40 protein-coding genes and 1 pseudogene (1 of these 41 cut by a window edge) are annotated in these 45,722 nt (G+C 74.1%); 15 read left to right on the top strand and 26 right to left on the bottom strand.

All coding sequences use genetic code 11. The features are described 5' to 3' along the window. From ACFVFS_RS15195 to ACFVFS_RS15205, 3 genes are all read right to left on the bottom strand, one after another. A protein-coding gene (locus ACFVFS_RS15195; protein WP_380624131.1) for a glutamate-cysteine ligase family protein crosses the window boundary here: on the bottom strand, positions 1-31 show its 5' portion. 1,454 nt of this gene lie to the left of the window's left edge; only the first 31 of its 1,485 coding nucleotides appear in the window; the start codon lies at positions 29-31; the stop codon falls past the left edge of the window. 94 nt (positions 32-125) lie between these two features. Then, a complete protein-coding gene (locus tag ACFVFS_RS15200) occupies positions 126-362 on the bottom strand; it encodes a chaplin (RefSeq protein ID WP_380624133.1) in 237 nt (78 codons plus the stop codon). Positions 363-1,176: 814 nt separating this feature from the next. Then, a complete protein-coding gene (locus tag ACFVFS_RS15205) occupies positions 1,177-3,852 on the bottom strand; it encodes a SpoIIE family protein phosphatase (RefSeq protein WP_380624135.1) in 2,676 nt (891 codons plus the stop codon). A gap of 244 nt (positions 3,853-4,096) precedes the next feature. Here ACFVFS_RS15205 and ACFVFS_RS15210 point away from each other — a divergent pair, with 244 nt between their 5' ends. Together ACFVFS_RS15210 and ACFVFS_RS15215 are read left to right on the top strand one after the other, a co-directional pair. After that, a complete protein-coding gene (locus ACFVFS_RS15210) occupies positions 4,097-5,017 on the top strand; it encodes a diiron oxygenase (RefSeq protein ID WP_380624137.1) in 921 nt (306 codons plus the stop codon). Positions 5,018-5,114: 97 nt separating this feature from the next. Further along, positions 5,115-6,812: a 4Fe-4S binding protein gene (locus ACFVFS_RS15215; RefSeq protein ID WP_380624139.1), complete on the top strand. Its 1,698-nt coding sequence runs from the start codon at positions 5,115-5,117 to the stop codon at positions 6,810-6,812. Between the two features lie 424 nt (positions 6,813-7,236). Here ACFVFS_RS15215 and ACFVFS_RS15220 read toward each other — a convergent pair whose 3' ends face one another. From ACFVFS_RS15220 to ACFVFS_RS15250, 7 genes are all read right to left on the bottom strand, one after another. Beyond that, positions 7,237-7,695, bottom strand: a complete 459-nt coding sequence (locus tag ACFVFS_RS15220) for a hypothetical protein (RefSeq protein ID WP_380624141.1) — start codon at positions 7,693-7,695, stop codon at positions 7,237-7,239. Between the two features lie 197 nt (positions 7,696-7,892). Next, the gene (locus ACFVFS_RS15225; protein WP_380624143.1) at positions 7,893-9,020 is read right to left on the bottom strand and encodes a PucR family transcriptional regulator; all 1,128 of its coding nucleotides are present in this window, start codon (positions 9,018-9,020) and stop codon (positions 7,893-7,895) included. A 194-nt stretch (positions 9,021-9,214) separates the two neighbouring features. Beyond that, complete coding sequence (locus ACFVFS_RS15230) at positions 9,215-10,225, bottom strand: ABC transporter ATP-binding protein (RefSeq protein ID WP_380624145.1); 1,011 nt, start codon at positions 10,223-10,225, stop codon at positions 9,215-9,217. Further along, on the bottom strand, positions 10,222-11,241 hold the full coding sequence (locus tag ACFVFS_RS15235; RefSeq protein WP_380624147.1) for an ABC transporter ATP-binding protein: 1,020 nt from the start codon (positions 11,239-11,241) through the stop codon (positions 10,222-10,224). The genes ACFVFS_RS15230 and ACFVFS_RS15235 overlap by 4 nt, the downstream gene beginning before the upstream one ends. Beyond that, positions 11,238-12,098 (bottom strand): ABC transporter permease, encoded by an 861-nt coding sequence (locus ACFVFS_RS15240; protein ID WP_380624149.1) that lies wholly within the window; start codon positions 12,096-12,098, stop codon positions 11,238-11,240. The genes ACFVFS_RS15235 and ACFVFS_RS15240 overlap by 4 nt, the downstream gene beginning before the upstream one ends. Next, entirely contained in the window at positions 12,085-13,056 is a 972-nt protein-coding gene (locus tag ACFVFS_RS15245) for an ABC transporter permease (protein WP_380624151.1), read from the bottom strand. Before ACFVFS_RS15245 ends, ACFVFS_RS15240 begins: the two co-directional genes overlap by 14 nt. Further along, entirely contained in the window at positions 13,053-14,624 is a 1,572-nt protein-coding gene (locus tag ACFVFS_RS15250) for an ABC transporter substrate-binding protein (RefSeq protein WP_380624153.1), read from the bottom strand. Before ACFVFS_RS15250 ends, ACFVFS_RS15245 begins: the two co-directional genes overlap by 4 nt. 238 nt (positions 14,625-14,862) lie before the next feature. Between ACFVFS_RS15250 and ACFVFS_RS15255 the strand changes: the two genes are divergently transcribed. After that, the gene (locus ACFVFS_RS15255; protein ID WP_380624155.1) at positions 14,863-15,534 is read left to right on the top strand and encodes a TetR family transcriptional regulator; all 672 of its coding nucleotides are present in this window, start codon (positions 14,863-14,865) and stop codon (positions 15,532-15,534) included. A 4-nt stretch (positions 15,535-15,538) separates the two neighbouring features. Here the strand turns inward: ACFVFS_RS15255 and ACFVFS_RS15260 are convergent, their stop codons facing one another. Further along, a complete protein-coding gene (locus ACFVFS_RS15260; RefSeq protein WP_380624157.1) occupies positions 15,539-16,336 on the bottom strand; it encodes a GntR family transcriptional regulator in 798 nt (265 codons plus the stop codon). Between the two features lie 170 nt (positions 16,337-16,506). On the opposite strand from ACFVFS_RS15260, the gene ACFVFS_RS15265 reads away from it, so the two are divergent. From ACFVFS_RS15265 to ACFVFS_RS15275, 3 genes are read left to right on the top strand one after another with little or no spacing between them, the layout of a single operon-like run. Next, the gene (locus tag ACFVFS_RS15265) at positions 16,507-17,259 is read left to right on the top strand and encodes a tyrosine-protein phosphatase (RefSeq protein ID WP_380624159.1); all 753 of its coding nucleotides are present in this window, start codon (positions 16,507-16,509) and stop codon (positions 17,257-17,259) included. Beyond that, entirely contained in the window at positions 17,256-19,040 is a 1,785-nt protein-coding gene (locus ACFVFS_RS15270) for a glycoside hydrolase family 3 protein (protein ID WP_380624161.1), read from the top strand. The genes ACFVFS_RS15265 and ACFVFS_RS15270 overlap by 4 nt, the downstream gene beginning before the upstream one ends. Beyond that, on the top strand, positions 19,037-20,230 hold the full coding sequence (locus ACFVFS_RS15275) for a glycoside hydrolase family 1 protein (protein WP_380624163.1): 1,194 nt from the start codon (positions 19,037-19,039) through the stop codon (positions 20,228-20,230). The genes ACFVFS_RS15270 and ACFVFS_RS15275 overlap by 4 nt, the downstream gene beginning before the upstream one ends. Positions 20,231-20,297: 67 nt before the next feature. On the opposite strand, the gene ACFVFS_RS15280 is transcribed toward ACFVFS_RS15275, so the two are convergent. From ACFVFS_RS15280 to ACFVFS_RS15290, 3 genes are read right to left on the bottom strand one after another with little or no spacing between them, the layout of a single operon-like run. Next, positions 20,298-21,206: a transporter substrate-binding domain-containing protein gene (locus tag ACFVFS_RS15280; protein WP_380624165.1), complete on the bottom strand. Its 909-nt coding sequence runs from the start codon at positions 21,204-21,206 to the stop codon at positions 20,298-20,300. A gap of 23 nt (positions 21,207-21,229) precedes the next feature. Next, positions 21,230-21,970: a hypothetical protein gene (locus ACFVFS_RS15285; RefSeq protein WP_380624167.1), complete on the bottom strand. Its 741-nt coding sequence runs from the start codon at positions 21,968-21,970 to the stop codon at positions 21,230-21,232. Between the two features lie 2 nt (positions 21,971-21,972). Then, entirely contained in the window at positions 21,973-22,392 is a 420-nt protein-coding gene (locus ACFVFS_RS15290; protein WP_380624169.1) for a hypothetical protein, read from the bottom strand. Between the two features lie 211 nt (positions 22,393-22,603). Here ACFVFS_RS15290 and ACFVFS_RS15295 point away from each other — a divergent pair, with 211 nt between their 5' ends. Continuing rightward, positions 22,604-23,170 (top strand): DUF4291 domain-containing protein, encoded by a 567-nt coding sequence (locus ACFVFS_RS15295; protein WP_380624171.1) that lies wholly within the window; start codon positions 22,604-22,606, stop codon positions 23,168-23,170. An 85-nt stretch (positions 23,171-23,255) separates the two neighbouring features. Then, positions 23,256-23,675 carry a RidA family protein gene (locus ACFVFS_RS15300; RefSeq protein WP_380624173.1) on the top strand — a complete coding sequence of 140 codons (420 nt, stop codon included), beginning with the start codon at positions 23,256-23,258 and terminating at the stop codon, positions 23,673-23,675. Between the two features lie 91 nt (positions 23,676-23,766). On the opposite strand, the gene ACFVFS_RS15305 is transcribed toward ACFVFS_RS15300, so the two are convergent. The 10 genes from ACFVFS_RS15305 to ACFVFS_RS15350 form a co-directional block, all read right to left on the bottom strand. Beyond that, a complete protein-coding gene (locus ACFVFS_RS15305) occupies positions 23,767-24,201 on the bottom strand; it encodes an SgcJ/EcaC family oxidoreductase (RefSeq protein WP_380624175.1) in 435 nt (144 codons plus the stop codon). A gap of 131 nt (positions 24,202-24,332) precedes the next feature. Next, the gene (locus ACFVFS_RS15310; protein WP_380624177.1) at positions 24,333-24,920 is read right to left on the bottom strand and encodes a hypothetical protein; all 588 of its coding nucleotides are present in this window, start codon (positions 24,918-24,920) and stop codon (positions 24,333-24,335) included. 146 nt (positions 24,921-25,066) lie between these two features. Beyond that, positions 25,067-26,086 carry an N-acetylglucosamine kinase gene (locus ACFVFS_RS15315; RefSeq protein ID WP_380624179.1) on the bottom strand — a complete coding sequence of 340 codons (1,020 nt, stop codon included), beginning with the start codon at positions 26,084-26,086 and terminating at the stop codon, positions 25,067-25,069. Positions 26,087-26,286: 200 nt separating this feature from the next. After that, positions 26,287-27,576 carry a 6-phospho-beta-glucosidase gene (locus ACFVFS_RS15320; RefSeq protein ID WP_380624181.1) on the bottom strand — a complete coding sequence of 430 codons (1,290 nt, stop codon included), beginning with the start codon at positions 27,574-27,576 and terminating at the stop codon, positions 26,287-26,289. Continuing rightward, entirely contained in the window at positions 27,576-28,487 is a 912-nt protein-coding gene (locus ACFVFS_RS15325; protein ID WP_380624183.1) for a carbohydrate ABC transporter permease, read from the bottom strand. The genes ACFVFS_RS15320 and ACFVFS_RS15325 overlap by 1 nt, the downstream gene beginning before the upstream one ends. A gap of 21 nt (positions 28,488-28,508) precedes the next feature. After that, positions 28,509-29,507: a carbohydrate ABC transporter permease gene (locus ACFVFS_RS15330; RefSeq protein WP_380624185.1), complete on the bottom strand. Its 999-nt coding sequence runs from the start codon at positions 29,505-29,507 to the stop codon at positions 28,509-28,511. 40 nt (positions 29,508-29,547) lie between these two features. After that, a complete protein-coding gene (locus ACFVFS_RS15335) occupies positions 29,548-30,909 on the bottom strand; it encodes an ABC transporter substrate-binding protein (protein WP_380624187.1) in 1,362 nt (453 codons plus the stop codon). Between the two features lie 138 nt (positions 30,910-31,047). Further along, positions 31,048-32,238 (bottom strand): ROK family protein, encoded by a 1,191-nt coding sequence (locus ACFVFS_RS15340; RefSeq protein WP_380624189.1) that lies wholly within the window; start codon positions 32,236-32,238, stop codon positions 31,048-31,050. A gap of 348 nt (positions 32,239-32,586) precedes the next feature. After that, on the bottom strand, positions 32,587-32,823 hold the full coding sequence (locus ACFVFS_RS15345; protein ID WP_380624191.1) for a DUF397 domain-containing protein: 237 nt from the start codon (positions 32,821-32,823) through the stop codon (positions 32,587-32,589). After that, complete coding sequence (locus ACFVFS_RS15350; protein WP_380624193.1) at positions 32,820-32,966, bottom strand: hypothetical protein; 147 nt, start codon at positions 32,964-32,966, stop codon at positions 32,820-32,822. The genes ACFVFS_RS15345 and ACFVFS_RS15350 overlap by 4 nt, the downstream gene beginning before the upstream one ends. A gap of 216 nt (positions 32,967-33,182) precedes the next feature. Between ACFVFS_RS15350 and ACFVFS_RS15355 the strand changes: the two genes are divergently transcribed. The 4 genes from ACFVFS_RS15355 to ACFVFS_RS15370 all read left to right on the top strand — a co-directional run bounded on the left by ACFVFS_RS15355 (position 33,183) and on the right by ACFVFS_RS15370 (position 36,256). Continuing rightward, a complete protein-coding gene (locus tag ACFVFS_RS15355) occupies positions 33,183-33,410 on the top strand; it encodes a hypothetical protein (protein ID WP_380624195.1) in 228 nt (75 codons plus the stop codon). Further along, positions 33,388-33,906 carry a DUF6879 family protein gene (locus ACFVFS_RS15360; protein ID WP_380624197.1) on the top strand — a complete coding sequence of 173 codons (519 nt, stop codon included), beginning with the start codon at positions 33,388-33,390 and terminating at the stop codon, positions 33,904-33,906. The genes ACFVFS_RS15355 and ACFVFS_RS15360 overlap by 23 nt, the downstream gene beginning before the upstream one ends. Further along, on the top strand, positions 33,903-34,754 hold the full coding sequence (locus ACFVFS_RS15365) for a helix-turn-helix domain-containing protein (protein WP_380624207.1): 852 nt from the start codon (positions 33,903-33,905) through the stop codon (positions 34,752-34,754). Before ACFVFS_RS15360 ends, ACFVFS_RS15365 begins: the two co-directional genes overlap by 4 nt. Before the next feature lie 275 nt (positions 34,755-35,029). Beyond that, positions 35,030-36,256 (top strand): tetratricopeptide repeat protein, encoded by a 1,227-nt coding sequence (locus tag ACFVFS_RS15370; RefSeq protein WP_380624199.1) that lies wholly within the window; start codon positions 35,030-35,032, stop codon positions 36,254-36,256. 123 nt (positions 36,257-36,379) lie between these two features. On the opposite strand, the gene ACFVFS_RS15375 is transcribed toward ACFVFS_RS15370, so the two are convergent. Next, a complete protein-coding gene (locus ACFVFS_RS15375; protein WP_380624201.1) occupies positions 36,380-37,495 on the bottom strand; it encodes a mechanosensitive ion channel family protein in 1,116 nt (371 codons plus the stop codon). A gap of 520 nt (positions 37,496-38,015) precedes the next feature. Between ACFVFS_RS15375 and ACFVFS_RS15380 the strand changes: the two are divergent. Beyond that, a pseudogene (locus ACFVFS_RS15380) lies at positions 38,016-38,519 on the top strand (HNH endonuclease); the annotation flags it as partial. Between the two features lie 253 nt (positions 38,520-38,772). On the opposite strand, the gene ACFVFS_RS15385 reads toward ACFVFS_RS15380, so the two are convergent. After that, a complete protein-coding gene (locus tag ACFVFS_RS15385; RefSeq protein ID WP_380624203.1) occupies positions 38,773-42,849 on the bottom strand; it encodes a beta-N-acetylglucosaminidase domain-containing protein in 4,077 nt (1,358 codons plus the stop codon). 318 nt (positions 42,850-43,167) lie between these two features. On the opposite strand from ACFVFS_RS15385, the gene malQ reads away from it, so the two are divergent. Both malQ and ACFVFS_RS15395 read left to right on the top strand, forming a co-directional pair. Further along, on the top strand, positions 43,168-45,309 hold the full coding sequence (malQ, locus tag ACFVFS_RS15390; protein WP_380624209.1) for a 4-alpha-glucanotransferase: 2,142 nt from the start codon (positions 43,168-43,170) through the stop codon (positions 45,307-45,309). Positions 45,310-45,383: 74 nt separating this feature from the next. Next, positions 45,384-45,566, top strand: coding sequence for a hypothetical protein (locus ACFVFS_RS15395; protein ID WP_380624205.1), 183 nt, complete (start codon positions 45,384-45,386; stop codon positions 45,564-45,566). Positions 45,567-45,722 lie beyond the last annotated feature (156 nt).

The following is a 45,722-nucleotide window of genomic DNA, read 5'->3' on the forward strand; positions in this document are numbered from 1 at the left end:
AGCATGCGCAGGTGCGCCGGGCGCGAGCCATCGGGGCGCGGCCATCCGGAGACGGCGAGACGCGGACGCGGTGACGCACGGACGCGGGCCCGCCCGGTTGGACGGACCCGCGTCGGTGTGGCGGCTTACTTGTTGATGCAGGTGTTGCCGAAGGCCGGGTTGAGCAGCCCGATGATGTTGATCGAGTTGCCGCAGACGTTGATCGGGATGTGGACCGGGATCTGGATCTGGTTGCCCGACAGGACACCGGGGGAGTTGGCGGCCACCCCGGTGGCGGTGGAGTCGGCGACGGCGGTGCCGCCACCGGCCAGCAGGGCGGCACCGGCGAGAACACCGGCAGCGAGCGCGGTACGAGTACGCATGTCTCTCCTCAAGGGGTGAGTTTGCAGATCAGAGCACCAATCACACCGGTGAAAAGCGCCGATTCCGCCGGATTGGTCGAATAGAGGGCGTGTCCGAGGACCGGCTGGCTGGATATGTAGACCGGTCTGCATATTTCTCCCGTGGCGTCGGGGAGCGCGTGGAGTGGAAAGTCGGACGGGCCGACTTTCCACTCCACGCGTGCCGTTCGGGTTAGATCCCCCCGGCCGGCCGCGTGGTGCTGTCGGCGGACCCGCAACGCGACTGGCCGGGAGCCCCGCTGCGTGGCGGGGCGAGGGCGGTAGTCGGGAGGGCGGAGTGAAAAGTCGGGCAGGCCGACTTTCCGCTCCAGGTGCGCGCGGCAGTATGTAGACCGGTCTGCATATTCGCAGGTGTGTGGTGGCCGGGGTGTGGCGCAGGAAGTCGGGTGGGTCGACTTCCTGCGCTGGCGGTGCGTCCTGTTTGGCGGCGTGGGCCGGTGGTCCTGGCCTGTTCATGTGCGGGGGTGGCTGGCGTGCGGAGTGGGAAGTCGGGGCAGGCCGACTTTGCACTCCAGATGCGCGCGGCGATATGTAGACCGGCCTGCATATTTGTGGGCGAAGGGCCGCAGGGTGCGGCGCAGGAAGTCGGGTGGGTCGACTTCCTGCGCCAGCGGTGTGCTCTGTTTGGCGGTGGGCGGGTTGGCCCGGTCTGTTCATGTGTGGGGGTGGTCGGCGCGTGGAGTGGAAAGTCGGGTGGGCCGACTTCCTGCTCCAGGGGCCTCTGCCTCGCCGGCCGGATATGTAGACCGGTCGGCATATTCCGTGCTGGGGTGGGTCAGGGGGTGGGTGGGAGGTCCTGTTCGGCCCAGATGGTTTTGCCGTGGCGGGTGTAGCGGCTGCCCCAGCGGGTGGTGAGTTGGGCGACCAGGTAGAGGCCGCGGCCGCCCTCGTCGGTGAGGCGGGCGCGGCGCATGCGGGGCTGGGTGGCGCTGGGGTCGGAGACCTCGCAGGTGAGGCGTTCGGCGCGGATGAGGCGGACGCCGACCGGGCCGCCCGCGTAGCGGATCGCGTTGGTGACCAGCTCGCTGAGCACCAGTTCGGTGGTGAACGCCAGCTCCTCCAGCCCCCAGGCCAGCAGCTGCTCGGTGGCCGCCTCCCGGACCTGTGCGACCGCCGCCGGGTCCGCGTCCAGCGTCCAGCCCGCGGTGGCCTCGGGCGGCACTTCCCGGGTGCGGGCCAGCAGCAGGGTGACGTCGTCGGTGAGCCGGTGGGCCGGGAGGTCGGCGACGAGGTCCCGGCCGAGTTCCCGCAGCACCGGGCCGGCCGGCGGGACGGCGCCCTCCGGCGGGGCGGCCGCGGCGGAGAGCCGGTGGGACAGCTCGTCCATGCCCTCCTCCAGGTCGTCCGCGTAGCCGAGGAGCAGCCCGTCGGTGTACAGCGCGAGCAGGCTGCCGGGTTCGAGCTCGACCTCGGTCACCTCGAACGGCAGCCCGCTCACGCCGAGCGGCGGCCCCGGGCGCAGGGGCACGAACGTCACCCGGCCGTCCGGCGCCGCGACGGCGGGCGGCGGGTGGCCGGCCGAGGCCATCGCGCAGCGCCGCGACACCGGGTCGTACACCGCGTACACGCAGGTGGCGCCGAAGGGCACGGTCTGCTGGTCGTCCGGGGCGTCGTGTCCGCCGTCGGTCCACACACCGTGGCTCACCGGAGGCCGGGTGGCCGCGGCCCCCGCGTCGAGGCCGTGACCGCCGCGACCGCCGTGTCCGCCGCCGCCGTCGCCGCCGTCCTCGTCCTCCTCGTCCGGCCGCTCGGCCTCCACCATCAGCTGGGCGACCAGGTCGTCGAGGTGGACCAGCAGTTCGTCCGGCTCCAGGTCGAGGTCGGCGAGCGTCCGGACGGCCGTCCGCAGCCGCCCCATGGTCGCGCTCGCGGCGAGCCCGTGTCCGACCACGTCCCCCGCGACCAGCGCGACCCGGGCGGAGGACAGCGGGATCACGTCGAACCAGTCGCCGCCGATCCCGCTCGCCGTGTCGGTGGGCAGGTAGACGCTCGCGGTGGAGACCGCGGTGGTCTCGGCCTGCGAGGGCGGCAGCAGGCTGCGCTGGAGCCCGACGGCGGCGCGGTGCTCGCGCGCGTAGCGGCGGGCGTTGTCCAGCGCGAGGGCCGCGCGGTCGGCGATCTCGCGCAGCAGCTCCAGGTCGGCGGGCAGGTAGGGCGGCCGGTGCGGGGCGCGGTGGACGGTCACCCGGCCGAGCAGGCCGCCCCCGGCCCGCAGCGGGACGGTCATCGACGGGGGGAAGTCGGTGTGCGCGGTCTGCTCGCCGGGGTCGGCGTGCACGGCCACGCCGGTGGGCGGGGGCTCCGGCACCCCCGGTCCGCCGGCCGCGCCCGCAGAACCGTCCGCGGAGCCACTGGCAGAACCACTCGCAGAACCGGCTGCCACCGCGACGGCGGTGCGGCGCAGCAGCACCCGGCCGTCCCGCCCCGGGGACGGCTCCGCGCCGGTGAACACGGCCTCCGCGACGTCGATCACCGCCAGATCGGCGAGCCCCGGCACCGACCCGCCGTTCGCCGCACCGTCCACCCCGGCCGCCGCCCCGCCCACCGGGGACGGCGGGGCGAGGACGGCGGCCAGCTCCTCCGCCGTCCCGGTGACCGACAGCGAGCCGCCGACGGCCGCCGTGGCCCGGTGCAGCAGGGCGAGCCGTTCGCCGGACCGGTGCAGCTCGGTGACGTCGGTGAACAGCGCGGTCACCCCGATGACCTGCCCGTCCGGCGACTGCAGCCGGAACGCCGAGATCGCCATCACCGCACCGCCGGCCGGGTCCTCGATGGTGCGGACGATCTCCTCCGCGCCGATCAGCGGCCGACCGGTGCGCAGCACGTCGCGCAGCCCGCGTTCGACGGCGGCGGCGTCCCGCGCCTGCAGGAAGTCGCCGAGCCGCCGCCCGCGCAGGTCCGGCGGCAGTCCGCTGTAGGGGAGCAGATGGGTGTTGGTGCGGACGAGGCGCAGCCGCTCGTCGAAGACGGCCAGGCCGACCCGGTCCTGCAGGAACAGCTCACGGGTGAAGGCCTGGTCCTGGCGCGAGCGGGCGATCAGCGGGCTGGGGGCGGCGAGCACGAAGTACCGGGGCGTGCCGGCGGGTTCCGACGGCACGGAGTCGGAGGCGTCGCCTGCGGCGGAGGCGCCGTCGGCCTCCACGGGCGCGTTCAGCGGCAGCACCTGGTAGGACAGCGCGAGCCGCTCGCCGCGCCCCGAGCGCAGCACCGCCTCCCCGGACCAGCCCTCGGCCCGCTGCTCCGCGCTGAGCTCGGACATCGCCGGCCACCCGGCGGGGTCGGCGAGCAGCTCGTGCACGGGCCGGCCGCGGACCTGCGCGGCGCCGAGGGCGAGCAGCCGTTCCGCCTCCGGGGTCCAGCGGACGATGCGGCCGTCCGCGTCGAGCAGGGCGCCCATGGCGTCGACGACGAAGGGGGATCGGCCGCGGTACAGGGCGTCCGCCGTTTCCATCCGGTCCGCTCCTCTCCGTCGGCGGTTCGCTGCCGCGACCCCTCCATCATCCTCCGGCCCGGCGAGCCCGCCAGTTCCGCGCCGCCGCACCGGGTACCGCACACGTCACCGCACCAAACGCCGCACGATGCGCCGCAGCAGGCGCCGCACGGGGGGTTCTCGGCCGCCCGCTCCTATTGTAATCTCCGTCAATAAGCGGGGCGTGCGGGTTCCCGCGCAGGCCACGCACCTGACGGAGGCAGCCATGGCCCACTCGACGGAACGCAGCACCCCCACCCGGACCCACACCGCGGCCGACGACGACGTCTCCAAGCGGCTCCTCGACTCGGCCGCGACCCTCTCCTACGACCCGGCCGTCGAGATCGACTGGGACGCCCCGCTCCCGCCCGGGCAGTACGGGCTCAACCCGGAGTGGAGCACCCTCTACGGCACCGCGCTCTGGGCGGAGATGACCGAGGAGCAGCGGGTCGTCCTCACCCGCCACGAGGTCGGCTCGATCATGACCACCGGCATCTGGTTCGAGATGATCCTGCAGCAGATGGTGCTGCGCGACCAGTACCTCAACGACCCGGCCAGCGCCGAGTTCCGCTTCGCGCTCACCGAGATCGCCGACGAGTGCCGCCACTCGATCATGTTCGCCCGCGCCTGCGAGAAGATGGGTGTCCCCCAGTACCGGCCCAACCAGGTCGTCGCCCAGGCCGGACGCGCCTACAAGGCCCTCGCCCGCGGCGAACTCGCCTACGGCGGCATCCTGGTGGCCGAGGAGGTGCTGGACGTCATGCAGCGCGACTGGATGCGCGGCGAGAACGTCCTCGACATCGTCCGCGGGACGTCCCGGATCCACGTGGTCGAGGAGTCCCGGCACATGAAGTTCGCCCGCCAGGAGATCCGCGAGCGGCTGCGCGGGGCCGGCACCCTGCGCCGCCGCAACGCCGCCTTCGGCATCGCGGCCGGCGCCTACGTCATCGTCACCAGCATGGTTCACCCGTCCGTGTACAAGGCCGCCGGGCTGGACGTCGGACGGGCGCTCGCCGAGGTCCGGGCCAGCGAGCACCGCCGGGCCATGATGCGCACCAGCAGCCGCCACCTGATGGCGTTCCTCGCCGAGAACGGCCTGCTCACCGGCGCGGCGGCCAGGCTCTACCGGCGCCTCCACATGCTCTGAACCGGCGCATGCACCTGCTCCGAACCGCCGTCGCGCGCCGAACCGCCGCCCGCCCCGGTCCCCCCGGACCCCACGCAGCGAGGACCCCACCCCCGCCATGGCCTACGCGATCACCCGCACCTGCTGCAACGACGCCTCGTGCGTGTCCGTCTGCCCCGTCAACTGCATCCACCCCACCCCGGACGAGCCGGACTTCGGCCGCACCGACATGCTCTACATCGACCCGGCCGCCTGCATCGACTGCGGCGCCTGCGCGGACGCCTGCCCGGTCGACGCCGTCTTCCCGGTCGACCGGCTGACGGGGCCCGACGCGGTCTACGGCGAGCTCAACCGCGACTGGTTCCGCGACCACCCCGCCGACCACGCCTGGGGCGCGCCCGTCTTCCCCCGCAGCCTGCCCGCCGGCCTCGACCTCGGACCCGGCCCGCTGCGGGTCGCCGTCGTCGGCACCGGGCCGTCGGCGAGCTACACCGCGCAGGCGCTGCTGCGCTCCACCGGCGCCGAGGTCACCATGATCGACCGGCTGCCGATGGCGGGCGGGCTGCTGCGGCACGGGGTCGCCCCGGACCACCAGTCGACCAAGCGGATCGCCGAGAGCTTCGCCTCCGTCTTCCGCGACCCGCGGCTGCGGCTCCACCTCAACGTCGAGGTCGGCACCGACCTCGGCCACGCCGAACTCGCCGCCCACCACCACGCGGTGGTGTACGCGGTCGGGGCCGCCGCCGACCGCCGGCTCGGCGTGCCCGGCGAGGACCTGCCCGGCAGCCTGCCCGCCACCACCTTCGTCCGCTGGTACAACGCCGAACCGACGGTGCCGGCCGACGCGGTCGCCCTGGACGCCGGGACGGGCCCGGGCGCCGGGCGGGCCGTGGTGATCGGCAACGGCAACGTCGCGGTCGACGTCGCGCGGATCCTGCTCACCGACCCCGACCGGCTCGCCGCCACCGACATCGCCGACCACGCGCTCGCCGCGCTGCGCCGCAGCCCGGTGCGGGAGGTCGTCCTGGTCGCCCGTCGCGGGCCCGGGCACGCGGCCTGGACCGTGCCCGAGTTCCTCGCCCTCACCCGGCTCCCGGGCGTCGACGTCGTGGTGGACGACCACCCGGAGGTCCGCGACGCCCTGGCGGCGGCCCCCGCGGGGTCGACCGCGGCACTGCTCGCCGGCCTGCCGCTGGAGCGCCTGGACGGCACCGCCCCGCCCGGGCCCGGTCGGCGGATCGTGCTGCGCTTCCACGCCGCGCCCGCCGAACTCCTCGGCGACGGCCGGGTGGAGGCGATCCGCCTGGTCGGCACGGGCGACCTCGCCGACACCTGCGACCTCGCCGACCCGGGCGACCGCCCCGGCTCCGGCGAACTGCTGCGCACCGCCCTGGTCGTCCGCTCCATCGGCCACTGCGGCGTCCCCGTCCCGGGGCTGCCCTTCGACGACACCGCCGGGGCCGTCCCGCACACCGGTGGCCGCGTCCTCGACCCGGCCACCGGCCGGCCGTTGCCCGGCACCTACCTGGTCGGCTGGGCCAAGCGCGGCCCCTCCGGCGGCATCGGCGCCAACCGCGCCTGTGCCGAGGAGACCGTCCACGCCCTCCTGGACGACGCCGTCGCGGGCGCCCTGCCCGTCCCGTCCGGCGACCGCAGGTCCTTCGACCGCCTGGTCCGCACCCGCCGCCCGGACGCCCTCGGCCTGCGCCAGCTGCGCGCCATCGACCGCGCCGAACGCGCCCGCGGCGAGGCCACCGGCCGCCCGCGCGTCAAACTCCCCACCGTCCCCGCCCTCCTCGCCGCCGCCCGCCGCTGAGGCCGCGGCTGCGCGGCGGCGCGGAGCCGCTCAGGGCCCGACGAGCAGCAGGACGATCCGGACCCCGGCGCCGTCCCCGGATGTGCGGGCCGGACCGGGCTCCGGGTCGCATCGGATGCCGCGGAGGGCCGGATGGCGCCGTCAAGGAAGCCGGGGGAGACCGGCGGGAAGTCGGGCCCCGATGTCGTCCCGCTCCGGGAGGACATCGCCGACCGGCGTGCCCGGCCGGTCGAAGGCGGTCCGCAGCGCGTGCTCGATCTCGGGGGCGGTGCGCAGGTGCAGCAGCTGTCGCCAGGACGGTCTCCCGGACCCACCGCCGCGCCGGTGCCGGACCGGCGTGATCCGGATACGTCCGATGGTCCGTTTGTCGGCCGAACGATCCTCAGCCAACGACCCCCAGCCAACGACCCCCAGCCAACGACCCTCAGCTGAAGAGGGTGCCGAAGTCGAGGGGGGTGATGAGGAAGGTGTCGGTGGCCGGGTCGTGGGCGTGGAGGAGGGCGGTGAGGCCGGCCGGGACGGCGGGGTCGCCGGGCGGGGTGCGGACGGCGAGGAGGGCGGGAGAGCCGTCGTCGGTGGTGGTCTCGGCCCAGCCGGAGACGGTGGTGGCGCCGCCCGGGAGGACGGTGCAGACCCGGCCGACCAGGGGGAAGGGTTCGGAAGCGAGCAGGTCCCCGGGCAGGTCGTCGGGCAGTTCCCCGGAGGCGGCGTCGACGTGGGGATCGGCGCCGCACCCCCCGCTCCGGGTGGCGCCGGTGCGGCCGGCGCCGCGCCCCCCGGGCGCGACGTCGGCTCCGAGCCCGCTGAGCAGGGCCAGCAGCCAGTACTCGGCGGTCACCACCAGGGTCGGAAAGCCCGGTGCGGCCTTGAACTCCCCCCGCATCCGACCGCGCCCCCTGACTTTCCGTCCGGCGCCGGACCCCCCGGGCGCCGTGGTGATCCTGTCAGGAGGAAAGCGTCCGCACACTGCCAGGATCCGGCAATCTTGACGGTGTTTTGACACCTGAAAATATCCGGAAACCGCAAGCAACGCCCGGCCCGCTGAAACGTTCAATATGGCACGGTCGCGCTATGAAACCGTCAGGACGGGAGCGGCTGCTCCGGCCAGTCGAGCAGCCGCGCGCCCATCACGGCGGTCTCCAGGGTGTAGCGGTGCAGCGCGTCCGCCGGGTCGTACCCGGTCAGGTTGCGGATGCGCTCCAGCCGGTAGCCGAGCGCGCGCACGCTCAGGCCGAGCCGCCGGGCGGTCTCGGCGTTCACGTACCCGGCCTCCGCCTGGACGGTGATGGTCTCCAGCAGCGGGCGGGCGCCGCCGCGCGCCGCGGTGAGCGGGCCGAGCACGGTGCGCACCAGGTCGGCCATCGCGGCCCGGTCCCGCATCAGCACCGGGAAGACCAGCAGCTCCTCGGCACGCAGCCGCCGCGCGGGCAGTTCCAGCCGCTGGGCGTACTCCAGCGTGCCGAGCGCCTCCTCGTAGCTGCGGACGATGCCGCCGGTGCCGGCGTGCCGGCGGCCGGTCGCCACCCGCTGCGCGGGCAGGTACCCGGCGCCGGGCCGCAGGGCCAGCTCGGTGAAGGCGGTGAGGACGGCCTGCTCGCCGTCGGAGGCGATGCAGACCAGCCGCCCGTCGCGGACGGCCAGCAGCAGGGTGCGGTCGTCGTAGCGGCCGGTCAGCTCGCGCAGCACCCGGTGCGCGGCGGGCGCGCCCTCCAGGTAGGGCTCGGCGGCGATGGCGACCGCGACGGTGTACCCGGCGGCCAGCCGCAGGCCGAACCGCTCGGCGCGCTCGGCGAGCCGGCCGAAGTCGGAGCGGCCGTGCAGCAGGTCGTTGACCAGCTCGCGCCGGTTGGCCTCCTCCTGGCGCACGGCCATCCGCTGGGCGCGCTCGTGGCCCTCGCCGAGGGCGCCGAGGGCGGCCTGGATGGCGGCGAGCAGGGCGTCGCCGGTGCGCCGCAGCTCGGCGGCGGTGGCGGAGCCGAGGCCGGGGAGGTGCTGCCAGGTGGCGCGGGTGGCGCCGAGGCAGGAGCCGACGAGTTCGCGCAGGCCGTGGCCGGCCTCGGCGCCGCGCTCGCCCAGCTCGCGCAGCCGCTCCAGTTCGGCGCGGCGCAGCAGGCGGCCGGTTCGGGAGACGTCGGTGAGCAGGTCCAGGCAGTGGTGGGCGAGCTCACCGGGGATGTCGGGTGCGCCGCTTCCGTTGGCCACCGTCATGTCGTCGTGTCCCGCCCCGGTCCGTCGGTGTGGTCCGGCCGGCCGGCGTGCCCGCCGGTCGGCCGATCGGCTGTCCTCGCTGGTCAGCCGAGGTGCTCCCGGCGGCGCGCTCCGGCGTCGGCCGGGCTGTCGGCTGCTCAGGCCGCGCATGCTACCCGGTCGGTGGACCCACCGTCCCGCCGCGTCGGCGCCGCCTACGAGGTCAGCGGCCGGTGGCAGGCGACGGTCCGCCCGGGCGTCACCTCGCGCAGCGCGGGCACCTCGTCGGCGCACTGCTCGTCGGCGAACGGGCAGCGGGTGCGGAACCGGCAGCCGGACGGCGGGTCGAGCGGGGACGGCGGGTCGGCGGGGAGCAGGCCGCTGTCGCCGAGCGGGCGGCCGGGCTCGGGGACGGCGGCGAGCAGGGCGGCGGTGTAGGGGTGGGCGGGTGCGGCGAGCACCTCCTCGGTGGGGCCCTGCTCGCAGAGCCGGCCGAGGTGGAGCACCGCGACGTCGTCGCTGACGGCGCGGACCACGCCGAGGTCGTGCGAGATGAACAGGCTCGCCAGGCCGCGTTCCTCGGTGAGCCGGCGCAGCAGGTTGAGCACGGTGGCCTGGGCGGAGACGTCGAGGGCCGAGACGGCCTCGTCGGCGATCAGCACCCGCGGTTCGGCGGCCAGCGCACGGGCGATGGCGACCCGCTGGGCCTGGCCGCCGGAGAGCTGGGCGGGGCGGCGGTCGCCGAACAGCGCGACCGGCAGGCCGACGGCCTCCAGCTGCTGCTCGACCACCGCCGCGCGGTCGACCGACGGGTCCGGGTGGGCGTCCAGCGGCTCGGCGACGAGGTCGCGCACGGCGCGGCGCGGGTTGAGCGAGGAGACCGGGTCCTGGAAGACCATCTGCATCCGGGGGCGCAGCGCCCGCAGCGCGCGCGGGCTGAGCCCGGCGAGGTCGGTGCCGTCCAGGGTGACGGTGCCGGTGGTGGGCGGAGGCAGTCGCAGCAGGGCCTTGGCGATGCTGCTCTTGCCGGAGCCGGACTCGCCGACCAGGGCGAGGGTGCGGCGCTCGCGCAGCTCCACGTCGACACCGCTGACGGCGTGCAGCGGGCCGGAGCGGGTGCGGTGGACCACGGACAGCCCGGTGGCCCGCAGCACGACAGGGGCGTTCTCCTCGGAGGGAACGGGAGCAGGACCGGGAACGGGAGCAGGAGCAGGAGCGGGGGTCATGCGAGGGTCTCCTCGGCCTTCGCCGGCAGCGCGGCCGACGGCGTGAGCGGGAAGTGGCAGGCGGCCGTGTGCCCGGGCCCGGCCCGGTGGAGCGGCGGGGCGTCCGTCGAGCAGATCGCCTCGGCGCGCTCGCAGCGCGGTGCGAACGGGCAGCCGGGCTGCGGCCGGGAGAGGTCCGGCGGCGAGCCGGCCACGGCGGGCAGGGTGCGGCGCAGCGGTCCGGTGACCCGCGGCACCGAGCGCAGCAGCGCGGCGGTGTACGGGTGGGCGGGGGTCCCGGTGACGGCCTCGGTGGGGCCGGTCTCGACGATCCGTCCGCCGTACATGACGGCGATCCGCCGGGCGCGGCCGTAGAGCAGGCCGATGTCGTGGGTGATCAGCAGGGTGGCCAGGCCCCGGGTCTCGCGGTGCCGGTCGAGCAGGTCCAGCACGGTGCGCTGGACGGTGACGTCCAGCGCGGTGGTGGGCTCGTCGGCGAGCAGCAGGGCGGGGGAGCCGGCCAGCGCGGCGGCGATGCCGACGCGCTGGCGCAGGCCGCCGGACAGCTCGTGGGGGTAGGCACGGGCGCGCCGGGCCGGGTCGGGGACGTCGACGGCGGCGAGCAGTTCGGCGGCGGTGCGCAGCCGCTCGCGGCGGGGGATCCGGCGCCGGTTGGTGAGCGCCTCGGTGACCTGGTCGGCGATCCGGACGACCGGGTTGAGCGAGGTCATCGGGTCCTGGTGGACCATCGAGACGCCGGTGCCGAGCAGCTCGGCGCGTCGGGCGGGGGCGGCGGTGAGCAGGTCCTCGCCGTTCAGCAGCACCTCGCCGGTGGCGGTGGCCCGGGTGGTGCGCGGGTGGACGCCGAGCACGGTGCGGGCCAGCACCGACTTGCCGGAGCCGGACTCGCCGACGACGCCGAGGCACTCGCCCGCGCCGATGGCGAGGTCGATGCCGTGCAGCACGTGCAGCGCCCGGCCGTCGGGGGTGTGCAGGGTGGTGTCGAGCGAGCGGACTTCGAGAACCGGGGTGGTCATCCTCGCCCTCCCTTCGAACGGAGCTTGTCGCCCAGGTAGTTGAGGGCGAGGACGGTCAGGCAGAGCACCGCCGCCGGGGCGAGCGAGATCCACGGGGCGCTGCCGAGCGTGGTCCGGCCCTCGGCGATGATGCCGCCCCAGGACGGCTCCGGCGGGCGGAGCCCGAAGCCGAGGAAGCTGAGCGAGCCCTCGGCGACGATGGACACGGTGGTGGCGGTGAACGCGAAGGTGAGCGCGATCGGCGCGACGTGCGGGACCACCTCGCGGAGCAGGATGCGCAGCGGCGCGGTGCCGATCATCCGGGCGGCCTGGACGAAGCCGCGCTCGCTGAGCGACAGCACGACGGCGCGCACCACCCGGGTGAAGTGCGGCACGGTGAACAGGCCGATCAGCGTGCCGATCAGGGTCAGACTCGGGCCGCGCAGCGAAACCGCGATCATCACCAGGATCAGGGTGGGCACGGACATCAGCAGGTCGGCGGCGAAGCCGATCACCTTGTCCACCGGCCCGCGGAACCAGCCGGCCGCCACGCCGAGCGCCCCGCCGCCGAGCAGGCCGACGGCGATGGTCAGCCCGGCGACGGTGAAGGAGGCGCGGGCGCCGGCCACGGTCCGCTGCAGGACGTCGCGTCCGGCGGCGTCGGTGCCCAGCCAGTGGCCGGGGCCGGGGGCGGCGGCGGGGTGGGCGAAGTCGCCGTGCAGCGGGTCGAAGCCGGGCAGCAGCGGGAGCAGCAGGGCGGCGAGCGCGACGACGGCCAGCCAGGCGCCGGCGGCCAGCATCCCGACGGACGGGCGGCGGCGCGCCGCCGGCTTGCGCGGGGCGGCGGTGGCGGCGGGGACGGTCTCAGCGGCGCTCATCGGCGATCCTCGGGTCGATCGTGCGGTACAGCAGGTCCACGGCGAAGGTGGCCGCCACCACGGCGACGGCGCTGACCACCACCACCCCCTGCACCACCGGGAAGTCGCGGCCGTTGATCGCCCCGGAGACCAGGGTGCCGACGCCGGGCACCGCGAACAGCGACTCGACCAGCACCGAGCCGCCGAGCGAGGTGCCGATGCCGATGCCGACCAGGGTGACCAGCGGCAGCGAGGAGGGCCGCAGCGTCCGGCGCAGCAGCAGCCGCGCGGTGCCCATGCCGCGGCTGCGGGCGGCGGCGATGTAGGTCTGGTCGAGGGTGTCGATCAGCTGGCCGCGCAGGGTGCGGGTGAAGACGGCGGCCTCGGTGAGGCCGAGGGTGAGTGCGGGCAGCACCAGGTGGCGCAGGTTCTCCAGCGGGTCCTCGGTGAACGGGGTCCAGCCGGTGGCCGGCAGGATCCGCAGTTGGACGGCGGTGATCCAGATCAGCAGCAGGCCGAGGACGAAGCCGGGCACGGCGAGCCAGACGAACGCGCCGGCGGTGGCGATCCGGTCGACGGCGCCGTCCGGCCGCCAGGCCGACCAGAGGGCGATCGGCAGGGCCAGGCCGAGGGCCACCACCTGGGCGGCGACGAAGAGTTCGAGGGTGACCGGGATCCGGTCGGCGAGCTCGGTGGTGATCGGGACGCCGGTGGAGAGCGAGTGGCCGAGGTCGCCGTGCAGGGCGTCGCCGAGCCAGCGCCAGGTGGCGGCGAGCACGTTCTCGTCCAGGCCGAGCTTGGCCTCGTAGGCGGCGACCTGCTCCGGCGTGGCGGTGGGGCCGAGCGCGGCGAGCGCGGGGGAGCCGGGCATCAGGTGCGGCAGGGAGAGCGCCGCGACGGTGACCAGCAGGAGCACCGCGGCGGCCCGTCCGAGCCGTCCGGCGGCGCGTCCTGCGGTGCGCAGGGCGGTGGGCGTCACTTCTTCACCCACAGCGCGGCGGGGGAGACGTTGACGACGGTCCGCCGGGAGACGTCCGGCAGGCCGCCGGTCTTGGCGGAGGCCAGGAATCCGACCTGGTTCTCGGTCAGGAAGATCATCGGGGCGTCGTCCACGACCTCCTGCGCGGCCTCCTGGTAGGAGCGGGCGCGCTGGGCCGGGTCGACGGTGCCGCGCCCGGCGGCGATCGCCTGGCCGGCCTTCGGGCTGTTCCAGCCGGTGAAGTTGTAGGGGGCGTCGGGTGCGTAGAGGCTGGCCAGGGCGGTGTCGGTGTCGCCGAACATGCTGGTGACGAAGTCCATCACCTGGAACTTGCGCTGGAACATCGCGGTGCCCAGGCCCGCCGGGTCCAGCGGCTTGATGGTCATCTTCACGCCGGCCTCGGCGAACATCTGCTGGAGCACGGTGGCCCGCTGCTGGCCCTCGGGGCGGCTGTCGACGAGGTACTCGAAGGAGAGGTCGGGGTGGCCCGCCTCGGCGAGCAGGGCGCGCGCCTTGGCCGGGTCGTGCGCGGGGTAGGAGGCGTCACCGGCGGCGCGGTAGGGGGAGGTGGAGGCGATCGGGCCGTCCGAGACCTTGCCCTGGTCGAGGTAGACGACCTTCTCGACGGCCGAGCGGTCCACCGCGTACTGCAGCGCCTTGCGCACCCGCGGGTCGTCGAAGGGCGCGGCCTTGGTGTTGAACAGCACGGTCGAGGTGGAGCCGGGGCCGGTGGCCACCCGCAGGCCGTCGCCGGCGGCCTGCTTGAGCTGGGCGGGGGTCTCGGTCCAGACGAGGTCGGCGTCGCCGGAGCGCAGCGACTGGTAGCGGCTGTCGGTGTCCGGCAGCACCTTGTAGACGAGCTTGTCGGCGTGGCCCTTGGCGCCCCAGTAGGAGGGGTTGCGCACGAGGGTGGCGGAGACGCCCGGCTGCACGCTCTCCAGCGTGTAGGGGCCGGAGCCGACGGCGGGGGCGTCGGCGGCGGCCGGGGCCTCGGAGACGTAGCCGAGGGAGCGGGTGAACAGGCCGGGGAAGGCGGCGTTCGGGGACTTCAGGGTGAAGCCGACGGAGGTCGGGGAGTTGACCGCCATCGCGCCGATGGTGGCGGCGTCGGCGGCGCAGCCGCACTTGGCCTCGGGCTTGGCGAGCCGGGTGACGTGGTCGACCACGGCCTGCGCGTCGAGCGGCTTGCCGTCGCTGAAGGTGACGCCCTCGCGCAGCTCCAGCGTCCAGGCGGTGGCGTCGGCGTTCGGGGTGAAGGCCTTGGCCAGGTAGGGCTGCACGGCGCCGTTGTCGCCGTTGACCATCAGCGGGTCGTAGAGCGCGTTGGCCAGGATCATCAGCGGCATCGAGGTGAGGCTGGTCTCGGCCGGGTCGAGCTTGGCGAAGGGGCGGTCCAGGCCGATTCTCAGGGTGCCGCCGTCGACGGCGGGGCCGTCGTCCTTCGGCGCGGAGCCCGCGGCGGTCGAGCCGCCGGAGACCGTGTCGTCGGACGCGGAGCAGGCGGAGGCGGTGAGGGCGAGGGCCGCCGTGCAGACCGTGGACGCCAGGACGAGCGTGTGCCGCTTCATGATTCCTCGGAGGGTTCGGGGGGCTTCGGGGGAGGGGGGAAGACCGGCGGGCGCAGCCTGACCGGTGGCCGCCGGTCCACAGCCTTTGGAAGTGGCACAACTGCCAATTGGCACTTGTGCAAACTTTGCATGACGAACTGACGACGACTTGGCGCGCGGCTTGAGCGGGCCGCGCCAGGCGTGATTCGGTACGACTACGGCCGCGCGCGGCACAGCAGTTGACGAGGGGCGAGCAGGTATGCAGGGGCAGGGGACGGACACCGTGGCGGAGCCCGGGCTGCGCGACCGCAAGCGGGCGCGCACCAGGCAGGCCATCCGTACGGCGGGGCTCGACCTCTTCGAGGAACAGGGCTTCGAGGGCACCACGGTGGACCAGATCTGCCGCCGGGCCGACGTCGCCCACCGCACCTTCTTCCGCTACTACGACTGCAAGGAGGCGCTGCTCTTCGGCATGGACTTCGGCACCGCCTTCCTGGACGCCTTCGCCGCCGCACCCGCCGAGCTGGAGCTCTGGGCCGCGTTCCGGCACGCCGGCGGCTCCGTCGACGGGCTGCTGGAGGAGCCGGCCGAGCACACCGTGCGGCGCCGGGCGCTGCGGCGCGGGTTCATCGAGATCCGCAGCGTGCGCGACTTCGCGCTGGTCCTGACCGACACCCTGTCGCAGCGGATGGCGGCGATCGCGGCCGAGCGGCTGGGGGTCGACCCCTTGGTCGACCTGCGGCCGCAGGCGTTCGCGGCGCTGATGGCGGGCATGACCCGGCGGCAGGTCGTCGACGGCAACGAGATGCGCTCGCTGGAGGAGTGGGTGGAGGCGTTCCGGGCGCTGCTCGCGGCGTTCGACCCCGCCCCGTCGGGCGCCGCGAAGCCCGGCGCCGCGGCCCCGGCGGAGCCCGCGGGAGCCGCCCGGTGAGCGCCTACCGGGCCGGGCCCGACCCGCCGCCCGGCTCGCGGTAGTGCAGCACGAACCGCGCGCTGCTGCCGTCGATCCGCCGCCGCAGGTACAGCGCGGGCGCGCCGTCCGGCGTGCAGCTGACGCCCTCGCGGACCAGCAGGGCGGTGCCCGGCGGCACCCCGAGCAGCTCCGCGTCGGCGAGGTCCGCACCGATCGCGCCGAACGCCCGCCAGTCGTACTCCAGCTCCACCCCGGCCGCCCGGGCCAGGTCGAGCACCATGTTGCCTGGGCGTCCCGGCCGCAGCAGCTCGGCCGGCAGCGGCCCGGACGGCACCCAGTAGCTGCTCACCACCCGGGGGCGGCCGCCCAGCCGGATCACCGTGTCCACCCGGGAGAGCTCCTCGGGGGCGCGTCCCAGCTGGCGGGCCGCCTCGTGGTCCTCGGCCGAGCCGGTCACCGGTGGCGCGGCCACCACGAACTCGCCGTCCCGCGCGGCCTCGGGCGCGTCCGCGTCGAGCGGCAGCCCGGTGTGCACGCTGCCGAGGTCGAACCGCTGGCTGCGCGGGTCGACCGCGATCGACACCCGCACCGCCGGCGGGCGGACGAAGGTCCCCACGCCCCGGCGGATCTCCAGCACCGCGGCCCGCTCAAGCTCGGCCACCGCCTGCCGGACGGTCAGCCGGTTGACGCCGAACTCGGCGCTCAGCTCCGGCTCGCTGGGCAGCCGGGCGCCCGCCGGGTACGTCCCGGCGTCGATGCGCTCCTGGAGCTGCCGGGCCAGCCGGCGGTACAGCGGGGTGTCGGTTCGGTGCGTTGCCACGCGCCGGATCCTACGGGGCCGGGTGGCGCCTTCCGTCCCCGGTTGTCCTGAAGTTCATCCCCTCGTCGCTTGCCTGGCGCCCCACTCGCCAGGTAGACATCTAGACGTCTAGACCTCCTGATTCCAGCCTCACCCCCGCCACCGTTCTCCCGCACCGAAAGGCCCCCGCCGTGACCCTGGTCAACTTCCGCGACCCCGCCGCCCTCACCGACCCCGAGGGCCGCTGGATCCGCCCCGGCGTGCTGCACCGCTCCGCCCAGCCGTACCCGGCCGACGACGCCTCGATCGTCGAGCAGCTGAACGCCGCCGGCGTCCGCACGATCATCGACCTGCGCGGCGACGTCGAGGCCGAGGACACCGACTGGGCGCAGTCCCGGGCCGCCGGCATCGAGGTGGTCGCCGCCCGCGTCCAGCCCACCGACCCGCGACTGGAGGCGGCCATGAAGGAGATGGCCACCGACGCCGACCTCGGCGCCTTCTACCTGCTGATGGCGGAGTCCGCCCCGGAGGCGGTCAAGCTCGCCGTCGAGGCCGCCACCCGCCCCGGCGGCGTGCTGGTGCACTGCGCCGCCGGCAAGGACCGCACCGGCTGGCTGACCGCCCTGCTGCTCGACCTGCTCGGCGTCCCCGCCGAGGAGATCGTCGCCGACTACCACCGCACCACGGAGGCGCTGCCGCAGATCTGGGCGAACCTGGCCGAGCGCAACCGCGCCGCCCTCAACGACTACGCGGCGGGCACCTTCACCGTCCCCCAGCCGCTGCTGGAGGCGCCGGCCGACGCGATGGCCGCCTTCCTGGAGCTGGTCGACGCCCGCTACGGCGGCACCGAGGGCCTGCTCGCCCACTGCGGCGTGGACGCCGCGACCGTCGAGGCCTTCCGCGCCAAGGCCGCCGCCACGTCCGCCGCCGGGGTGACGGCATGACGGCCCTGCTCCACCACACCGACGGCACGCCGTTCCGCGACCTCAACCACAACGGCACCATGGAGCCCTACGAGGACCCGCGGCTGCCCGTCGAGGAGCGCGTCGAGGACCTCCTCTCCCGGATGACCCTGGAGGAGAAGGCCGCGCAGATGTTCGTCGGCCGGATGATCGCCGGAAGCACGGGCCCCTTCCCGTCCGGCGACCACCTGATCACCGAGCGCGGCCTCACCTCCTTCGGCATGACGATGGTCCCCGACGCCCGCGCGATGGCCGAGTGGAACAACCACGTCCAGGACCTCGCCGCCGCGGGCCGCCTCGGGATCCCGGTCACCCTCGCCTCCGACCCCCGGCACGGCTTCACCACCAACCCCGCCACCGCCTTCGCCGGCGGCGGCTTCTCGGTCGGCCCCGAGCCGATCGGCCTCGGCGCCACCGACGACCCGGAGCTGGTCGAGGAGTACACCGCACTGATCGGCCGCGAGCTGCGCGCCGTCGGCATCCGGGTGGCCATCCACCCGATGGCCGACCTCGCCACCGAGCCGCGCTGGGCCCGGATCAGCGGCACCTTCGGCGAGGACCCCGAGCGGGTCTCCCGGATCATCGCCGCCTACATCCGCGGCCTCCAGGGCGAGCGGATCGGGCCGGACAGCGTCGCCTGCATGACCAAGCACTTCCCCGGCGGCGGCCCGCAGCACAAGGGCGAGGACTCGCACTTCGCGGCCGGCCGGAGCCTGGCCTACCCGGGCGGCGCCCTCGCACAGCACCTGCGCCCCTTCGAGGCCGCCTTCGAGGCCGGCACCGCGCAGATCATGCCCGCCTACGCGATCCCGGCCGGCTCCGGACTCGGCGAGGTCGGCGCCAACTTCAACCATGACGTCATCACCGGCCTGCTGCGCGGCAGGTACGGCTTCGACGGCGTGGTGTGCACCGACTTCAACGCCATCACCGGCATGGAGATCCCCGGCGTCGTCAGCCTGCCGCCGCGGCACTGGGGCGTCGAGGAGCTGTCGGTGCCCGAGCAGGTCGCGATGACCCTGCACGCGGGCGCCGACCAGCTCGGCGGCGAGACCGACCCCGAGCTGATCCTCGGCGTGGTCCGCTCCGGCGCCGTCACCGAGGCCCGCCTCGACGAGTCCGTCCGCCGCATCCTGCGCGACAAGTTCCGGCTCGGCCTGTTCGACGACCCGTACGTGGACGTCGAGGCCGCCGCCGCGCTGGTCGGCGCCCCGGCCGGCCGCGCGCTCGGCCGCAGGGTCCAGGCCGCCTCGCTGGTCCGCCTCGCCGGCGAGCCGCTGACCGGCGGGCGGATCTACGTCGAGGGCGTGGACGCCGAGGTGGCGGCCCGCTACGGGACGGTCGTCGAGCGCCCCGAGGACGCCGATGTCGCGGTCGTCCGCCTCGCCACGCCGTACGAGCGGCGCGAGGGGCTGCTGGAGCAGCACTTCCACACCGGCACCCTGGAGTTCGAGCCGGAGGAGGCCGCCCGGATCGCCGCGCTGGCCGACACCGTGCCCACCGCCGTCGTCGCGCTGCTCGAACGCCCCGCCGTGCTGACCCCGCTGGCGCCCCGTGCGGCCCTGCTGGTCGGCGAGTTCGGCGCCGCCGACGAGGTCGTGCTGGACGCGGTGTTCGGTCGCGCCCCGATGACCGGCACGCTGCCGTTCGACCTGCCGCGCTCGGACGCCGCCGTCGAGGCCTCCCGCGAGGACGTGCCCTTCGACACGGAGGACCCGCTCTTCCGGGCCGGCCACCCGACCGCCCCGCGCGAGGTGACGGCATGACCGGCGGGGACGCGCTGCCGGAGGGCTTCCTGTTCGGCGCCTCCACCGCCGCCCACCAGATCGAGGGCAACAACACCACCAGCGACTGGTGGGCCCTCGAACACCGCCCCGGCGGCTTCCTGCCCGAGCCCAGCGGCGACGCCTGCGACAGCTTCCACCGCTGGCCCGAGGACATGGACCTGCTCGCCGCACTGGGCTTCAACGCCTACCGGTTCAGCATCGAGTGGGCCCGGATCGAGCCGGTGCGCGGCCGCTACTCGCGGGCCGCGCTGGCCCACTACCGGGCGATGGTGGAGGGCGCGCTGGCCCGCGGCCTCACCCCGGTGGTGACGCTCCACCACTTCACCGTGCCGCAGTGGTTCGCCGAGGCGGGCGGCTGGCTCGCCCCGGACGCCGCCGAGCTGTTCGCGCAGTACGCCGCCACCGCCGCCGAGGTGCTCGACGGCGTCCGGTACGTGGCGACCGTCAACGAGCCGAACGTCCTCGCCCGGATGCACACCCTCATGGGGCTGCTCGCCGACGGCCCGGCCGGCGTGGACCCCGACCGGGTCGACCCCGCCGAGGAGATCACCGAGGCGCTGGTGCGGGCCCACCGCGCCGCGGGCGCGGCGCTGCGCGGGGCCGACCCCCGGCTGCTGGTCGGCTGGACGGTCGCCGCCCTCGGCCTCCACCCGGTGGAGCCCGGTGCCGAGGCCGTCGCCGCGGCCGTGGCCCGGCGGCGCGAGGACGTCTTCGTCGAGGCCGCCCGCGGCGACGACTGGATCGGCGTGCAGGCCTACACCCGCACCCCGGTCGGCGTCGACGGCCCGGTCCCGGTCGCCGAGGGCGTCCGCACCACGATCAAGGGCTGGGAGTACTACCCGCGGGCGCTCGGGGACGCGGTCCGCCGGACGGCCGCGCTGGTCGGCCCGGACGTGCCGCTGCTGGTCACCGAGAACGGCATCGCCACCGCCGACGACACCGAGCGGATCGCCTACACCGCGGAGGCGCTGGACGGCCTCGCCGGGGCCCTGCGCGACGGCGTCGACGTGCGCGGCTACCTGCACTGGAGCCTGCTCGACAACTACGAGTGGGGCTCCTACCGGCCGACCTTCGGCCTGGTCGCGGTCGACCCGCGGACCTTCGCGCGCACGCCGAAGCCCTCCGCCCACTGGCTTGGCGCCCTCGCCCGGGAGGGCCGCCTGGGCTGACCCCCGCCACCCGGGCGGGAGCGGGAGGCCGGCCGGTCCGGCGCCCCGCTCCCGCCCGGTCGGCCCGTCACTTCACGGCCGCGTTGGCCGGGTGGTCGCGGCAGGACGCGTCGTCGATCTCGATCTCGGTGGGCCGGGCCTCGTTGCGCCGCTCCAGGGGCAGTTGCGGCAGGTTGTTCTGGACGTCGCGGTCCCACTCGTTGCTCACCACGTACTTCTTCAGCGCCTCCCGCAGCAGCTCGCAGTCCTTGCGGTGGCCCTTCGCGAGGGCGACGCCGTAGTCGTTGGTCGCCCCGAAGGCGATCCCCGGCACGACCGCCAGCGTCCGTTCGGCCTCCATGAAGCCGTAGAGGATCAGCTGGTCGGTGGAGACGGCGTCGACCTCCCCGGCCTTGAGCGCGTTGACGCAGTAGCCCGCGTCCTCCTCCTCCCGCAGCCGGATCGCCGCGTAGGAGGGCTTGCGCAGCTCGGCGGCCGAGGTGGTGCCCTTCCAGACGCACACCAGCCGGCCGTTGAGGTCGTCCAGGGTGCGGTAGTGCTCCAGGTCGGCGGCCCGTACCAGCATGCCCTGCTGGGTGGACGCGTAGGGGCCGACGAAGTCGAGCCCGTCCCCGCCCTCCTTGACCGGGAGCATCCGCTGGGCGGTGATCGAGAAGGTCGCCACCACGAGGTCGACGTCCCCGTCCCGCAGGGCGGGGGCGCGGTTCTTGGAGATGATGCCGTTGAAGATCGGGGGTTCCGCCCCGACCCGGTCCAGCAGCTCCCGGGCCACCGCGATGTCCAGTCCGTCGAAGTCGCCGGCGTGCCGCTCGCGGCTGGTGCCGGGCTGGTCGCTCTTCGCCCCGATCCGGACCTTCCTCTTGTCGGCGAAGATCGACGGCTCCGGATCGCTCCCGCACCCCCCGGCGGCGAGGGCGAGGAGAACCGCCGTGGTGGCGGCTCTGAGCGCCGGTGTCCGTCGTCGCGCGTCCGTCATGTGCGTCCCCCCATGGATCCTGATCAGTCGTTGAAGAGCGTCCCGTCGGCCTTCGCCACCCGCAGCACGCAGTTCTGCCGGGTCTGCACCGAGAGCTCGACCAGCACCTCGCCGCGCTGTCCGCCGAGGTCGAACTCCACCACGGACTGCGCGGGCACCCGCTGGACGCCCGGGGCGACCCCCGGCGTGAGCGCGGTGAGCGTCGCGGTCGTCTTGTGGACGCAGGTGGGTGACGCCGGGTCGTCGTCCGCGAGGGTCAGCGCGAGCCGGAGCCGGTCACGGGCCTTCCCGGGGCCCGGTGCGGGCATCACGAGGGTCTGCTTCCCGGAGCCGGTGAGCGGCCCGGCGCCCCGGACGGAGATCTCCACCGTGATCTCGCCGTTGCGCCGGACGTTCTCCAGGCCGGCCAGGCCGAGCAGGGAGGAGCCCAGCGAGACCGCCAGGAGCAGCAGACCCGCCTTCGACCAGGTGCGCGAGGCCCCCGTCGATCCGGCCGCGGCGCACCGGACCGACACCAGGAAGCCGGCCGCGAGGGCGGCGTAGAACAGCGGGTACTGGTTCTGCGGGCCCCCGGGCCAGGACAGGGCGGCGTACCCGGCGATGCCGAGGGCCACCAGCAGCGGCAGCAGTGCCACGAGCGAGCGCGGGTCGACGTTCCTGAGGAAGGTGAAGGTGGAGCGGTCGATGCGGGCGGCGTTGAACGCCTGCCCGCCGGACGAGTTGATGTGGGCGGGCCGATCCGGACCCGGGTGCTCGGGGCCCATCGCTAGTTCCCGAAGTTGAACGTGGAGTTCTCGATGTGGCCGGCGTTGAACGCCCGCTCGCCGGACGAGTTGATGACGACCTGCTTCCGGACCGTCTCCACCAGCCGCTCCGCACGGAGCCCGTCCGCCGCCGGCCCGCGCAGCCAGGCCAGCAGCGCGGCGGCCAGCCGGGCGCGGTCCTCCTCGCCGAGGCCGGCCAACAGGCCGTCCACCCGCTCCTCGGGCAGGTCGTGACGGTCCAGCACCTCGGCCACCTCGCCGGAGCGCCGGCCGAAGAGGCGGCGGAAGAAGCCCTCGCCCGCGTCCGCCGTCCCGGTGGCGACGCGCTGTGCGGCCTCCTCCGCCAGCTGGGTTCCGAAGGCGGTCGCGGCGACCGTGAAGTACGGGGCGATCGCGGTGATGTCGGTGAGCAGCTCGGACATGGGCCCCCCAGAATGTCCAGGCCACCCGCTGACAGGCGGCCGCGGCGAGAGCGATGGTAGCGACCGGGGGGCAGCCGCGCACCGGTCCGCACCGAACCGGTGCCGGGGCCGCTCGGCCCGGGGCCGGGTGGGGCGGAGAACCGCAGGTGGGCCGGGGCGCACGGGAAAACCGTTCGCCCGGGGCGGCGGCGCGCTGGCAGAGTCCGGTGCCATGCAGCAGCTGTACGGGATCCGGGCCGACTTCGACGCCGACACCGTCGTCGTCTACCAGGCGTACGCCCCCGCCGTGGCCGAGGCGGCCCTCGCCGCCGGGCGGTTCGTGCCGCCGTTCTCCTTCGGGCGGATGACGTGGATCAAGCCCTCGTTCCGCTGGCTGATGCACCGCAGCAACTGGGCCCGCAAGCCCGGCCAGGAGCGCGTCCTCGCCGTCCGGATCACCCGGGCGGGCTGGGAGGAGGCGCTGGGGCGGGCCGTCCTGACCACCGCCGACCCCGCCGCGCTCGCCCGCGCCGAGGTGCACGTCCAGTGGGACCCGGAGCGCTCGCCGCGCGGTGCCGCGCTCAACCACTACAGCATCCAGGTCGGGGTGGGCCGCACCCTGATCAGGACCTTCGCCGAGGAGTGGATCACCGGGATCACCGACCTCACCCCGCAGGTGCGGCGGATCTCCGATCTGCTCCAGGGGGGCCGTGCCGCCCAGGCGCAGCGGCTGCTGCCCCCGGAGCGCCCGTACCCGCTGCCGCCCGCGCTCGCCGCCCGCCTGGGTGCCAATGGGTGACATTCCGTCATGGAGCGGACGATCGCGGCCCGTCGGGCGTTGTCCCGGCCGGACAGCGGACACCGCACCGGAAGGGAACCACCCCGTGACCGACAACCGCACCATCACCAACCCGCCCGACCTGCACGACCCCACGCCGTTCGGCTACAGCCACGCCGTCACCGCCCCCGGTCAGACGGTCTACCTCGCCGGGCAGTACGCCTCCGACGCGACCGGCCAGGTCGCGGTGGAGGACTTCGCCGCCCAGGTCGAGCTCTCCCTCGCCAACCTCCGCCGGGCGCTGGCCGGCGTCGGCCTCGGCTTCGAGAACGTCGTCCGGCTCGGCTCGTTCGTCAAGGACCACGACCCGGCGAAGCTGGAGATCCTCAACGGCGCCGTGCGCGCCGCCTTCGGCGACCGGCTGCCGACCCAGACGCTCAGCGGGGTGGCCACGCTGGCGCTGCCGGGGATGCTCGTCGAGATCGACGCGATCGCCGTCCGCCCCGCCCGGGACGACGCCTCCTGACGGCGCCTCCCCGACGACGGAAGAAGGGGGCCGCCTCCCCGGCACGATCACGGGATCAGGAGGCGGCCCCCGGTCTGGGACCGGTCAGGACCTACGCTGCGGACTGGGCATCGACCGCGTTGTTCTGACCGGCCACGATCCTCCACCCGTCCGCCTGCCGGGCGACCACGTAGAGCGCCCGGCCGTGCGGGCCCTCCACCGGTCGGCCCTCGGCGTCGGTGGGCGTCTGGGCCACGTTGACCGCGACCACGCCGTCCGTGATCGCCAGCAGCTTCACCACCTCGTAGCGGGCGTACGCGTCCTTGAGGAACTCCCGCATCGCCGGCCCGCTGAACGCGGTGATCGCCGCCCGTCCGTCCAGCCGGGTGCCGGCCGCGTTGGTCCACGACGCCCGCTCGCCGAACTGCGCGCCGAGCGCCTCCGCGTCCTTGCGGTTGAAGGCGTCCTCCAGCGCCGCGACCACCCCGGCCACCGCCTCCCGCACCTCCACCGGCACGTCCCCCGCCACCAGCAGCCCGTCCGCCATGACCAGCACCTCTCCCCGTCGGCATTCCTCGGCGGTGATCACCGCCGGACCCCATCCGACAACCTCAACCGCGGTTGAGGTCAAGTCCGCCGGGTCGGGAGCCCCCCGCCGCCCCCCGCCGGGCGGGGCGGTCACGGCTGCTGCAGCTCCCGGATGCGGGTGATCCGGCCGCGGGCGTCCAGGACGACGTCGTAGGCGTTGCCGTAGCAGGCGTACGGGGGCTCGGGCTCGCCGGCGGCCAGGCAGGTGTCCAGGTGGTCCAGGAGGACGGGGAGTTGGACCTCCTTGGCGGGCTCGTCGTGCGGGAGGTCGACGAGGGTGGCGGTGGCGTGGGCGGCCAGCGCGTGGGTGGCGGGGTCGGCGTCGGGGGAGCAGGCGGGGCGGAGGGTCAGGCGGCCGTCGGTGACGTCGAGGACCCGGACCACCCGGCGGCCGGCCGGGGTGGCGCAAGGGGCGGGGGAGAAGAGGTCGGGGGCGGCCCGGAGGAGTCCGTCGTCCGTGAACTCCGCGGGGTCCGACGGGTCGGCGGGGTCCGAGGGATCGGCGGGGTCGGCGAAGTCCGGGGGGTCCTCGGCGTCACCGGGATCCTCGGCGTCCCCGATGTCCTCCGCGGCCATCGCCGGCGTCGGGTCCTCGTCGATCGGGGTGCAGGCGGCGAGACCGGTGGTGGCGGCGCAACAGAGCAGCACGGCGAGGAGGAGGCGGCGGGGCGCGGTCATGGGGCGAGTCTCCCAGGAACAGGGCCGGACGAGACATCCACCTGGACGCGGAATCCGCGGAACCGGTTCCGGAATTCGCGGACCCGGTTCCGGGCGACCGCCCCCGCCGGGTGTGCGGACCGGGCGGGGGCGGGGACGGGGAGGCGCTACGCGGCGACCGGGTGCGCCGGGTCGTAGGCCTTGCGGACCCGCTCCTGGGCCTCCGGCCCGGCCTGGAGCCGGTCCAGTCCGAGCAGCGCCGCGCCGAGGACCGGCGGGGCGACCACGATCCGCGGCTCGGCGAGCGGGGCCTCGGCGGCCAGCCGGGCCGTCAGGTTGTCGAGCAGCAGCGGCTGCCGGGAGGCGAGCACCCCGCCGCCGAGCACCAGCGGGGTGGGCGTGTCCAGCAGCTCCAGGCGCCGCAGGGCGACGACGGCGAGCCGGGTGATCTCGTCGGCCTGCCGGTCGATCAGCGACCGGGCGGTGGCGTCCCCGGCCTCGGCGACGGCGAAGAGCACCCGGACGATCTCGTGCAGCCGGACGGACGGCAGGTGCCCGAGGTGGACGGCCTCGGCGACGGCGATGGTGGTGGGAAGGCCGAAGTGCTCGGCGATGGCGGCGGCCAGGCCGGTCGACCCGCCGCGCCCGTCCTCCGCCCGGACGGCGTGCCACATGCTGTTGACGGCCAGGCCCCAGCCGCCGCCCCAGTCGCCGGTGAGCTCGCCGAGGGCGGGGAAGCGGGCGGTGCGGCCGTCGGGCAGCAGGCCGACGCAGTTGATGCCGGCGCCGCAGACCACGGCGACGCCGCACGGACCGTCGGTGCCGGCCCGCAGCAGGCCGAAGGTGTCGTTGACGACGGTGTTGCCGGCGCCCCACGGGTGGGACTCCAGGGCGACGCGCAGCGCCTCCTCCTCGACCGGCAGGTCGGCGTTGGCGAGGCAGGCGCTGACGTGGGCGGTCAGCGGGCCGGTCCAGCCGGCGGCCCCGGCCGCCGCCGCGGCCTCCTCGACCAGCGGGGCGAGCTCGGCGACGGCGGCCGCGGCACCGGTCTTCGCCGGGTGGAAGCCGCCGCCCCGGGCGGAGCCGAGGACGGAGCCGTCGGTGCCGATCAGGGCGACATCGGTCTTGGAGTTGCCGGCGTCGATGGCGAGGACGCCGGGCAGGTGCGGTTCGGGGTGGTGGGTCATTGGGATTCCCGCGGCTCGTCGTACGTGGCCCGGCCGGGGGTCTTTCCCGACCGGGGGTGGCGTGTCTCCGCCCGGTGCCCGCACCCGGGGGTGCGCGGTCCGCCCGCGACCCGGCCCGCACTCCCCCACGGAGTGCGGGCCGGGGACCGGGGGCCGGGCGCTGCCCGGGCGGGGACGGGACGGGGCGGAGGCCGGGCGGGTCAGGCCCAGGCGAGGTGCTCGCGGTTGTGGGCGAGCAGCCGGTCCGTCAGCTGGTCGGCGAGTTCGATCTGACCGACCAGCGGGTGGGCGAGCAGGGCGTCGAAGACCCGGTCGCGGCCGCCGCGCAGGGCGGCGTCCAGGGCGAGGTGCTCGTACGCGGTGACGGCGGCGACGAGGCCGGCGTACAGCGGTTCCAGCGGGCGCTGCGGCAGCGGGCGCACGCCCGCCGCGTCGACCTCGGCCGGCACCTCGATCACGGCGTCGTCCGGCAGGAACGGCAGCACGCCGTCGTTGCGGGTGTTGACCACCTGCACCGAAGTGCCGCCGCCGGTGCCGAGCAGCGCCGCGATGAGCTGCACCGCGGCCTCGGAGTAGAACGCGCCGCCGCGCTTGGCGAGCAGCTCCGGCTTGGTGTCGAGGGCCGGGTCGGCGTACATCTCCAGCAGCTGCCGCTCGATCTCGGCGACCTCGGCGGCCCGCGAGCCCTTGGACTTCAGCTCCTCCACGACCAGGTCGTGCTGGTAGAAGTACCGCAGGTAGTAGGAGGGCACGACGCCGAGCCGCTCGATCACCCGCTGGGGCAGGTGCAGGTCCTCGGCGATCTCCTTGCCGAAGCCGGAGAGCAGCTCGGGCAGCACCTCGCGGCCGCCGGCCGCGCCGGGGGCGTCGAGCAGGGTGACCCCGCGCTCCCAGGTGAGGTGGTTGAGGCCGACGTGGTCGAGGCGGACCAGCTCCGGGTCGACGCCCAGGTGCTTGGCGAAGCGCCGCTGGAAGCCGATGGCGACGTTGCACAGGCCGACGGCCTTGTGGCCGGCGTTCTGCAGGGCGCGGGTGACGATGCCGACCGGGTTGGTGAAGTCGACGATCCAGGCGTCGGGGTTGGCGCGCCGGACCGTCTCGGCGATGTCGAGCACCACCGGGACGGTGCGCAGCGCCTTGGCGAGGCCGCCGGCGCCGGTGGTCTCCTGCCCGACGCAGCCGCACTCCAGCGGCCAGGTCTCGTCCTGGTTGCGGGCCGCCTGCCCGCCGACCCGCAGCTGCAGCAGCACGGCGTCGGCGTCGGCGACGCCCGCGGCGACGTCGGTGGTCGTGGTGACGACGGCGCCGTGGCCCTGCTTGGCGAAGATCCGCCGGGCCAGCCCGCCGATCAGCTCCAGCCGGTCGGCGGCCGGGTCGACCAGGACGAGTTCGCCGATCGGGAGGGTGTCGCGCAGCCGGGCGAAGCCGTCGATCAGCTCCGGGGTGTACGTCGAACCGCCGCCAACGATGGCCAGCTTGAGTGCGGACATCAGCCCTTGACCCCTGTCAGTGTCACGCCTTCGATGAAGGCCTTCTGTGCGAAGAAGAAGAGGACGATCACCGGGGCCATCACGAGGAGGGTGGCGGCCATGGTGAGGTTCCAGTTGGTGTGGTGGGCGCCCTTGAAGGACTCCAGACCGTAGGAGAGGGTCCAGGCGTCGTGGTTGCTGCTGGCGTAGATCTGCGGGCCGAAGTAGTCGTTCCAGCAGTAGAAGAACTGGAACAGCGCGACGGCGGCGATGGCCGGCTTGGCCATCGGCAGCACCACCCGCAGCAGGGTGCGCAGGTCGCCGCAGCCGTCGATCCGGGCCGCCTCGATGTACTCCTTGGGGATGGTCATCAGGAACTGCCGCAGCAGGAAGATCGAGAAGGCGTCGCCGAAGGCCATCGGGATGATCAGCGGCCAGAGCGAGCCGCCCAGGCCCAGCTGCTTCGCCCAGAACAGGTACATCGGGATGATGGTGACCTGCGGCGGCAGCATCATCATCGCGATGACCGCCATCAGCGCCAGGTTGCGGCCGCGGAAGCGGAACTTGGCGAGCGCGTAGGCGACCGGCAGGCTGGAGACGATGGTCAGCACGGTGCCGAGGCCCGCGTACAGCAGGGTGTTGCGCCACCAGGTGAGGAAGCCGGGGGTGTTCCAGACCTTGCTGTAGTTGCCCCAGTTCCAGGACGTGGGCCAGTAGTCGGTGGTGAGCGCCTGGCTGTCCGACATCACCGAGGTCAGGAAGGCGAAGACGAACGGCAGCAGGAAGAACAGGCCGGCGGCGACGGCCAGCGAGTGGACGGCCACCCAGTTGAGCAGCGCCCGGCGGCGGGCGGTGCGGGCGGCGGCGGTGACGGGTCCGCGGGCGGTGCCCCGGCCGGGGGCCTCGGCGGGGAGGGTCGGGCTGAGAGTCATGATCGTGTCCTCACTGGGCCGCTAGTCGTCGCTGGCCATGAAGCCGGACTTGCGGCGCAGCAGCACCGAGGTGACGGCCATCGAGATGACGAACAGCACCAGGGCGACGACGCACGCCGCACCGTAGTTGAAGCGCTGGAAGCCGAGGTTGTAGACCATCTGCGGCAGGGTCCAGGTGGAGCCGGACGGGTAGCCGGGCTCGAACTGCTGGCCGGAGCCGGCGGCGTTGCCGCTGGCGACCTTCGCGGCGACGATGGCCTGCGTGTAGTACTGCATGGTCTGGATGACCCCGGTGACCACCGCGAACATGATGATCGGCGAGATGTTCGGCAGGGTGACGTACCGGAACCGCTGGAACGGGCCGGCCCCGTCGAGTTCGGCGGCCTCGTACTGCTCCTTCGGGACGTCCAGCAGGGACGCCATGAAGATGACCATCAGGTCGCCGACGCCCCACATGGCGAGCAGGGTGAGCGCGGGCTTGGACCAGTCCGGGTCGGCGAACCAGCCGGGCTGCGGCAGCCCGATCTCGCCGAGGAAGTGGTTGACCGGGCCGGTGCCGGGGTTGAGCAGGAAGGCGAAGGCGACGGTCGCGGCCACCGGCGGGGCGAGGTACGGCAGGTAGAAGGCGGTGCGGAAGAAGCCCACGCCGCTCTTGATCTTGGTGATCAGCATCCCGATGCCGAGGCCGAACGCCACCCGCAGGCTCACCATGATGACGACCAGCCACAAGGTGTTGCGCAGGCCCTGCCAGAACGCCGGGAGGTCGTTGAAGACGTAGTCCCAGTTCTTCAGGCCGCTGAAGACGGGCGAGCCGAAGCCGTTGTACTTGGTGAACGAGAAGTAGATCGTCGAGATCAGCGGGTACAGGAAGAAGACGCTGAAGCCGATCAGCCAGGGGGAGAGGAAGGCCAGGTTGCGGGCCGCCGCCCGGCGGCGCTTCCGGCGCAGCTGCTGCTGCACGGGAGGCGCCGCCGGCGCGGTCGCTCCGGCCCCCTTGCGGGTGGCGGACGCGAGTGACATGGGAGCTCCGTGGACGGGCCGGACGCGCGGGGGCCGGACGCTACTTGGCCTGGGCGATGGCGGCGTCGATCTCCTTGGCGGTGGCGGCGAGGCCGGCCTGGAGATCGGTCTGCTTGCCGGACTCGTAGTCGTAGCCGAGGTTCTGCAGGGAGACGAGGTAGCCGCCGCCGTTGACGACCGCCGGCGTGGTGCCGGAGTTCTTGTGCTTCGCGATGTTCACGAAGGTCTTGAAGTTCTCGTCGGCGACCAGCTTCGGCGACTCCAGCGCGGCGAGGGTGCTCGGCACGTTGTGGATCGCGTTGGCGAAGGAGACGACCGCGTCGGTGTCGGTGGTCAGGAACTTGACGAACTCCCAGGCGGCGGCCTGCTTCTTGCTGGTGCTGGCGATGCCGACGATGGTGCCGGTCTGGTAGCCGCGGCCGTAGGTGTCCTGCTGGTCGTCCGGCACCGGGAACGGCGCGGTGGCCCACTCGAAGTCCGGCTTGTCGGCGGCGAGCGAGGCGGTGCGCCACTCGCCGTCGATGGCCATCGCGACCTGGCCGGTGTGGAAGGGGTTCTTGGCGCTGAACTCCTCGCCGAAGGTGGAGCGGAACTTGTCCAGCTTGTCGTAGCCGCCGAGCTGGTCGACCAGGCCCTTCTGCCAGTTCAGCATCGCGGCGACCTTGGGGTCGGTGGTGATGGTGGACTTGCCGGAGCCGTCGAAGTAGGTCGGGCCGAACTGGCCGAGGTAGTGCTCGGTGGTCGACTCGTAGCCGTGGTAGAGCGGCATGAAGCCGAGCTGCTTGTAGCCGTCGCCCTCGGCGAGGGTGAGCCGCTTGGCGACGTCGGCGAACTCGCTGAAGGTCTTCGGCGGGTTGGTGATGCCGGCGGCGGCGAAGGCCTTCTTGTTGTAGTACAGGCCGAAGGCGTCGCCGAGCAGCGGCAGCGAGCACTGGTTGCCCTGGAACTGCGTGTAGTCGAGCATCGCGGCCGGGAAGGTCTTGGCGGGGTCGATGCCGGACTTGGCGAGCAGCGGCTTGAGGTCGACGAAGGCCTTGGTGGAACAGAACATGCCGACGTTGTTGGTGGTGAAGGAGGAGACCACGTCGGGGGCGTCGTCGCCGCCGGCCCGCAGCGCCTGGTTGACCTTGTCGTCGGCGATGTTGCCGACGGCCTTGACCTTGATGTTGGGGTGGGTCTTCTCGAAGGCGGCGATGTTGTCGTTGATCGCCTTCACCTCGGACTCCTGGCTCCAACCGTGCCAGAAGGTGATGGTGACGTCCTTGCCGCCGGCCGAGTCGTCGCTGCCGGCGCCGTCGCTGCTGCCGGTGCAGGCGGTGGCGAGCAGGGCGAGGACGGCGCTGCCGGCCGCGGCGGCGATGGTCCGGCGGCTTCTGCGCGTGTGGGAGGTGGTGGAGTGCACTTCGAGGTCCTCCTGGGGCTGCGCGGGCAGGCGTCATTGCCTCGGGTCCCGCGTTCGGGGGTAGGGGAGAGGTGGGTGCAGGGCGTGCGGTGGAGCGTCGGGCTGCGGGGGGAGCGCGGTGCGGTGCGATGCGGTGCGTCAGTGTGTGGAGAAGACCGCCTCACGGGCGGCCGCCAGCGCGCGTTGCAGCGCGCCGAGCAGGACGGGGGAGCCGGTCAGCGCGCTGCCGCGCACCTGCGGCCGGGCGGCGGCGATCCGGGCCAGCTCCTCGGCGACCAGGGCCCGCAGCCGTTCGCCGCCCGCGTTCGGCACTCCGCCGGAGACCACCACGAGCCGGGGGTCCACGACGGCGACGATCACGGCCAGGCCGACGGCCAGCCGGGTGGCCAGCTCGGCGAGGAACGCGTCGCCCGCGCCCGGGGTGGCCAGCGCCCTGGCGACCGACTCCTCGGCGGTCGGCGCGCCGAGCCCGTGCTCCTTGGCCAGGGCCCGGACGGCGGGGGCGCCGACCAGCTCCTGGAACCCGCCGGAGTTGCGGCGGCGGACGTCCTTGACCACCGGCGCGCCGGGCACCGGCATGTAGCCGACCTCCCCGGCGCCGCCGGTGAAGCCGCGGTGCAGCCGGCCGGCGATCACGATCGCCGCGCCGATGCCCTCGCCGGCCCAGAGCAGCACGAAGTCCTCGAACCCGCGGGCCGCGCCGGAGGACTGCTCGGCGACGGCGGCGAGGTTCACGTCGTTCTCGATCGTCACCGGCGCGCCGATCGCGGCGGCCAGGCCCTCGGCCAGCCGCGGCGCGTGCCAGCCGGGCAGGTGGGAGGCGTACCGCAGCTTGCCGGTGACCGGGTCCGGCGCGCCGCCGACCCCGATCACCACGGTGTGCAGGCCGCCCTCCGGGAGGCCGGCCGCGCGGACCGCCCCGGCGACCGCTCCGGCGACCCGGGGCACCGTCTCGGCGGCCGCCCAGCCCTTGGTGGGGACGACGTGCTCGGCGAGCGTGGAGCCGGTGATGTCGGCGACCGCGACCCGGACGTGGCTGGTGGTGACGTCCAGTCCGGCGACGTGCCCGGCGGCCGGATTCACCTGGTACAGCTGCGCGTTGGGGCCCGGCCCGCCGGCCGTGGTGCCCACCGGCAGCACCAGCCCGGCCGCCTCCAGCCGCGCCAGCAGCTGGGAGGCGGTGGGCTTGGAGAGTCCGGTCAGGGTGCCGATCTGGGTGCGGGAGAGCGGTCCGTTCTCCAGCAGGAGTTCAAGGGCGGCGCGGTCGTTGATGGCGCGCAGCAGGCTGGGGGTGCCGGCGAGAGGGGCCTTGGCGGTGCTTCTGGTCACGCGAAGATCCTCCTCCTCGGGACGGCCGTCGGCGGCGAACTGTTAGGAAACTTTCCAGTCGCTCGGGACAGGACCGTACGGGCCCCGTCAGCGGAGTGTCAATGGCCCTTCCCCCGGAGGATGCCGACTCGTTACCGGGCGGCGGGCGACCCCGCCCCGGACGACCTTGAAGAGGGGAATCCATGGGATCTGAGAGAAGGCGGATCGCCGGTGCGGGCCCTCGATTCATCGAGGGCCCGCATCACGAACTGGGGAGCGGCGGCTCCTCGGCGGTCCCCATGAGAGAAGCACGAAGCCCCGCCGCCCGAGTTGCTCGGGCGGCGGGGCTCAAGTTCACCCGTGATGGGGTTAGCCGGCCGGGAAGTTCGGGTCACCGTTCTTGATGGACTTCACGAACGAGGCCCACTCGTCCGAACGGAAAGCGAGGTGAGGCCGGTCGAGGTGCTTGTCGTCGCCGAGCCAGACATCGCCGTTGTCGAAGTGGGCCACACGGACGCAGGATCCGCTGTTGTCCCCGGAGTACTGCGAGATCGCCCAATGCGCGGCCTTGGGGTCGTGGTCATACGGGTCGTGCGGAGTGGTCACGAGATCTCTTCCAGCTTCTTCTGCAACGCGGCGATGGTGTCCTGAGGTGAGAGAGCGAGTCGGCAGTTCGCCGCCGCCATCGCGTGGCAGGTCCGGTGACCACACAGGTGCTCGGCCGGGAAGTCCCGGCCGAGCACCTGCACAGGTCTCAGGGCGCCTTGGTGGTGGTATCGGCTGGGCGGGCCGGGGCCGGGATCGGTGTGGCGGCGACGAGGCGGGTCTCCTCCCTTTACAGGAAGGAGAGTTCGAACATCCGGCAGGGCAGTTCAAGCAAGTTCAAGCAAGTTCATGGTGCGAGTGGCGACTTGCACGGCAAGATCGTTCAAAGCGATCGGCTCCGACCTGTTAGGAGGCTCAGCGTGGCACTGCACAAGCTCGGACAAGATCCCGACAGTCCCGAAGGCAAGTCCCCGACGGTCTACTTCGATGACGCGACGGGCAACTACATCCTCCAGGGCTGGAAGGTGCTCGACCTGGAACGTCTGGCGCAGATGGACATTCCTGGGCACGAGACCGTGATCGAATTCCCGAGGCGAATGATGCGGTTCTTCCCGGAGGTGAGCGGTGGTAGCAGTCCCATCGCTTGAGGATCTGCTGCGGACCTGTACCCGTTCAGCTCTCCATTTGGAGACACGCGATGGCTACATGCGGGACGACCCTCTGTTCCTCCGTTGGCTGAGTGGGCAGCGCGACGACCCTTCCGACCGCTCCTCGTGGTGGAGCCCCTGGTTGCAGCTCATCGAGGAGACCACGAGTCGCGGCGTCGAGGTACGGCGCGCGCGGGTCGTCTCGGAACCGGTGAGTGAGTACATCCGGTTCGAGCACGAGATCACGTTCCGGAACGTCGCCTCCGGTGAGCAGGTCAGGTGGCTTCCCCGGCGGCAGGCGACCGGCCTGGCGCTCCCGGGCAACGACTTCTGGCTGATCGACGGCCAGGTTCTCCTGGTCCATCACTTCAGTGGTGACGGCGACTTCGTGGACGACGAGCTCGCCACCGATCACCGGACGGTGAAGCTCTGCGCCACCGCGTTTGAGGCCGTCTGGGAACGGGCGGTCCCGCACGAGGACTTCCGGCTGCGCTGACCGTGTCCGCGTCGTCCAGCGTTCAGCAAGCCAAGCAGTCCTTGGGCCAGCGTCTGCGCGACATCCGGCGCGACTCCGGACTCAGCGCACGGGCGCTGGCCGTAGCTGCTGGGTGGCATGAATCGAAGTGTTCCAAGATCCAGAGCGGCCGGGTAGTGCCCTCGGAGGCGGACCTACGCACCTGGACGGCCATCTGCGGCGTCCCGGATCAGGCGGCAGACCTCATCGCGACGGTCCGGAACATCGAGGGAATGTACGTCGAGTGGCGTCGCTTTGAGCGCGCCGGCCTCAAGCGGGCTCAGGAGTCCGTACGCCCCCTGTTCGAGCGCACGCGGCGATTCCGGATGTACCAGTCGTGGGTCATCCCCGGCCTGCTCCAGACAGCGGCCTACACGCGCGCAGTGCTGAGCACGATCGTTTCGTTGCGCAGCACTCCCGATGATGTTGAGGCTGCGGTCGCCGTGCGGATGGAGCGGCAGAATGTGCTGTACACGGGAGACCATCGGTTCGCCATCCTGATCGAGGAGTGGGTGCTGCGGACTGTCATCGGCACCCCGGACGTCCTGGTCGGTCAGCTCGGCCATCTCATCACCGTCGGTTCCCTCCCGTCGGTGAGCCTTGGGGTGATTCCCCTCGGTGCGGCCAGAGGCGCCGGCTGGCCGGTCGAGTCCTTCACCGTCTATGACGACGCGCAGGTGAACGTCGAGCTTGTCTCCGCCCACCTCACCATCACTCAGCCGGCCGAGATCTCCGAGTACGGCCAGGCATTCTCCGAACTGGCCGGCATCGCTGTCTACGGCTCTGAGGCAAGATCGCTCATCACCGGAGCCATCAACGCACTCGGGTGAATGCGAGCAAGCTCAAGCAAGTTCGTCGACCATGCCCCCCGTCGGTTCCTACCGCTCCATATGACTGAACCGCGACGATCTGACGCCCAACGAGCGTGCGAGCTTCCAGTCCGCCTACGAGGAGGGCCTGCCGGCCGTTCGCTACCTCATGCGTGAACTCGAACTCCTGCGTCAGCACTTCTCCGCCCACGGCGAGGAACTGTTGGCCGACCTGCGCCACCAGACCGACCACCTGTAATGCCACGCTGAGCAGAACCGAATGAGGGAAGGATCAAGTGCTTCAGCACCTCATCACACAGGACGACGGCCTGCGTATGGTCCCCACCGACCGGAACGGTCTGACCACCGCGGTCGGCCGACTTCACGAGGAACTGCGGGGCTTGCCCAAGGGGTCCAACCCCGCTCGCACTCGCGTCCTCACCAGGTGGATCGGCATTGGGCAGATGTGCCTGGGCAACCACGAGGACGCCCGCGCGTTCCTCCGGCAGTCGCTAGACCTCGCCGCAGCGATCGGCAACACCGGAGCGGTCGTCGCCACCGGGCTCAACCTCGGAGACGCGCACCGCTACGCCGGTGACATACAGACCGCAGACGCGCTCTACCGCAGCGCGTTGAAGACCGCGCGAAGCCGGCACCCGGAACTGGTCGACTTCGTGCTCCAGCACACCGGCAAGCACCTGATGGAACGCGGCGACCTCGCGGAGGCCCGGACTCTTCTGCAGGAAGCCCTCAGGCTGCGGACCGCCAAGGGCAGCACCGAGTTGGTCGAGTCCACGCAGGCCGCACTCGATCGGGTCGAACTGCTGCTCGGCGACGCCGCAGCGGCGACACAAAGCCAGTGGAGCCGCGGGTGGACCTCGTGGCTCCAGTCCCACACCACGGCCCGGACGCCGGCGAGGTGGGCGCAGGACCTCCCCATGCTCCGGGACGCTGTGCGAGGTCTCACCACCCACCAGCGCGTGCACCCGCGGCACCTGCCTGCTCAGTTGTTTCCCACCGAGCTGATCGCAGCCATGGGGGCAGAGGCCGTGAAAGCCGTTGCTGCCAGCGGATACCTGCACAACGGCAAGTGGAACGCGCCCGTCGGCGACGCCGCGAACCAGTTCGCCGCACAGGTCGACCTGGCCGCAGTCGTAGCACGGTCCACCGGCCTGGAGGTCGAGCAGCCGCACTCCGGTGTCTACATCGGCTACGAGGAAGGACAGTTCCTCGACTTCCACCTCGACGAGTCCGGCTTCGGTGAGGCCAACCTGATCCTCTGCCTCAAGCACGCTCGCGTCACCGGTGCGCCCACGGTGAGCACCACGGTGTTCATCAACGCCAACGGCTATCTCGAATGCGATCTCGGCGTGGGTGACTGTGTCGTATTCGACGGCGCGCTCACGCCGCACGGCCGGACACCGCTCAGCGCCGGAGAGATCGTCACCCTCATCAGCATGGGTTTCCGCGCGCGTGATCGCGCTCTTCGCACCCTCACGGATCTCCCGCCGATCCCTCGGTAGGTGAGGCGTGTCCAGCTGATCCAGTGCCTCGTCCCGTTCCCTGTTGACCGACTCGCTATCGGACGACGCGAAGGCCCCGTCTCCGAGTGAGTCGGAGACGGGGCCCGGGGTGGTGCGTGGAGGTCAGGGCGCCTTGGTCGTGTCGTCCGCCGGTCGGACCGGGGCCGGTATCGGCGTGGCGGCCTTGTAGCCGGCCGAGGTGGGGTCGGACAGGGCGGACGGCGGGGCCGGGTCGGTGCCCGGGGCCGGGACCGCGGCCGTGGTCAGCACCATCGCGGCGGTGGTCCCGGTGCCGGTGCCCGCGGCGGCGGGGAGCGGCAGCTCCTCCTTGACCTTGATCCCGGCCTCGTCGAGCACCCGCTTGACCCGCTGCCGCAGCGCCCGGGCCACGCTCAGCGACTTGCCGGGGGCGGTGCGCGCCTCGATCCGCAGCACCACCGAGTCCGCCGCCACCGACTCCACGCCGAGGATCTTGAACGGCGCCCAGACCAGCTCGTCGTACGGCGCCTCCTTGGCCATCGCCTCGGCGGTCTCCGCGATCAGCGCCTCGACCCGCTCCAGGTCCTCCTTGTAGCCGACCTGGACGTCCACCGAGGCCGTCGACCAGCCCTGGCTCATGTTGGCGATCCGCTTCACCTCGCCGTTGCGGATGTACCAGATCTCACCGCCCGCGCCGCGCAGCTTGGTCACCCGCAGGCCGACCTCCAGCACCGTGCCGGTGGCCACCCCGGTGTCGATCTCGTCGCCGACGCCGTACTGGTCCTCCATGATCATGAAGACCCCGGAGAGGAAGTCGGTGACCAGGTTGCGGGCGCCGAAACCGATCGCCACACCGGCCACACCGGCGCTCGCCAGCAGCGGCGCCAGGTTCATCCCGAGCGCCGAGAGCACCATCAGCGCCGCCGTGCCGAGGATGGTGAACGACGCGACGCTGCGCAGCACCGAGCCGATCGCCTCCGCGCGCTGCTGGCGCCGCTCGGGGTTGACCACCCCGGTGTTGGCGAGCAGCCCGCCCAGCCGGCTCGGCTCCTCCTCCTCGCCCGGGCGGATCATCCGGGTGATGAGCTGGGTGATCACCTTGCGCACCATCGCCCGCAGCACCAGCGCCAGCACGATGATGAAGACGATCCGTATCCCGCTCGCCAGCCAGTCCTGCCAGTGCGAGTCGAACCAGCCGGCGGCCTGCCGGGTGCTGTCGGAGACCTCCTGCGCGCTCGTCGGGATTCTCAGGTCGGGCAACTCCGGGGCCGTGGGAGTGGGGGAGGGGGCGGGCGTCGAGGCCGGCGTCGCGACGGACGCGTCGGCGAGGAGGCCGGCGGCACCGGACCGGAACACGTGCGGGACCTTCCTGCTGGGGTCGTGGCACGGCCCGCCGGCACCGGGCACACGCCCCTGGCCTGCGGACCGTCCGCACTACCCTAACCGCCGCCCGGCCCGCACCCTGACACGCCGATCGGCCGTCCGGAGGGCGCGCGGATCCGCGCGAACGCCCTGTCCGCACTCCTGAGCGCCGCTGTTCGCACTGCTCCGACCGGCCCAGCGGTACCCCGCCGGGGCACCCGCGTGCAACCCGCGCTTCCCCCGGGCATACCGGGTATGACAGAAGCCACACCCGGAGTTCACGTCAGGTCCGTTACACAGGAGTGGTGGCGCCGTACGAAGGCGTAAGGCGACACTGGGGGAGATCACGCACCCGTTGCGCGATCCAACCGCTCGTCCCGGCGCGAGCCACGCGCCGCAGGCGTCCAAGGAGGCATCCGTGCCGCATGTCCTGGTCCTCAACGCGTCGTACGAGCCACTCGGCGTCGTATCGATGCGCCGCGCACTCATCCTCGTCCTCAACCACAAGGCGGTCAGCCTCGAGGACTCGGGTGTCACTCTGCACAGCGCCACCAGCGCCCTTCCGGCGCCGTCCGTCGTCCGACTGACCCGCTTCGTCCGGGTCCCGTTCTGCGGGCCCGTCCCGCTCACCCGCCGGGCGCTGTTCGCCCGCGACCACGGCCGTTGCGTCTACTGCGGGGCCGCCGCCACCAGCGTCGACCACGTCATCCCGCGCAGCCGGGGAGGCCAGCACCGGTGGGACAACGTGGTGGCGGCCTGCCGCCGCTGCAACCACACCAAGGCCGACCGCCACCTCACCGAACTCGGCTGGCGGATGAAGCGACCACCCGCGCCGCCCTCCGGCCTGGCCTGGCGGATCATCGGCACCGGCATCAAGGACCCGCGCTGGCGGCCCTACCTGGAGCCGTACGGCGGCGGTGACCAACTCCGCGCCCCGCAGTGGGGCGAGTACGAGCACCACGACCATACCGACACCGCCCACCCGGTGCCGCTCGGGCGGGCGCACTCCGCCCACCCGGCCCACCCCGCACCCGCCCGCCGCGGCGAGCAGCCAGAGCCGCTCTCCGCCTGATCCCGCACCACAAGGGCTTGCCCGTCATATCTCCCGGTACGCCTCATGGGCCGCCGCGCACCCCCTCGGTCGGGGAGCGCGGCGGCCCGCCGTCCGGAGCCGGTCAGGGCTTCTCCTGCGACCTCGCGGGGGTGCCGCCGGGGTTCGGTGTAGGGGCGGCCGGGGTGCCCGAGGGCGTCGGCACGGCCGGCGGCGCGCTCGGCCCCGGTCCGGCGGCCTGGCCGCCCGACTGCGTGCCACCGCCCGGCGTGCCCGCCGGGGTCCCGCCGGGCGTCCCGGCCGGGGGCTGCGCCGGCGGCGTCGCCGTCCCGGCCGCCGGGGTGGCGGCGTACAGCTCGACGCCCCAGAGCGAGTAGCCGTACTTGGTGGCCCGGGCCACGCCCTGCATCCGCAGGAACTTCGCGCCCGGCGCGTCGAACCGCACCGTCTCGTTGCCGCCCGCGCCGTTCTCCACCGTCGCGACGGTGGTCCAGGAACGGCCGTCCGCCGAGGTCTGGATCCGGTACGACGAGGCGTACGCGGCCTGCCAGTGCAGCACCGCCGAGCCCAGGTGGGTGGCCTCCGGCAGCTCCAGCTGGACCCAGGCGTCGTCGGCCGCCGGGGAGGACCAGCGGCTCTTCGGGTCCTGGTCGGCGACCGCCGAGGCCGGGAAGCCCGGCGTCTCGTCGGCCGAGGAGGTGGCCTGCGCGGTGATCGCCAGGTCGGGCCCGCCGGTCGGCGGCACCACGTGCACCTGGAGCACCTGGCGCACGGTGGTCGGCCCGGCCGCGAACACCACCGGCACCTGGTACGTCCCGGACGGCGTCTCCGGTCCGGCGGTGACCAGCAGCGGCACCCCGACCCGGCCGCCGCGCGGCACGCTCACCCCGGTCACCGGCGCCACGGTCAGCCCCTTGGCGACCGCCGGCACCTCGGTGCGCAGCTCCCCGGTGACGCCCTCCGGCCGCCCGGCCTCGACGATCGCCCGGGCCTGCGCCGGCGCGGCCTCCCCGATCACCGCGTCCACCGAGGGGTCGGCCAGGCTCAGCCGGGCCGCCGGGGCGTCCGCGTACCAGGGGATCACCTGGTTGACCACGGGGGGCTCCCCGCCCGGCTTCCAGGCCAGCCGGAACGCGTCGGCGGGCAGGCCGCCGGCCGACAGCTCGTTCCAGCCCGGCTGCACGGTGCCGATCTCCGCCCAGGAGCCGTCCTGGTGCCGCACCGAGACGGTGGCCGAGGCCCGTACGCCCGGATCGGTCAGGACCGTGAGGCGGTCCAGCGGCCGGGCGGCGCCCAGCTCGACGGTGAGCGGCTCGTCCGAGGCGGTCGGCGCGGTGGCCGCCCGGTAGGCGGTGTCCGGGTTGCCGTCCAGCACCGCGGCGGCCGAGGAGCCGGGCAGCGCGGCCGGGCCGCCGGAGACGCTGGCCGGCAGCTCGTCCGGCGCGGTCACCGAGAACTCGCGCACCGCGACCGCGGTCTTCTGCGCGGCCGTGGCCCGCAGCCGGACCGCCCGGACGACCGTCCCGGCGGGCAGCTGCGCGGAGACCGACTTCTGGTTCTTCACCGTGGCCAGCCGCTTCCAGCCGCCCTCGCCGGTGGAGTACTCCAGCACGCCCTCGCGGATGTAGTCGTCGAGCGCGCTCTGGCCGTCCGGGCCGGTGCCCCAGGAGCCCATCAGCACGGTCACACTGCCGACCGGGCGCCCGTCGCCGAGCTCCAGGCCGACCGAGTCGCCCGCCTGCGGCGGCGCCGAGCTCCAGTAGAAGGTGTCGGCGACGCCGTCGGCCATCAGCGCCGGCAGGTGGTCGTGCGCGGTGCCCATCGTGGTGGTCGGGGTGATGCCGCCGCCCTGCACACCGGCCCAGGTGTCGGCGGCCCGCAGCGCCCGCTCCAGGAACGGGCCGAGCACGCCCGCGCCGACCGTCGCCGGGCTCTGGCCGAGCTGCTCGCGCAGCTTGTTCAGCTCCACCCGGGCCTTCCAGGCGGCCCCGCCGTCCCCGCCGCGCTGCGCCAGCAGCATGTCCAGGGCGGCCTTCCCGCCGAGCCCGTAGTCGCGCAGCGGCGCCAGCCAGGGCGCCGCCTCCGCGGCCAGCCCGGCGGTCGCCGGGGCGGCGGCCAGGGCCTGCTGGGCCCCCGCCATCGCGGTGAACGCCTCCCGCAGCGGGGCGGCCGCCTCGATCAGCTTCGCCAGGTCGGGCGCGGCGCCCGAGGTCGGCTCGGCGGTCGCCCAGAAGCGGTCCAGCAGCGGCAGCAGATAGCCGGACTCCTGCTTGGCCAGCGGCGAGGACACGCTGTTGCCAGCCAGCGCGGTGACCGCCGGCAGGGTCTCCCCGGTGGGCGTCGCCGTCGCGCCGGTCGGGCCGGCCAGCGAGCGCAGCGCCGCCCGCCAGGAGTCCTCCGGCTTGTAGCCGCCCGGGTTCCAGGCGAAGTCCCCGGCCGTGGCGAGCGCGATCCGGGAGGCGACCGGCTGCTGCATCGCGCCGGTCAGCATGACGGCCGAACGCGTCGCCACCTCGTTGTCGCGGCCGGTGTAGGCGCCCAGGAAGAGCCGGTCCGGGGTGGCGTCGTTGACCGGGTAGTTGTCCATGGTGACCAGCGGGTGCCGGTAGAGGTCCGCGGTGTCGCCGACCTGGGTGCCGGTGATCCGCTCCGGGATCACCCCGACCCCGCTCCAGGCCACCTGCACGGCCGGCGGCAGCGCGGCGGCCAGTGCCGTCCGGTACGGGGTGGCGCCCTGCTGGTGGTACTCGGTGGGGACGACCGACAGCGGCGCCAGGCCCGGGTTCCTCGCGACCAGCCGGTCCTGCACCTTGGCCGCCAGCTCGGCCTGCGCCTTGGCGGCGGCGGCCGGGCCGGTGCCGTACTTGGCCCGGTCGTCGGAGCAGTGCCACTCGTCGTAGGAGACGTCCAGGAACTGCAGCTGGAACGCGGTGAAGCCGAGCCTGCGCAGCCCGTCGAGCTTGGTGACCAGGGCGTCCGCGTCCTTGCCCGAGCTGTAGCAGAACGACTGGCCGGGGTCGATCGCGTAGCCGAGCGTGACGTGGTTGCGCCCGGCCCGGGCGGCCAGCGCGCGCAGGTCGTCGGCCTTCGCCTCCGGGTAGGCGTCCCGCCAGCGGGCCGTGCGGTACGGGTCGTCGCCCGGGGCGTAGAGGTAGAGGTTCTGCTTGGAGCGGCCGAGGAAGTCCAGCTGGTCCAGCCGCTGCTGCTGGGTCCACGGGGTGCCGTAGAACGCCTCGGCGGTGCCGCGCACCGGGGCGCCGGACGGCCAGTCGCGCAGGGCGATCCCGGGCAGGCCGAGGCCCGCCGCGCCCGGCCCCTGGCCCTGCTCGGCCGGGACGGCGGCCAGCAGCTGGCGCAGCGACTGGGCCGCGTAGAAGGTGCCGGCCGCGTCGGCGCCGGCCAGCACGACCGCGCCGTAGCTGCCGCCGCCGGCCACCGGCAGCTGACCGGCCGCCAGGACGTAGCCGCCGGCGGGCATGCCGGCCGTGCCCGGGGCCGCGGTGTCCTTGCCGCCGGCCGCGACGGCCAGCTCGCGCAGGACCCGGTCGGTCGCGCCGCCCGCGCCCTCGGCGGGGCCGCCGACGTAGACCACCAGCGAGCCGGCGACCGGCGCGGGGGGCTCCGACAGCGGGTTCACGGTGGCCGCCCCGGCGATGCCGAGGACCTCGTGCACCGCGGCGACCGCGCCGTGGTCCGCCTTCGGCGCGACGACCAGGGTGACGGTGCCCGGCACCGTGACCGGCTTGCCGGCCACGGTCCGCTCCTGCGGGCGGGGGAAGACCTGTGGGTCGCTCACACTGCCGAGCGGGGTCTGCGGGGCGCCGTTCGCGGTGCTCACCACGTCCGGCCCGGGCGTGAACCCGGGCGTCCGCGCGTACGCGGCCGGGCCGCTCACCAGCAGTCCGCCGACCACGGCCGCCGCCGACAGGGTGGCCGCCACCTGGAGGGTGCGCCGGCTCGGCGCCCCGGGCCGGGCGGCCAGCTCGCGCTCGGTCCGGACGGAGCGCAGCAGCGGTTCGGTGCCCTTGAGGTCCGCGATCAGCCGGTCCGCCGTGCGCGGCGCGAGCTGACGGCAGGTCCGCGCCGTGGCCCGCCGCGCCGCGAGGGCCGCCGGGTGCTGGAGCACCTCGCGCAGCGCCGGACTGTGCTCCAGCTGCTGGCGGAACCGCCGGCCGGCCACCTCGGACACTCGGGCTTGCACAGGAGCCTCCTCGCCAGGCCGGAACCACATCGCGGCACAGCCCACCAGCTACGTTTCCCGGTGTCAACGCCGTCGACGGGTATGCCGATATTGTCCGATTTGACCAGGACTTAAGGCTCCCTTCATGCGCCCGTCCCGGCTCCGGAACGCCCCGCTCCCGCCCCTCCCACCCCATCGGCCGTGTGTGTCGCGCCGGGTCACCGGGCCGTCATCCGGGTAGGACTGTGGCTGTCCTGACTGGGCGTTGCCGAGACATCGCAGGAGCCGCGAGTGGCCGCTTATCTCGACCGTGACGGAGCCGACGGACCGGACGTGCCGGTGCAGGACGCGCCGCCGCCCCCGCCCGAGCTGGTGGCACTGGCGCAGGCCCACGGAGTGGACACCCGCAACGGCCCCGGGGGCGTGCCGGCCGGCGCCCGCACGCTGGTCGCCGTCCTCGCCGCGCTCGGCGTGGACGCGGCCACCCCCGACGCCGCCCGCGCGGCGCTCGCCCGGCACCGGGCCGACCAGCGCGCCCGGCTGCTGCCCCCGACCGTCGTGGCCCGGGCCGGCCGCCGCACCGCGCTCGACCTCCCCGCCGACACCCGGCTCGCCGTCGCCCTGGAGCAGGGCGGCCGCTGGGAGCTCCCGCGCGGCCACGCCCACTGGCTGCCCGACGACCTCCCGCCCGGCCGGCACACCCTGCACGCCGAGCTCCCCGGCCGCACCGCCGCCACCGCCCACCTGATCGTCGCCCCCGCCCGCCTGCCCGCCCTCCCCGGCCGCGGCTGGGGCTTCCTCACCCAGCTCTACTCCGTCCTCTCCGACCGCTCCTGGGGCATGGGCGACCTCGCCGACCTCGCCGACCTCGCCACCTGGGCGGGCTCGCTGGGCGCCGGATTCCTCCAGATCAACCCGCTGCACGCCGCCCTGCCCGCCGTCCCCTCCGACCCGTCCCCCTACCGCCCCTCCTCCCGCCGCTTCGCCGACCCCGTCCACCTGCGGGTCGAGGAGGTCCCCGAGTACGCCTACCTGACCGGCGGGCCCCGCGCCGAGGCGGACGCGCTGCTGGTCCGCGCCGCCCGGCTGCGCGCCGAGGTGCTGGAGCACGACGGCCTCATCGACCGCGACGAGGTCTGGGCCCTCAAGCGCCGCGCCCTGGAGCTGCTGCACGCCGAGCACCGGCGGCACGCGGCCCGGCACGGCGCCGTCCGCACCGCCGCGTTCGAGGCCTACCGGGCCCGTGAGGGCGAGTGGCTGGAGCGGTACGCGGTGTGGAACGCCCTCGCCGAGCGCCACGGCGCCGACCACCACCGCTGGCCGAAGGGCCTGCGCCGCCCCGACTCCCCGCACGTGCGGCACGAGGCCGCCGAGCTCGCCGACCGGGTCGACCTCCACCGCTGGCTGGCCTGGCAGACCGACCGCCAGCTCGGCCGCGCCCAGCAGGCCGCCCGCACCGCCGGGATGCCGGTCGGCCTGGTGCACGACCTCGCGGTCGGCGTCCACCCGGACGGCGCCGACGCCTGGGCGCTCCAGGACGTGCTCGCCGCCGGAATCTCGGTCGGCGCGCCCCCGGACGCCTTCAACGCGCACGGCCAGGACTGGGGCCTGCCGCCCTGGCGCCCGGACGCGCTGGCCGCCGCCGGCTACGCGCCCTTCGCCGAGCTGATCCGCTCCGCCGCCCGGCACGCCGGCGCGCTGCGGATCGACCACGTGATGGGCCTGTTCCGGCTCTGGTGGGTGCCGGCCGGGCACGCCCCGACCGAGGGCGTGTACGTCCGCTACGACGCGGAGGCGATGCTCGCCGTGCTCGCCCTGGAGGCGCACCGGGCCGGCGCCGCGGTGGTCGGCGAGGACCTCGGCACCGTCGAGCCCGGGGTCCGCGAGGAGCTGGCGGCGCGCGGGGTGCTCGGCACCTCGGTGCTCTGGTTCGAGCGGGACTGGCAGGCCGGCGGCGGGATCCTGCCGCCGGAGCGGTGGCGGGCGGGCAGCCTCGCCACCCTGACCACCCACGACCTGCCGTCCACCGCCGCCCGGCTCTCCGGCGAGCACGTGGAGCTGCGCCACCGGCTGGGCCTGCTGGCCCGCCCGCTGGGCGAGGAGCAGGCGCAGGCCGCCGCCGAGCTGGCCGACTGGCGCGCCGAGCTGGTCCGGCTGGGCCTGCTGGGCGCGGACGAGCCGCTGTCGGCCGTCGCGCTGCACCGCTTCCTGGCCGCCACCCCGGCCGGGCTGGTCGGCGTCTGGCTGCCGGACGTGGTCGGCGACCCGCGTCCGCAGAACCTCCCCGGCACCTGGGACCAGTACCCGAACTGGCGCCTGCCGATCGCCGACGGCTCGGGCACGCCGGTCACCCTGGACACCCTGGCCGCGGCCCCGGACGTCCGCACCCTCGCCGAGCTGCTGCGCTCCGTGGGCGTCCGGCCGGGCACCGCCGCCGGGCCCGCTCCCGAAAGGCCGACCCCGCCGAGCGGCCCGGCGTAAGTGACGGGTAAGTTGGCACCGTGGACAAGAGGAACGCTTTGCGAGCCGGCGCGGTCACCGCAACGGTCACGCTGATGATGCTGCTGTCGTCGCCCGCCATGGCCCTCACCCGGGACGACGGCGACGACCCGGGTAGCGGCCTGAGCGTCGCCGAGACCCTCGGTCTGTACGTGCTGCTCCCGATCGCGCTCTTCGTGATCATCGGCGGCCTGGCCGCGCTGCCGCTCGGCGGCGGCAAGGACAAGAAGAAGAAGTAGTCGAGGCGCTTCTTCCTCCACCCACGAAGCCCAGCGTCAGACCCCGAGGGGGCGCCCGCCCCCGTGCCGCGGCCCCCCCGGCCGACCCCCCCCCCACCGCCCACCCCCACGAGGGGGGGGGCGCCGGAGAGCCGCGGCGCGGCCCCGAGCGGGGGC

It is taken from the genome of Kitasatospora sp. NPDC057692 (assembly GCF_042799475.1).
GTDB lineage: Bacteria > Actinomycetota > Actinomycetes > Streptomycetales > Streptomycetaceae > Kitasatospora.

Bases quoted from the DNA above. Each gene is read 5' to 3' on its own strand.
- ACFVFS_RS15210 (WP_380624137.1), top strand. From the start codon at position 4,097: ATGGCCCACTCGACGGAACGCAGCACCCCCACCCGGACCCACACCGCG.
- ACFVFS_RS15325 (WP_380624183.1), bottom strand. From the start codon at position 28,487: ATGACTCTCAGCCCGACCCTCCCCGCCGAGGCCCCCGGCCGGGGCACC.
- ACFVFS_RS15240 (WP_380624149.1), bottom strand. From the start codon at position 12,098: ATGAGCGCCGCTGAGACCGTCCCCGCCGCCACCGCCGCCCCGCGCAAG.
- ACFVFS_RS15310 (WP_380624177.1), bottom strand. From the start codon at position 24,920: ATGACCGCGCCCCGCCGCCTCCTCCTCGCCGTGCTGCTCTGTTGCGCC.
- ACFVFS_RS15275 (WP_380624163.1), top strand. From the start codon at position 19,037: ATGACCGGCGGGGACGCGCTGCCGGAGGGCTTCCTGTTCGGCGCCTCC.
- ACFVFS_RS15315 (WP_380624179.1), bottom strand. From the start codon at position 26,086: ATGACCCACCACCCCGAACCGCACCTGCCCGGCGTCCTCGCCATCGAC.
- ACFVFS_RS15330 (WP_380624185.1), bottom strand. From the start codon at position 29,507: ATGTCACTCGCGTCCGCCACCCGCAAGGGGGCCGGAGCGACCGCGCCG.
- ACFVFS_RS15320 (WP_380624181.1), bottom strand. From the start codon at position 27,576: ATGTCCGCACTCAAGCTGGCCATCGTTGGCGGCGGTTCGACGTACACC.
- ACFVFS_RS15295 (WP_380624171.1), top strand. From the start codon at position 22,604: ATGCAGCAGCTGTACGGGATCCGGGCCGACTTCGACGCCGACACCGTC.
- ACFVFS_RS15215 (WP_380624139.1), top strand. From the start codon at position 5,115: ATGGCCTACGCGATCACCCGCACCTGCTGCAACGACGCCTCGTGCGTG.
- ACFVFS_RS15290 (WP_380624169.1), bottom strand. From the start codon at position 22,392: ATGTCCGAGCTGCTCACCGACATCACCGCGATCGCCCCGTACTTCACG.
- ACFVFS_RS15255 (WP_380624155.1), top strand. From the start codon at position 14,863: ATGCAGGGGCAGGGGACGGACACCGTGGCGGAGCCCGGGCTGCGCGAC.
- ACFVFS_RS15205 (WP_380624135.1), bottom strand. From the start codon at position 3,852: ATGGAAACGGCGGACGCCCTGTACCGCGGCCGATCCCCCTTCGTCGTC.
- ACFVFS_RS15225 (WP_380624143.1), bottom strand. From the start codon at position 9,020: ATGACGGTGGCCAACGGAAGCGGCGCACCCGACATCCCCGGTGAGCTC.
- ACFVFS_RS15220 (WP_380624141.1), bottom strand. From the start codon at position 7,695: ATGCGGGGGGAGTTCAAGGCCGCACCGGGCTTTCCGACCCTGGTGGTG.
- ACFVFS_RS15285 (WP_380624167.1), bottom strand. From the start codon at position 21,970: ATGGGCCCCGAGCACCCGGGTCCGGATCGGCCCGCCCACATCAACTCG.
- ACFVFS_RS15280 (WP_380624165.1), bottom strand. From the start codon at position 21,206: ATGACGGACGCGCGACGACGGACACCGGCGCTCAGAGCCGCCACCACG.
- ACFVFS_RS15305 (WP_380624175.1), bottom strand. From the start codon at position 24,201: ATGGCGGACGGGCTGCTGGTGGCGGGGGACGTGCCGGTGGAGGTGCGG.
- ACFVFS_RS15250 (WP_380624153.1), bottom strand. From the start codon at position 14,624: ATGAAGCGGCACACGCTCGTCCTGGCGTCCACGGTCTGCACGGCGGCC.
- ACFVFS_RS15235 (WP_380624147.1), bottom strand. From the start codon at position 11,241: ATGACCACCCCGGTTCTCGAAGTCCGCTCGCTCGACACCACCCTGCAC.
- ACFVFS_RS15230 (WP_380624145.1), bottom strand. From the start codon at position 10,225: ATGACCCCCGCTCCTGCTCCTGCTCCCGTTCCCGGTCCTGCTCCCGTT.
- ACFVFS_RS15395 (WP_380624205.1), top strand. From the start codon at position 45,384: ATGATGCTGCTGTCGTCGCCCGCCATGGCCCTCACCCGGGACGACGGC.
- ACFVFS_RS15270 (WP_380624161.1), top strand. From the start codon at position 17,256: ATGACGGCCCTGCTCCACCACACCGACGGCACGCCGTTCCGCGACCTC.
- ACFVFS_RS15200 (WP_380624133.1), bottom strand. From the start codon at position 362: ATGCGTACTCGTACCGCGCTCGCTGCCGGTGTTCTCGCCGGTGCCGCC.